The 57,671-nt window shown below is 49.0% G+C and carries 38 protein-coding genes (1 of these 38 running past the window's edge); 11 read left to right on the forward strand and 27 right to left on the reverse strand.

Annotated features, from left to right (window positions below):
* The first annotated feature begins 181 nt into the window (after nucleotides 1-181).
* Nucleotides 182-907: a site-specific integrase gene (locus tag JIG40_RS19650; RefSeq protein WP_348541345.1), complete on the forward strand. Its 726-nt coding sequence runs from the start codon at nucleotides 182-184 to the stop codon at nucleotides 905-907.
* A 138-nt stretch (nucleotides 908-1,045) separates the two neighbouring features.
* Here the strand turns inward: JIG40_RS19650 and JIG40_RS19655 are convergent, their stop codons facing one another.
* Complete coding sequence (locus JIG40_RS19655; protein WP_348541346.1) at nucleotides 1,046-2,686, reverse strand: UvrD-helicase domain-containing protein; 1,641 nt, start codon at nucleotides 2,684-2,686, stop codon at nucleotides 1,046-1,048.
* A 162-nt stretch (nucleotides 2,687-2,848) separates the two neighbouring features.
* Here JIG40_RS19655 and JIG40_RS19660 point away from each other — a divergent pair.
* A protein-coding gene (locus tag JIG40_RS19660) for an IS3 family transposase (protein WP_244662704.1) occupies nucleotides 2,849-3,981 on the forward strand; the annotation gives its coding sequence in 2 pieces (ribosomal slippage) (nucleotides 2,849-3,107 and nucleotides 3,107-3,981; 1,134 coding nt in all).
* Here the strand turns inward: JIG40_RS19660 and JIG40_RS19665 are convergent.
* Complete coding sequence (locus tag JIG40_RS19665) at nucleotides 3,962-4,600, reverse strand: AAA family ATPase (protein ID WP_199465922.1); 639 nt, start codon at nucleotides 4,598-4,600, stop codon at nucleotides 3,962-3,964. The two genes, JIG40_RS19660 and JIG40_RS19665, sit on opposite strands and share 20 nt — an antisense overlap.
* Nucleotides 4,601-5,110: 510 nt before the next feature.
* Complete coding sequence (locus tag JIG40_RS19670) at nucleotides 5,111-6,982, reverse strand: fructose-specific PTS transporter subunit EIIC (protein WP_199465923.1); 1,872 nt, start codon at nucleotides 6,980-6,982, stop codon at nucleotides 5,111-5,113.
* Between the two features lie 268 nt (nucleotides 6,983-7,250).
* Between JIG40_RS19670 and JIG40_RS19675 the strand changes: the two genes are divergently transcribed.
* Nucleotides 7,251-7,553 (forward strand): PTS fructose transporter subunit IIB, encoded by a 303-nt coding sequence (locus JIG40_RS19675; RefSeq protein ID WP_032082532.1) that lies wholly within the window; start codon nucleotides 7,251-7,253, stop codon nucleotides 7,551-7,553.
* A gap of 8 nt (nucleotides 7,554-7,561) precedes the next feature.
* Complete coding sequence (locus tag JIG40_RS19680; protein ID WP_199465924.1) at nucleotides 7,562-8,338, forward strand: PTS sugar transporter subunit IIA; 777 nt, start codon at nucleotides 7,562-7,564, stop codon at nucleotides 8,336-8,338.
* Nucleotides 8,339-8,360: 22 nt separating this feature from the next.
* On the opposite strand, the gene JIG40_RS19685 is transcribed toward JIG40_RS19680, so the two are convergent.
* A complete protein-coding gene (locus JIG40_RS19685; protein ID WP_047460849.1) occupies nucleotides 8,361-9,203 on the reverse strand; it encodes an AraC family transcriptional regulator in 843 nt (280 codons plus the stop codon).
* Between the two features lie 384 nt (nucleotides 9,204-9,587).
* Here JIG40_RS19685 and JIG40_RS19690 point away from each other — a divergent pair, with 384 nt between their 5' ends.
* The 3 genes from JIG40_RS19690 (at nucleotide 9,588) to JIG40_RS19700 (ending at nucleotide 14,807) form a co-directional block, all read left to right on the forward strand.
* A complete protein-coding gene (locus JIG40_RS19690) occupies nucleotides 9,588-11,495 on the forward strand; it encodes a fructose-specific PTS transporter subunit EIIC (protein WP_199465925.1) in 1,908 nt (635 codons plus the stop codon).
* A gap of 69 nt (nucleotides 11,496-11,564) precedes the next feature.
* On the forward strand, nucleotides 11,565-12,797 hold the full coding sequence (manA, locus tag JIG40_RS19695) for a mannose-6-phosphate isomerase, class I (RefSeq protein ID WP_199465926.1): 1,233 nt from the start codon (nucleotides 11,565-11,567) through the stop codon (nucleotides 12,795-12,797).
* Between the two features lie 612 nt (nucleotides 12,798-13,409).
* Complete coding sequence (locus JIG40_RS19700) at nucleotides 13,410-14,807, forward strand: fructose-specific PTS transporter subunit EIIC (RefSeq protein ID WP_024374390.1); 1,398 nt, start codon at nucleotides 13,410-13,412, stop codon at nucleotides 14,805-14,807.
* Nucleotides 14,808-14,854: 47 nt separating this feature from the next.
* Here the strand turns inward: JIG40_RS19700 and JIG40_RS19705 are convergent, their stop codons facing one another.
* The 12 genes from JIG40_RS19705 to JIG40_RS19760 form a co-directional block, all read right to left on the reverse strand.
* The gene (locus JIG40_RS19705; protein ID WP_199465927.1) at nucleotides 14,855-15,865 is read right to left on the reverse strand and encodes a DUF2955 domain-containing protein; all 1,011 of its coding nucleotides are present in this window, start codon (nucleotides 15,863-15,865) and stop codon (nucleotides 14,855-14,857) included.
* Nucleotides 15,855-16,913 (reverse strand): HlyD family secretion protein, encoded by a 1,059-nt coding sequence (locus JIG40_RS19710; protein WP_199465928.1) that lies wholly within the window; start codon nucleotides 16,911-16,913, stop codon nucleotides 15,855-15,857. The genes JIG40_RS19705 and JIG40_RS19710 overlap by 11 nt, the downstream gene beginning before the upstream one ends.
* Nucleotides 16,914-17,381: 468 nt before the next feature.
* A complete protein-coding gene (locus tag JIG40_RS19715) occupies nucleotides 17,382-18,251 on the reverse strand; it encodes a substrate-binding domain-containing protein (RefSeq protein WP_199465929.1) in 870 nt (289 codons plus the stop codon).
* Nucleotides 18,241-18,864, reverse strand: a complete 624-nt coding sequence (locus tag JIG40_RS19720; protein ID WP_158152043.1) for an OmpA family protein — start codon at nucleotides 18,862-18,864, stop codon at nucleotides 18,241-18,243. The genes JIG40_RS19715 and JIG40_RS19720 overlap by 11 nt, the downstream gene beginning before the upstream one ends.
* On the reverse strand, nucleotides 18,857-20,170 hold the full coding sequence (locus tag JIG40_RS19725; RefSeq protein ID WP_143683287.1) for a TolC family outer membrane protein: 1,314 nt from the start codon (nucleotides 20,168-20,170) through the stop codon (nucleotides 18,857-18,859). Before JIG40_RS19725 ends, JIG40_RS19720 begins: the two co-directional genes overlap by 8 nt.
* A 15-nt stretch (nucleotides 20,171-20,185) precedes the next feature.
* Nucleotides 20,186-21,496 carry an HlyD family type I secretion periplasmic adaptor subunit gene (locus JIG40_RS19730; RefSeq protein WP_199465930.1) on the reverse strand — a complete coding sequence of 437 codons (1,311 nt, stop codon included), beginning with the start codon at nucleotides 21,494-21,496 and terminating at the stop codon, nucleotides 20,186-20,188.
* A complete protein-coding gene (locus tag JIG40_RS19735; protein WP_199465931.1) occupies nucleotides 21,489-23,675 on the reverse strand; it encodes a type I secretion system permease/ATPase in 2,187 nt (728 codons plus the stop codon). Before JIG40_RS19735 ends, JIG40_RS19730 begins: the two co-directional genes overlap by 8 nt.
* Entirely contained in the window at nucleotides 23,672-32,977 is a 9,306-nt protein-coding gene (locus JIG40_RS19740) for an RTX toxin (RefSeq protein WP_199465932.1), read from the reverse strand. Before JIG40_RS19740 ends, JIG40_RS19735 begins: the two co-directional genes overlap by 4 nt.
* A 413-nt stretch (nucleotides 32,978-33,390) precedes the next feature.
* Nucleotides 33,391-33,846, reverse strand: coding sequence for a hypothetical protein (locus JIG40_RS19745; RefSeq protein WP_020328342.1), 456 nt, complete (start codon nucleotides 33,844-33,846; stop codon nucleotides 33,391-33,393).
* Between the two features lie 13 nt (nucleotides 33,847-33,859).
* Nucleotides 33,860-35,815 (reverse strand): alkyl sulfatase dimerization domain-containing protein, encoded by a 1,956-nt coding sequence (locus JIG40_RS19750; protein WP_158152041.1) that lies wholly within the window; start codon nucleotides 35,813-35,815, stop codon nucleotides 33,860-33,862.
* 235 nt (nucleotides 35,816-36,050) lie between these two features.
* On the reverse strand, nucleotides 36,051-36,569 hold the full coding sequence (locus tag JIG40_RS19755; protein WP_199465933.1) for a phosphoribosyltransferase family protein: 519 nt from the start codon (nucleotides 36,567-36,569) through the stop codon (nucleotides 36,051-36,053).
* 13 nt (nucleotides 36,570-36,582) lie between these two features.
* Nucleotides 36,583-37,371, reverse strand: coding sequence for a DeoR/GlpR family DNA-binding transcription regulator (locus JIG40_RS19760; protein WP_199465934.1), 789 nt, complete (start codon nucleotides 37,369-37,371; stop codon nucleotides 36,583-36,585).
* A 128-nt stretch (nucleotides 37,372-37,499) separates the two neighbouring features.
* Between JIG40_RS19760 and JIG40_RS19765 the strand changes: the two genes are divergently transcribed.
* Nucleotides 37,500-38,054, forward strand: a complete 555-nt coding sequence (locus JIG40_RS19765) for a sugar O-acetyltransferase (protein WP_158126175.1) — start codon at nucleotides 37,500-37,502, stop codon at nucleotides 38,052-38,054.
* Between the two features lie 271 nt (nucleotides 38,055-38,325).
* Nucleotides 38,326-39,402 carry a sensor domain-containing diguanylate cyclase gene (locus tag JIG40_RS19770; protein ID WP_024375176.1) on the forward strand — a complete coding sequence of 359 codons (1,077 nt, stop codon included), beginning with the start codon at nucleotides 38,326-38,328 and terminating at the stop codon, nucleotides 39,400-39,402.
* Nucleotide 39,403: 1 nt separating this feature from the next.
* Here the strand turns inward: JIG40_RS19770 and JIG40_RS19775 are convergent, their stop codons facing one another.
* Both JIG40_RS19775 and JIG40_RS19780 read right to left on the reverse strand, forming a co-directional pair.
* Entirely contained in the window at nucleotides 39,404-41,029 is a 1,626-nt protein-coding gene (locus JIG40_RS19775; RefSeq protein ID WP_199465935.1) for a methyl-accepting chemotaxis protein, read from the reverse strand.
* A gap of 175 nt (nucleotides 41,030-41,204) precedes the next feature.
* Nucleotides 41,205-42,002: an arylamine N-acetyltransferase gene (locus tag JIG40_RS19780; RefSeq protein ID WP_199465936.1), complete on the reverse strand. Its 798-nt coding sequence runs from the start codon at nucleotides 42,000-42,002 to the stop codon at nucleotides 41,205-41,207.
* Between the two features lie 691 nt (nucleotides 42,003-42,693).
* Between JIG40_RS19780 and alr the strand changes: the two genes are divergently transcribed.
* Nucleotides 42,694-43,779, forward strand: coding sequence for an alanine racemase (gene alr / locus JIG40_RS19785; protein ID WP_199465937.1), 1,086 nt, complete (start codon nucleotides 42,694-42,696; stop codon nucleotides 43,777-43,779).
* Nucleotides 43,780-43,835: 56 nt separating this feature from the next.
* Here the strand turns inward: alr and JIG40_RS19790 are convergent, their stop codons facing one another.
* The 5 genes from JIG40_RS19790 to JIG40_RS19810 are packed head-to-tail and all read right to left on the reverse strand — an operon-like array spanning nucleotide 43,836 to nucleotide 50,823.
* Nucleotides 43,836-45,584 carry a peptidase M14 gene (locus JIG40_RS19790; RefSeq protein ID WP_199465938.1) on the reverse strand — a complete coding sequence of 583 codons (1,749 nt, stop codon included), beginning with the start codon at nucleotides 45,582-45,584 and terminating at the stop codon, nucleotides 43,836-43,838.
* Nucleotides 45,581-46,435: an ABC transporter permease gene (locus tag JIG40_RS19795; RefSeq protein ID WP_199465939.1), complete on the reverse strand. Its 855-nt coding sequence runs from the start codon at nucleotides 46,433-46,435 to the stop codon at nucleotides 45,581-45,583. The genes JIG40_RS19790 and JIG40_RS19795 overlap by 4 nt, the downstream gene beginning before the upstream one ends.
* Nucleotides 46,436-46,439: 4 nt before the next feature.
* Entirely contained in the window at nucleotides 46,440-47,363 is a 924-nt protein-coding gene (locus JIG40_RS19800; RefSeq protein WP_020328330.1) for an ABC transporter permease, read from the reverse strand.
* Nucleotides 47,364-47,417: 54 nt separating this feature from the next.
* On the reverse strand, nucleotides 47,418-48,947 hold the full coding sequence (locus JIG40_RS19805; protein WP_075989609.1) for an ABC transporter substrate-binding protein: 1,530 nt from the start codon (nucleotides 48,945-48,947) through the stop codon (nucleotides 47,418-47,420).
* Nucleotides 48,916-50,823 (reverse strand): ABC transporter ATP-binding protein, encoded by a 1,908-nt coding sequence (locus tag JIG40_RS19810; protein ID WP_199465940.1) that lies wholly within the window; start codon nucleotides 50,821-50,823, stop codon nucleotides 48,916-48,918. Before JIG40_RS19810 ends, JIG40_RS19805 begins: the two co-directional genes overlap by 32 nt.
* A gap of 188 nt (nucleotides 50,824-51,011) precedes the next feature.
* Here JIG40_RS19810 and JIG40_RS19815 point away from each other — a divergent pair, with 188 nt between their 5' ends.
* Nucleotides 51,012-51,938 carry a LysR substrate-binding domain-containing protein gene (locus JIG40_RS19815; protein ID WP_032082084.1) on the forward strand — a complete coding sequence of 309 codons (927 nt, stop codon included), beginning with the start codon at nucleotides 51,012-51,014 and terminating at the stop codon, nucleotides 51,936-51,938.
* Nucleotides 51,939-51,959: 21 nt separating this feature from the next.
* On the opposite strand, the gene JIG40_RS19820 is transcribed toward JIG40_RS19815, so the two are convergent.
* From JIG40_RS19820 to JIG40_RS19835, 4 genes are all read right to left on the reverse strand, one after another.
* Entirely contained in the window at nucleotides 51,960-52,970 is a 1,011-nt protein-coding gene (locus JIG40_RS19820) for an HD domain-containing phosphohydrolase (protein WP_199465941.1), read from the reverse strand.
* Nucleotides 52,971-52,981: 11 nt separating this feature from the next.
* A complete protein-coding gene (locus JIG40_RS19825; protein WP_199465942.1) occupies nucleotides 52,982-56,341 on the reverse strand; it encodes a PAS domain S-box protein in 3,360 nt (1,119 codons plus the stop codon).
* A gap of 268 nt (nucleotides 56,342-56,609) precedes the next feature.
* A complete protein-coding gene (locus tag JIG40_RS19830) occupies nucleotides 56,610-57,239 on the reverse strand; it encodes a hypothetical protein (RefSeq protein ID WP_199465943.1) in 630 nt (209 codons plus the stop codon).
* A gap of 10 nt (nucleotides 57,240-57,249) precedes the next feature.
* A protein-coding gene (locus tag JIG40_RS19835; RefSeq protein ID WP_158152030.1) for a 5'/3'-nucleotidase SurE crosses the window boundary here: on the reverse strand, nucleotides 57,250-57,671 show its 3' portion. 583 nt of this gene lie beyond the right edge of the window; only the last 422 of its 1,005 coding nucleotides appear in the window; its start codon lies off the right edge, out of view — the gene reads right to left on this strand; its stop codon occupies nucleotides 57,250-57,252.

Consider the following 57,671-nt stretch of genomic DNA (forward strand, 5'->3'; position numbering starts at 1 on the left):
GCAACAGAATGGCCGGCAACAGTGACTTGTTTCACTGCTTCGATTTTGAATTGTTCGGGGTAACGTTTATGGCTCATGGACACCTCTTTTTTAGCTAGTTTATCTAACTAAAAGACGTCTAGGAAATCAGTGGCGATTCACAGGCAAAGCGGAAAAGTCTGTCATTGAATATCTAGCTGCTGTGCGCCAGTTTTATAAGTGGTTACGCCTTAGGGGCGATATTGGAAAAAATATTTTTGAAGATGTGACCGTTAAAAGAAAATCTCGTAGAGCCTCAGAAGATCGGCAGAGATGGTCTAAACCTGATTTGTACAAGTTGTTCAAACATCCTAGCCTTACGCTCCCTAATAAAAACATTGTGCGCACACAAAAGGAACTAGAGGACTACTGGTTGCCGCATTTATTACTCTTTACCGGAGCTCGTGTGTCTGAAATTTGCCAACTCTGCACAGCTGATATAAAGCTAATCGATGAGATTTGGTGTATAGATATCAACGACATCGGTCAAGATAAGCGGCTAAAATCCGCGTCAGCAAAACGACTAGTCCCATTACACCCAGAGTTAATCAATCGTGGATTTCTGCACTATGCTCAAACGCGATACGAGAACAAACAACAGAAACTATTTAACTTCAGAGCAACCGGAGTCAACAAAGACTGGTCAGCAAGATTTGTAAACCGCTTCGGCAAGGTACTTGATGATTTAGGTTTTATGCCGTCTCAAAGACCAACACTCCACAGCTTGCGACATACTTTTATTGATGAACTACAACAAATCGGCATAGCTGAGAATCTTGTAGCTGATCTAGTCGGTCACACAAAAACAAACCTGACATTTGACCGATACGGTAAACGCATCAATCTCACATCACTTTACAGTACGGTGAAGAGTTTAGATATTCTATGAAAGACCTGATCTAATATATTTATCTGATATATCAAAAATTTGTCAGAAGAAACTATCGGGTTTAGAGCCCTGTGTACTTAAAAGTAAACAGGGTTCCATGCTTTGGTTCTTATGATTTAGTGTTTAATACCTTTCATACTAATCTAATGGAATGATCGATATTTGTTTTTCGGCAAAAAGATTATTTCTAACCAGTTCCTCTTTAGTTTGCGTCGGCTTACTTGTGTATAACAAGATCCGTAAATTATCTTCTGCTCGTGAAAAGCTAACGTAAGCTAACTTTTCCCCTCTTTGCTGCTGCCCTTGTGTAGGTGCTCCAAAGGTTTCAGGAGCTAATAACTTACAGAAATTGTAGTTGTTCCATGCAGCCTCTATATCATCCATAACCACAAGCACATCTGGGTATTCTTCTCCTTTGACTCCATGCTGAGTACTGTAGTTTGTATTGTCACGAATAAAATCACAGTATTTTTCAAGTTCTTCAGTTGCCATGTCAAAGAACTCATCGCACAACCAGTCACCTTTTTCTTGACCAAACTTTTCTGGGTCATACACCTCTTGTCTCGGCTCTCGATCTAAATGTTGTATTACACGGTCAGAGAACTCAATTAGTTCATATTGGCGACAATACTCCAATACGCTTTTAACATTGCTGTTACGCCACTTCTCATCTAATCCATTTACAGATTCTTTCGCCAGCTCAACCATTTCCTTGAGTGAACGGTTTTGATTCTTACCATTAATTTTAAATGCAGGTCCGGTACTGGTAAGCAAATCAACGATACCTCGAATATTCTTAGAACGACTAAATTCAAGAAGAGGCCAAATAAAGCGAATTATGGGTTTAAGCAAATAGTGGTCACCAGACTCATACCCCTCTTGTGCAACAGAAGAGGCATAATTGCCCGTGAACAGCCTGTGAAGATCAGTAAATCCCAGCCTTTTCGCGATCATTTGTCTTACTAAAAACAATCGAATTATGTCAGTTCGATCTTTCCATCCCCAGAGCTCTAGAGCTTTATCCATTCGTTCAAGAGAACGGTCTACTTGAATCACAGAATATCTATTTCTTGGTTCAGAAGGACGCTCTGCTTCAATTAAGGTAATTTTGACGCTACCTTCTTTGTCTTTATTGTCACCTGCTGGATATTGCTCAAGGTCGCCTCTAAAACTATTGAGAAACGAGATAACACTAGTAGAGCAACGGAAATTTTCGGTTTTATCTATCTTTTCGCCACCTTGAGGTGGGCCAAAGTCTCCTGCTCTTTTATCATAAATTTGCTGCCAAGGGTCTCCAAAAAATCCCACTATAGGTAAACCTTCGTCTTCAGCAACTTTTTGAAATGATTCAATAATGATTGGAAAAGTATCCTGAGCTTCATCAACGAAACAGTAGGGATACCTATAACCAAAAGCCTTTTGAAAAATCGAGTTAGTGAGTAATAGATAACCAGCCACTTCTATAATGTCGTCATGGCTGAGTTTACCTTTTGAGTAATCACTAAATGCAGCATCGTCATAGTTAAATGAGTTAATTTCAGGCAAAACTTCGATAAGGCTGGTAAGAACCTCTATTTTCTTTCTAGCATTGACTGCAGTTTGGCTCTGTCCGCCATTATCTTTAGCCCTTTCTTTCTCGATCAAATCAGGGATTCTCGATTCAATCAAAGCAGTGCGAATATCATCAGTAAAATTTTTGATTTCACCCCATAAGAAGCTATGTAACGTTGATACGATAAAAAGGTCACTATCACCTAAACGAGAAGATATTACTTGCACAGCTCTCTTGGTATAAGTAATACAAGCAACTTTCTGTCCGTTTTTCTTTAAGGTAACTCCAAACCTAGACTTTATGAGTTTTAGAGCCTCTATTGACCTGCTCCCCTTAATCTAGTCCAGTCTACACTTAGTAATGTTCATCCAACCAAGGAGATGATGAACATGAAAAAGCGATTCAATGAACAACAAATCATTGCCATTTTAAAGGAAGCGGAAGCAGGTATCCCCGCCAGAGAGCTTTGCCGCAAGCATGGGATATCGGATGCGACGTTTTACACATGGCGCAAAAAATACGCAGGACTGGATGTCTCTGAAGCTCGTCGCCTTAAGGCACTGGAAGTCGAGAACGCTCGGCTCAAAAAGCTGCTGGCTGAGACACTGCTGGATACAGAAGCACTTAAAATCGCTCTTAGCCAAAAGTACTGACCGTCGAGGACAAGCGCAAGGCTGTTAAAGTCATTCAGAAAAGCACCCAGCTTTCAGAACGCAGAGCCTGTCTACTCGTCGGTATTCAACGCGCGTCACTGCGATATCAACCTCAAGCTAATCGCGAGGATGATAAGCTTCTGGCTCGTATAAAAGAGCTGGCATTGGAACGACGTCGATTCGGTTATCGTCGGATCCATCGCCTTCTGAGGCGAGAAGGTTTTGATGTTAACCATAAGCGAGTTTATCGCTTGTACTGCGAATTAGGCTTAACGGTCAGCAAACGGAGACGTAGAAAATCACAGTGTGTTGAGCGAGAGCCTCTCTTGCTTCCTTCAGTACCAAATCACACTTGGTCTATGGACTTTGTGATGGATGCGCTCAGTAACGGCAGACGAATTAAATGCCTGACGATTGTGGATGATTACACAAAGGAGTGCCTAGATATTCCTGTTGCTACGGGGATCTCGGGATATGAAGTCGTGATCACGCTGGAGTCTATCGCTGCGTTTCGCGGTTATCCAGCATCGATACGAACGGATCAAGGCCCAGAATTTACAGGGAAAGCGCTCGACCAATGGGCTTATCAGCATGGTGTGATTTTAAAATTAATCCAGGCAGGAAAACCGACACAAAATGCTTATATTGAAAGTTTTAATGGTAAGTTCAGAGATGAATGTTTAAACGAGCACTGGTTTAGGGATTTGAGTCATGCTCGTGACCTAATCAGCCTCTGGCGAATGGATTACAATGAAAATCGCCCCCACTCAGCACTGAGTTACTTAACTCCTTCTGAGTTTGCAGCGACAACAAGAACGGCACGAAACAGTGGTAATTTAACAAGCATTACTAATGAAGTTTTGGATTAGTTCTCGGGGGCAGGTCACTTTGAGCATCTAGAAAGTCGACACGAATCAGGTTCTTGAAAAGATTTTTCCCCTCCAAGTTATCTAATTTGGTTTCTTTAAGTTCCGCTTTTCGATTGTCTAAAGAATAATATGTCAGCTCATAGAAACGACTAAAATTAGCATCGATACCTAAGAATTGTGATAATGATACCTGTCGTTTTTCACCTTCAGAGACAGGGTAAGCCTCCATATATGCTGCTCTCATTGCTTTAGGAGCCCGAGGTTGATATTTCAATCGAATACCGACTTTATCTAGTTTATCTGATAGTTCGGGTAACAGTGTAAATGCTCTACCAAAGGATATCTTGTGTGGATCAATAGAGAACCACAAATCCATGTCTATCGTCGGTAACTCTTTCTCGTCACCCTCTTCACCAAATTTATTAATAGGTTGAAGCTTAGATACCGAAAAGTCGTTTATTGAAAAGGCTCTGCCACCGCTAAAACACCTAAATGCAGAAGCCGTGGATGTTTTGCCCGCATTATTAGGACCAACAAATATCGTTTCGTCTTGTTCTAGGTCAATCGTAACATTTTCTAAACGACGAAAATTTCTGATCGAACAGCTTAGTAACTTCATGTAATCCCTTACGAAATTTTTCAATAGTTAGCCATGATGTTATACCGCCATGCGCGACATTACTGTTATACACGTCTATAACTATGCATTTTTACTCATAATAAAGTAGCATGGCCTAGTTTAGTAAAGCCTCTGGGAAATTTCTGTCCAAGGGCTTATCGGCGCGATCATAGCTAACAAATATTTACTCCTTCCAAGCTAGGCAGAAAGCATTGGCGACTTTCTGTAACTCATTATTGACCTACTTTTCCTAATAGCAGATTATGAGTCTAGTTGTGACCTTTCAAAACAAATGTATGTGAAGGCGCACGCTACCTATGCCGTAGAGATAAAAGACTGGATTGGTGCGAATAGAAGTCCGGAGAATAAGGCGTAGGAAGCTTCTCTCTCCGATAGGCTTCAGAGAGATCAAAGCATCGAGAAAGACCGGAACACATCATCTTTTATTGGCCAATCTACCGATTTAACTATTATTAGATTGGCAAAACTAAACTCCGGCTGCACTTCTAATCAAGAAACTCTTCTCGCTTTCAGTAGCGTGGCCGCATTAAACATCGCATCTTTGGTACTGACATCCAGCACTTTGATCTTCCTGAAGCGTTCCGGTTCTTTAATCGCCACATCATGAGCAAAAATAACAAACCGTGCGTTGTCGATGTCTTTACTTGTAATTCGATTGATAACCCCGTTTGCGCCTTGTGTTTCTACCTTGATTTTTATACCAAGAGCACACGCCGCTTTCTCTAGCGATTTAGCGGCCAGAAACGTATGTGCCACACCAGAAGGACAAGAGGTCACGGCCAAAATGTCTGCTTCCCCCTCACCCACAACAGAACCATAACCTTGAGAATGGCGAGCATAGAGGTCGTCTTCAGTGACGGCTTTTTTGAGCGCAATGACAATCAACGCCGTAGTCATCGAACCTACAATTGTCCCGACGATATAGCCGATTTTTCCATCGACCACGGGGAGGACAATCCAGCCCCCCCACGGAGCATGGTTCATGACATGAAACATAAAACCAATCACATTACCAACAATGCCCCCAGCCACAATAGCGGGCAGCACGCGAGCGGGATCACTGGTCGCAAAGGGGATAGCGCCTTCACTAATACCAATCATCCCCATAATGCCAGCAGCTTTACCTGCTTCACGTTCATCCCGTTTAAATTTACCTGGTGCCAAGAACGTCGCCAGCGCCATCCCCAAAGGAGGCGTGCATATCGCGATGCCAACACCGCCCATTAGCCATGGTTGCGTATTCACCTGAGTTTGCGCAAACAAAGTCGCCACTTTATTGATCGGTCCACCCATATCAAAAGCTGTCATTGCACCGAGCACCGTACCGAGCAGCACTTTTCCGGACCCCGCCATCCCCGTCAGTACTTCGTTCATCGTTGTCATCGCACTGGCAATGGGAGTACCAATTAGCCACATCACTGCGCCGCAGGTGATAAACGTGCCAATCAGCGGATAAATAAATATCGAACCCAATGAACTCATACTATCTGGCAAATGAATTTTCTTTAAAAGCCACACCACAAATCCGGCAAAGAAGCCGACTACAATCGCCCCGAGGAAACCGGTATTGTAATGACTGACCGCGATCCATGAGCCGATCATGCCCGGGGCAAGCCCTGGTTTATCCGCAATCGAATATGCGATATATCCGCCAAGGACGGTTGTAAACAACGTGAGGCCCGCTATCCCCATTTGAGCGATGTCGGCAAGAATGCCTTTTTCCGGAACACCGCCATGACCAGAGAGCATCACCGATAACGACAACAGTACTCCACCCGCAACAATAAACGGGATCATATGGGAAGTGCCAAACAGCAGATGCTCTTTAATACGCCCGAGCTTTCTCGCCCAAGGAGTGAGAGGCAACGACGCGAACTCTGCTGATGCCGAAGGAAATGGATTGGGTTGAGTTTGAATATCGGTCAGCATCTCAAGCGCGTCTTCTCGCGATTGTGCCGCTTTGAGCCTTTCAACAAAGCCATCTTCGATGATTTTTGTAGAAATTTGTGCAAGAACTTCAATATGTTGATTGTCATCCCCATCGGGTGACGCCAGCATGAAAAAGACATCAGACAGCTCGCCATCCTCTGCACCATAGTCAATGCCGCGGCGGCTTATCCCAACGGCAACCGCAGGTTTCGACACTGCATCGCTTTTAGCATGTGGAATGGCAATACCGTCATCGAATCCGGTGTTACCTATCTCTTCTCGCTTCCAGATATCCGCTAAGAACTGACTTGGGCTGTTGAGCTTGCCCGCAGAATCTAACATTGTGGTCAGTTCTACGAGCGCTTCGTCTTTGGTTTGAGCTTTCAAATCCAGGCATATCGTATCCAGCTCAATCAGGTTTGTGATGTCCATTGTTTTACCTTCCAATATTCACGCTGGAATATATACCCAAGTGAGAGTGAGATACAGAATCCCAGACTCGAATGCATTCCTTCTTGTTCTCGGTGAGCATAGATTAGCCAGTGACTACCCTGTGAGATATAGGACTAAAAGTGCATTAACTGGATTAATGTAACATGAGATTTAAACTGTGATAGAGCTCTTGCGTTAATTCGAACTGGGTTAGATTCAACTGACGACCACTGTGCTAGTATCCACAAAAAAATAAAGTGGATAGAGAATGAGAATTGTAGCGGTGACCGCGTGCCCTACAGGCATCGCGCACACTTATATGGCGGCAGATGCATTGATGAAAGCTGCGCCAAAATATAACGTACAGATAAAAGTCGAAACGCAAGGTGCAATGGGGATTGAAAATCAACTCACACCTCATGATATTGCTCATGCCGATCGCGTGCTAATTGTGTCTGATATTGAAATAGAACAACCAGCGCGATTTGAAGGTACGGATAAAATTCAAATCTCAATTGAAGATGTATTGCTGAATGTCGACAAAGTGTTTCTCGTCCACTGCCGCAACTGAATTCACAGATGAACGAATACCAAATCACTTTTTTTGTCGAAGACGCTAACGCGAGCGCTCATGTAGCCCAGCCGTTAAATCGTGTCGCAAAGAAGTTCAAAAGCACCTTACACATCATAAACATAACGCAAAATCGCATTGCTGAGCTGACGAAATCCGTTGCGATTTTTCAGGTAGGGTTACGACAAGGCGATCTATGCCAAATCACCGCCATCGGTATTGATGCAGAGCTGGCATGTTTTGTTATTAAAGACATTATCGCCGAGCGCTTTACTGTCGTCGGCTCCCATATCAACTATGAGTTTTCTGGCCAGTTAGCACAACGATTGCCACAAATATGCCCGCCTTGTGAAATCAAATGGCACTACGCCAAAGCACATACTAACCTCACCAAATTTGAATGCTTAAAAGGGCTCGCCCAGCTGATTCATCCTATTTATCCGGACGAGTTGATTCTGGCTTTCATCAAAAGAGAAGAGCGCTCCTCTACATGCGTCGCACCGGGAATCGCACTGCCCCACGTAATGTTTCCCAGCATTGAGCATATATCTATTGCCGTCATTGCCAACGAAAAGTCGATGGATTGGGAATCCAAAATGGGAGAGGTTCACCTCGTTATAGCACTGGTGATGCCTGAAAAACCAACGCGCGAACAGCTCATCGCCGCAACCAACCTAACCCGAAACCTACTGACAGACCAAATGGCAGAACGGCTGTTGTTAACCAAAAGCAGTATCGACTTACAGGCGCTGCTGATGTACGCCATGTCAAGACTGCTTGGCTAGCAGGCAGGAAAAGCTAATTGGGTTAAATTGAACCACGATACTCTGTTGGCGTTCTGCCAGTGCGGCTTTTAAATACGCGGCAGAAGTAGTTCACATCTTTAAAACCACACCGTACTGATACGTCGTTGAGTTTGAATTTGTACTTCTTCAACATGAACTTGGCGCGATCCACTCTTACCCACGTAATGTAATCTGCCAAAGTCATATGCCCTTGCTGGCGGAAAAGACGAGATAAATGGTTAGATGAAATGCTGAACCGAGACGCAATGCTGTCCCGGGTAATTGGCCGATGGAAATTCTCCTGAATGTAGATACAAATTCCCTGATAGAGATCTTGAACCCGATTTTGTGATTGCAGCTCGGCAGGCGCATCCAGCATCGTTTTCGCATACTGTAACAAAGCCTGCAGCAGTAATTCATCCATCGGCTTCTTGGTATTTTCACGCGCCAGCGAACTCAGTGCTTCTAAAATGTTATCAATGGCGAAACCTGAGCGCGTCTGAATACTGTGTTTTTGAATGTCATAGAAGTTTGCCTCGCCTTTACGTTTACTCACAAAGCTAAGTCCAAGCTGGCGACGCCCAAAGAGAATGCTCAAGACTGAACAATCACTATCCCAGTCAGGTTTGTTCCAACAGTTGGGCGGAATAAATATCGCGTCTCCTTTCTGAGCGATAATATTAGTGACTTTTCGGTCATGACTTTCCATTTCGTTAATATACTCTCCGTAAAGAACTAATTCTAAACGGGGAAAATTAACTTGATAACTAAATTCAGGCGGCGTATGAAAATCACCCGCAAACCAAACATTATGAAAAGGTTCGCGTTCATTTAACACGGCTGAAATTAAATCATGAAAAATCATTTTCTTACACTCTACACATGCTTGAATGACGCTGCGATTATAGATATACACTTGAAATGGCTTTTCTCTATTGAGCAAAATCACACTTTCATTTTAAGGTTACAAAAATCCAGCTAACGCATCAATATTCCAGTTCAAACTTTCACAGACAAAGCCAATAAAGCCTTTAATAATCTTGGGCAACACTCAACAAACTCATGATTTATCAGGTTCATCATAATGCATCACATATGCAGTTAGTTTTAGGAGTGAAGACGATCTAAATCACACTGCAACAAGGACGTTACAATTCTCCAGCAAATGCATTTTTTCTTCACTACTGTCTATTGTTCATTAAATTAAGAATACCTGTGAAATGAAATTTATATTTACAGGGGTTCGACAATGATCACCAAACTAATAAATGAAGATTTAATTAAACTCGATCTTCAAGCGACTTCGAAAGAAGAAGTATTTAACGAACTCGTTTCTATTCTTTATACGCAAGGTCGTATTTCTGACCAAACCCAGTTCCTTGCCGATATTAAAGAGCGTGAAACATTAGGTAATACAGGATTTGAAGATGGTGTTGCCATTCCGCATGCTAAGAGTGCTGCCGTTCTAGCGCCTGCGGTTGTCATCGGCGTTAGCCAGTCTGGCATCGACTACGGCGCAGAAGACGGTTTGCCATCCAAGTTGTTCTTTATGATCGCCTCTCCGGACGGTGGCGATAATCACCACATCGAAGTGCTGGCAGAACTATCTTCAAAACTGATTGAAGATGGCTTTATTGATGCCTTTCTCAGCGCCACAACCTCAGAACAAGCACTTGCCCTGCTGCTCGCAAAACAAGAGCCTCAACCCACAGCCAGCGCAGAAGAAAGTAAAGGTTTCATCATCGGCGTCACTGGCTGCCCAGCAGGCGTTGCTCACACTTACCTTGCTGCCGAAGCATTAGAGAAAGGCGCGGCTGCGATGGGTTACGCGATTAAGGTTGAGACCAACGGTTCTATCGGGGTAAAAAACAGTCCGACAGAAGACGAGATCCAACGTGCTGATGCCATCATCGTGGCGTGTGACAAACAGGTCGACATGAACCGCTTTGCAGGCAAACGCGTGGTGAAGACCAACGTTAAAGCGCCCATCCGTGATGCGCAAGGCGTGATTAACGAGGCATTAAGCGCACCGGTTTTCCAAGCTGAGATGAAAGCTAGCACCCCATCTTCGGTCTCAGACAAAGCCTCTCAGGCTCGCTCTGATCTTTACCGTTATTTGATGAACGGCGTCTCACACATGATCCCATTTGTGGTCACCGGCGGTCTGTTGATTGCGCTCTCTCTGGCGATTGGCGGCCAACCAAGCGAAGCAGGAATGGCCATCCCGGAAGGCAGCATGTGGAATCAGATCCTAAACGTGGGTGTGGTTGCCTTTACATTAATGATCCCAATTCTTGCTGGCTACATTGCTTACGCAATTGCCGACCGTCCTGCGTTAACGCCAGGTTTGATCGGTGGCTGGATTGCAAACAACGGTTCGTTCTACGGCGCAGATGCAGGTACTGGCTTCATTGGTGCCATTATCGCCGGTTTGCTGGTTGGTTACTTCGTGAAGTGGATTACTTCCATCAACTACCACAAGTTCATTCAACCTTTAGTGCCAATCATGATTGCGCCGATTACCGGCTCATTGTTCATCGCAGGGCTCTTTATCTTCGTTATCGGCGCGCCAATCGCCAGCCTGATGGATGGACTCACCGCCCTGCTGACTACCATGAGTACCGGTAACGTAGTCCTGCTCGGTATCGTACTTGGCGGTATGGCCGGCTTTGATATGGGTGGCCCGTTCAACAAAGTCGCTTTCCTCTTCTCTGTCGGCATGATTGCCAGCGGTCAAACTCAATTTATGGGCGCGATGGCGTGTGCTATCCCAGTTGCTCCACTGGGTATGGCTCTGGCTACCGTCTTGGGCCGTAAGTTTGACCTGTTCGAAGAGTCAGAGACGGAAGCAGGTAAAGCCGCAGGAGCGATGGGTCTGGTCGGCATTTCTGAAGGTGCAATCCCATTCGCAGCGCAGGATCCAATGTCAGTCATTCCGGCAAACGTCCTTGGCTCAATGGTCGCGGCCGTTATGGCGTTCTCATTTGGCATCACCAACAGCGTCGCACATGGTGGTCCTGTGGTCGCACTGCTTGGCGCAATGAACCACCCACTATTAGCTCTGATCTGCATGGCAGCAGGCGCAGCAGTTACCGCAGTCACCTGTGTAACGCTCAAGAAAGTCCGCAAAGCAAAAATGATTGAAGCTATCGCTTAATCCCTCCCCATACCACTCCAATGGCTCGGGCAACATCCGAGCCATGATGACCTTCTATGGTGACACTCTATGTCTGACTTAACGATCCACGAGACGAAAGCCCTCCAAACCACAACCGCTCATCCCATGTTCTTTGTGATGAACAATGTGATTCAAAACTATGCCTGGGGTAGCAGAACGTCAGTTAACCATTTGTTTGATATTGAAAATCCGACCAACGAGCCGCAGGCAGAAATTTGGATGGGCGCACATCCGAATGGTTGTTCAACCGTCTTGTTTAACGGCGAAGAGACCAAGCTTTCAACCCTGATTACCCAAGATATGAACGCTTTTCTGAGCCACCATGTTGCGGCCCGCTTCGGCGAACTTCCTTATTTGTTTAAAGTGCTGGCGGCAGAAAAAGCACTGTCGATTCAGGTTCACCCAAATAAGCGACAAGCAGAACTCGGATTCGCGGCTGAAAACCAGCAAGGCATCCCGCTGAACGCAGCAAATCGTAATTACAAAGACCCCAATCACAAGCCAGAGCTCGTTTATGCATTGACGGAATATCAGGCAATGAATGGTTTTCGTCCCATCAGCGAAATCATCAGCCTCTTTTCAGAGCTGGCTATCCCCGAGCTAAAGAGCCTGGTTAACGATCTTATCGCCGAGCAAACACCAGCCGGTTTGGCGGCGTTCTTCTGCGGATTGTTATTGTTAGAAGGCGAGCAGAAGGAGATGGCGTTAACGGTGCTGTTAGCGCAGGCGCGCATCATCGATTTACCCTTGTTTCGCTTGATTTTAGAGCTTGAGAAGCAGTATCCGGGGGATATTGGTTTGTTTGCGCCCTTAATACTCAACGTTATCACCCTTCAGCCAGGGCAAGCCATGTACCTGGATGCAGAAACTCCGCACGCCTACTTAAAAGGCACCGGGCTTGAGATCATGGCCAATTCAGACAACGTTCTGCGTGCAGGGCTCACGCCAAAGTACATCGACGTCAATGAACTCGTGGCGTGCACGCGATTTCGTGAGAAACCGTTTGATAGTCTATTGTTGGCCCCGATTGAAGATAAGGGCGTGCTCGAATACCCAATCCCGGTCGACGATTTCAAGTTCGCCATCATACCGGGCGCAACCAATATCGGCCTTTATGTTCAAAGCGCCGAAATATTGTTACCGCTTGACGACACATTGGTTGTTACGCATGCAAACGGTGACGTTTGCATAGTAGAGAAAGGTCAATCCGTTTTCATTCCGGCGTACGTGCATAAATACACACTCAGTTGCCAAGGCAGAGTGGCACGCGCTTATAGTTAAAGACAGTCTCTTGCGATTCTATCGTACTGTTATATTTTATCGTTCAGCCAATAATCATCGTTATTGGCTTTTTTCTATTCGCACTGATTCGCTTCACATGGATATATCCAGTAGAGCCACATCACACTTAAGTATTGGTGATACAAAAATATAGTGATTGTATTAATTTTACTATTTATGAAAACACGCTCACTAATTACATTAAGTTCGTTACTTCATAACGTTTAAATATGAATATGATTATTGAATGAATAAGCACTGCACCCGTTAATAGAAACTTACAGGCAACCAATAAAAAGCAACTCTTTGATGTATTGGCATAAATGCTGTTCGATAGCCATCGAGCCATTAGAAAAAGGCTTTCTTAGCTGACATGAAACACGTAAAAAGTTGAGTTTCACCACTTGGGTCAGCATCGTTTACGGTGATAAAGACGGCGTTCAGCCTGCCCTATTTTTTATGCATTCTTCACTCAACAACGGTGCAGAACATCATATTTGGCGATTCAATAATTATTCGAAAATTAAGAGAATAGTTTATTTAAGATATCCGTAACGCAAAAGACGAACATCAAATCCTTAATATTTAAATTCAATCATAAGGCGAGAAATTATGAGTACCCTAACAGCTCAAGCTACGAATAATAGTAGCGATTTCAAAAAGCTCCTCAGTATCATGAAAGGCCACCTTTTATTTGGTACTTCTCACATGCTGCCATTTATCGTTGCTGGTGGTGTGCTACTGGCATTAGCCGTAATGGCATCAGGCAAAGGTGCAGTTCCGGCAGACGGTATATTGGCTGATATTTCCAATATTGGTATCAAAGGCTTGGTTCTTTTCCCGATCATTTTAGGTGGTTTCATCGGTTATTCTATTGCTGATAAACCAGCACTCGCACCAGCCATGATCTCATCTGGCATCATGGCCGATATGGGCGGTGGCTTCCTCGGTTGTATCGTAGCGGGCTTTATCGCAGGTGGTGTTGTATTTCAACTGAAGAAGATCCCTCTTTCCGCCCATATGACTGCGTTGGGTGCGTATTTTATCTACCCTCTTGTCGGCACCATTGTCTCCGCTGGGATTGTACTGTGGGGCATTGGCGAACCCATCAAGATCTTCATGGCATCAATGAATGAGTTCCTTGCCTCAATGGCTGGCGCTTCTAAAGTCGTGCTCGGTACTATTCTGGGTGGAATGACGGCATTTGATATGGGCGGTCCAATCAATAAAGTGGCAACTCTATTCGCTCAAACTCAGGTTGATACTCAACCGTGGTTAATGGGTGGCGTGGGTATCGCCATCTGTACGCCTCCTCTGGGTATGGCGCTAGCCACTTTCCTGTTTAAGAACAAGTTCACCAAGCAAGAACAAGAAGCTGGTAAAGCTGCTGCCATCATGGGTTCCATCGGTATCTCTGAAGGCGCTATCCCATTTGCCGCAAATGACCCGATGCGTGTGCTTCCTTCAATTGTCGCTGGTGGTATCGTCGGTTGTGTATTTGGTTTTCTGACCAATGTATTGCTTCACGCACCATGGGGCGGCCTCATCACAGCGCCAGTTTCCAGCAACATTCCCATGTATGTGGTCGGCATCGCATTGGGCTCGCTAACAACAGCATTGATAGTCGGCTTATGGAAACCGGTTGTAACAGAAGATCCGGAAGCAGAATTGGAACAAGCAGCGCCTGCACAAGCAGCTCCAGTTGCTGGTGAAGGCGAATATGACATCGTCGCTGTCACTTGTTGCCCTTCAGGTGTCGCGCACACCTTTATGGCAGCAAAAGCGCTAGAGAAAGCAGGGGCGGCGGCCGGCATCAAAATCAAAGTAGAAACTCAAGGCCAAAACGGTATTCAGAACCGTATCACCGAACTGGACGTCGCAAACGCCAAGCTGGTCATCCTCGCTCACGATATCCAAGTGAAAGATGCTCACCGCTTTGCCAACGCCAATATCGTTGAATGTTCAACCAAAGAAGCGATGCGCAGCGCTGCGACTCTGATTAAAGCTTAAACGTTATGCTCCACCCCAAAGAGCCCTTCCCCCAAGGGCTCTTTTTATTAGCTCGATTCGCTCTGTGATTCCATCCCCTGCTTGCTTGGACTAATGAGCCTTAAAATGAGCGCACCGATAAAAATGGCGATGCTGATGGACACCAAGCGCATGATTCCGGACGAGAACGAATCGATACCCGCATTTTTGATAACTTGATAAGTCAGGACGACAAAGTTGGTCAGAAGCAACTGATAAATCGCAGAATGGGCATCGCGGCGGATGGCATAGCAGGCAAGCTGAATGCCCAAGAACAACGACACGCCCATCGCCACCCACTCAGGCGCGCCAAAGCCGCACAGCAACATGGTCGGGATGGTAAACAAAATCCCGGTCGCAGTGGTGATCAGTCTTTGGTAGACATAATCCTTATGGTGATCGATAAGCGGCAATTTCAGCATGCTGCTGACCGTAATCGCTATCAGCATCGTCTGCGAACTGCCAATACCAATCAGCGCAGCCAAAACCAAACACATTGCGGTCGCCTTAAACATCGCCACACTGAGATGACTTTCGATCCCTTTAGCGGGCTCATCCCGCTTGATGTCCTGCTGATCCCCCGGCAGCAATATGTGAACGACCAAGGTGACAACAAGTGCCAACGCAAAGGCTTGAAAGATGATCAGTGGCAAGCCAGCAATCGGGAAATTCATCTGCTTGCTCACCATCGTGGCGATAATGAGCACGATTAATGCCAAGTTCGAGATGATATCTTGTGGATTGTTGTGGCTGCGGTGATAACTCCAAGTGAAGATGCCCCAACACACCAACGCAAACCCCGTAGGCGACCCCGCGAACATTTGCACGAAAAACACCATCACAAAGCTAATGAGCAGCAGCACCAACACCAATTGCAACACCAAATTCATTGGGGGTTTTGAGGATATCGTCGTCATAAGTATCACGACGAATATTGGTGCCAGAACGGGCAAAGGATGCCCGGTGACCTTCAAATAAAAAAGTAACAGGATCGGCGTAAAGACAATCTTAACGACGGGATTGACGCAGCTACGAAACATAAGTCCACACACTGACAATTCTCATCCAAAGGCCAGCCAGAAACTCACCCAGCCCACTCTGTTCCGTGTAGAAAGCCACCGTCGCTTGCGATCCATAACGGATGTTATGTGGGATTTCATCAAACACGATGTTGACCGGATAACGTTGCGCGTTGATCGACGTAGTATCCGCTCGAATGAACCCCGTGGTCGAATCAACATTGTTGCTGTCGCCCGTCCCCCAGCCAAGGCTGTAAACTTTACCATTCAACACACGTCCGGGCATGGAATCGAGCACGATCTTCACCCGCTGACCTGGCTTAATGTGTTCCAACGAATTTTCTCTGACTAGCGCCGAGATCCAAATTTCCCGAGGGTCGATAAACGTTAGCATGGGCGTTCCCACATTCGCGGGCTGACCAACCGTGAGTTGAACATTGGTGACAATCCCATCCGACGGAGCGGTGACCGAGGTCTTTTGCAGATCAAGCTGCGCTTTTTCCAAACTCACCATCGCCGCCAAAATCTGTGGGTTGTTGTTACCTTTGGGGCCAAGGTTTTGTTTAGCTTGTTGCAGTGACGCTTCGGCCGCATTGAGTGCCGCCTGAGCACGAGAACGTGCTTCAATCGCGTTATCCAATTCAGATTTACTCAGTACACCTTTGGTCGCGAGTTCAGACACCCTAGCCGCCTGCTCTCTGGCGTTATTTCGCGCCGCCAGTGCATCGGTGACTTTAGCCTGAGCAACTTCCACTGCAGCTGTGCTTGCTCCAATATTTTGACCCGCAAGTTCTAAATTTGCCTGTGCGGAACGCACCGCCAAATCGTAGTTTCTGGCATCAACCCTGAACATTACGTCGCCAGCTCTGACCACCTGATTGTTTTTAATTTTTACTTCAACAATGTTTCCTGACACCTCAGGTGCGACACGCACCAGATACGAGTGCACTCGAGCGATGCTGGTAATCGGAGTCACCCTGTCTGACCACATGCTATACATCCATACAATCAACACGATCGCAATGATGTATATACTTAATTTTCTGGAGGACTGCTCTGTTTTCGACATTCTATGTTTTCTCTTAATTCCGGAATTCTTTGCTGTAAAGAAGAAACGGACAACAGGTTAAGGTTTTGAATACCATCAGTATAGAGTCATATTCGCTTGGTAATTGTTTACTACCTCATATTATTCAGTCAGATAGTCGAACAAAACCGTAAGAGTCTGCGGATTGTTCATCTCGGCGTTTTGTGCCTTAACCATAAAGCCTGATAGTGCTCACAAAACCCCGGTATGTACCAGATATTACGTTTCATTATGATCTCTATCGTATGTAGATGATCTCGACATCAATGAAGGCCCATAGCCGAATTGAGGAGTATTTACATGAGCGATCCGTCTGACCGTTACTGAACATGCGATTATTGTGGCCGTCCTGTTACGCCATTTTGCGCGCCAATGGGTATGTAAGCTGATCGCGTAGGCTTGCGAACTTGAGCGTTGAGATTTTTGGCTGCCTAAAGCAAAGCGACAATATCATTTATAACCCTGGCTGATTTCTGGCTGTTCCAAACCCAGTTTTATCTGGTTTCTCAATATCAGAGACGGTGGCAAACCAATGAATCCACGTTCTTCAAACAAGTTTCTGTATTGATCGGTCACAACCCAATCCAGAATCCGTTTCGCATCCTCATTCCGAGTGAGGGTCTTTTTTGAAACGACATACATGTAGTAAAGCGTGGCTAATGGGTATCGTCCGGAATATATCGTTTCAACGGTTGCAGCCTGACGATGCCCATGGTCATCAACGACAGAAAATTCTTTATAATCAGCCCACTGCGAAGAGTGGTGCTTTTCAGAATAGTCCACGACCGCCTTAACGAGTTCATTGTCAGCAATGAGGTTGGCAACGGCATCCTTTTCTACTTCATGACTCGCCAAAAATTCAGGCTTATCTGTACAATTTCCTAATACTGCGTCTTGATTGATTCCCTCCGAGCCCTTAACGAAATAGAGTGAGTAATTGCATCGCTCCCCGTCATTCTTGTTAGGGAGAATGACGGCATCCAAAGGCGTGTCTTTTTCCCCCAGCAAAACCGTCGCCTTAGCCGAGAAGAAGAGTTGGATAGGATGCTCGCCTGTGATGGCATAAAACTCCGACATTTCTTCATCAGTCCATTTGCGTGACATGACAGCTACCTTCAGGCTACCGTCTGCCATCGCTCGAGGAATGCTGTCACTGGCGGTAAGCTTCAATGAATCCTGAGATTCAACGAGCGCCGTCATAAGCGGTAGAAGTGTTGGCTCCGTTCCAATCCATGTTTCTGCGTTTTTGCCTCCCATTGCAGCCATCACTGATTGAGACAGCGCGACGAGTGTCAGCAACATAGCTCGGTTAATTCTCATTGCTAATCTCCACTTTTGAGTTGGGAGTCAAGGACGTATCTGAGCTGAAAATGGTCCACCGCTGATCAACGCGTTTGGCCTGCGTGCGCACCACGGCAATCGTTCTTCTCTTGCGTTCTTTGAGATGCTGTGTCAACGAGGTTTGTTGGCTGAATTCCTGCTCTTCAATACGATGCTCACTGATTCCATGCTTGATCAGCAACGAGCGAATAACCGCTGTTCTTTTCTCCGCGAGCACCCTGTTGTACTCCATCGACGCTTCCGGGCTGGTATCGCCAATTAAGATGACCTTAGCACTTGGGTTATCGTTAAGAATCGCCATTAATTCATTTAATGGTTCTCTGTGATCTTGCTTTAGCTCATATTTATCCATATCGAAAAAAAAGCTCACCACATGAATCTCAGGTTTATTGTGCCAGTTCGCACATCCCTGATTATCAACCGTCGAATTTGTCGGCGAATGGGCACAGTTATCTCTCTGGTTAATCACACCGTCGCCATCAGAATCGCGTAAATCATCCATCTGGTAGCGCGTCAATTGCGTATCAACAGGATCAGCACATCCCGCCAGAAGTAATAAAGGCAAGAAAACCAACATGACATTCTTATTCATTCTTACCTTCCTTCCACTGTTCAGGATAATCGACACGAAGAGCGTACGTTAATATGCCCATCGAGTTGAACAATCGATACGCAGCGAACATGCGGTCGAACTTTGTTTTAGTGTAATTTCGTCTGGCAACAAACGTTTCGACCTTGGCATCCAGCACATCCAACAAACTTCGGCGACCAACATTAAATTGTTGGATATAACCCAGCTCAGTGATTTTGGCGGCATCTACGTTGGTTTTTAATACATCCATTTGTTGCTGTAGTAACTCATGCGCATTCCAGGCTAGCTGCACGCCTTCATTCGCATCCAATTCGGCATTAGCTCGGACTGCCCTCGCTTCTTCTACTCGCCAGGCAGACGATTCAACACGGGAGTTCGTTGTAAAGCCGCTGAAAATATCGTAATTGAGTGTCAACATGATCTTGGCGTCTTCATTGATGCCTTCGATATTATCGACGTTATCCGTTTTGCTGGCAGAGAGTTCCAGCTTGACTTCAGGGTAGTAACCGCCTTTTTCACGTTTGACCTCTTCTCTCGCCGCTTCCAAATCTTTGATTGCCGACTGGATTGAAGGATGATTTTTGACCGCTAAACTCATGGCTTCTTCAACTGTGCCGGGGATCAATTCTGCGGAAAACGCTGGTTCAATCATCTCTTTGGGAGTTTGTCCGACTAAGCGAAGAAATTTGGTCTTCGCGTCATAGAGATTGTTTTTTGCGGCAATTAATGACGACTGAGTTGTCGCGACTCGGGCCGAGATCTGAGCGAGATCGGAATTGCTCGTTAGCCCTTTATCTTTTTTATCTAAGATGAATTGGTAGATTTCTTTATGCTCTCGCAGATTACGTTCCGTGAGTTGAAGCAACTCTGTCGCGTGCAACACATCGATATACGCTTTCACTGTATCTAATGCCACGTTCTCTGCCGCAGAGAGCAAACTCAAACGTTCAGCATCCGCCTCAAAAGAAAGCCGGTCCACATCGGAGCTGGTTGAAAAACCATCGAAAAGTAGTTGGGAAATTTTTACGCCCAACTCGGTTCTGTCTAGAATCCGGTCGTCACTATTGATGTAATTGCCGTTGTTATAGCGTGTCCCTTCATAACCTGCCGCTGCATAGAGGTTAACTTGGGGTAAATAGGATCCACTCACCGCATTTTTATCTCTGATCATCGATTGATAATGAGAGTAGCGAGCCAGCAGAGTGGGTGAATTATCTAAGGAGAGTGCTACTGACTCCTCTAAGGTCATCGCTTGAGAAGAAGACGACGCCAATAATACCATCATGATCGTTGTGCTAAACCGCATTCAAATTCCTTTTGTTTATCGTTCTCTCAGAGCATTTTCTTTGGCGCGTAATATTGGCTTTAACCAATAATTAAGAACTGTTTTTTCGCCAGTCATAATATCAACCACCACCTGCATACCCGGAATGATGGTAAATTTGTCATCGCCATCAAACACGATATTGGCGCGGTAATAGGCCTTTCCATCCTCAGTCTGGAGCGCGTCAGCGCTGACATAGCTCACCTGACCTTTTAAGCCACCATATATCACAAAGTCATACGCGGAGAATTTCACCGTCGCGGCCAATCCTGTACGTATGAAAGCGATATTTTGCGGCGAGATGCGCGCCTCAACTATCAATGCGCTGTTGCGTGGCACGATCTCCATGATTGGTTCGCCCGGTTTGACGACGCCTCCGATGGAGCGCAAGAAAACCTCTTTGATGGTTCCATCGACAGGAGACAACAATTGCGTCCGGTTGAGCTGATCCGCGATGGCATGTCGACTCTCGTTGAGCTGAGCCAGTTTGGATTCCACTTCGTTAAGCTGACCTTGCGAATCAGCGCGAAAAGAGAGCGCGATTCCACGGTAGTCCGCGATCGATTCGGAATAGACCGCTCTTTGCTTCTGCGCGGCGGCCTGAGAACTGGCAATGTCCCCTTCAAGTTTGATCACGTCTCGGTTCAGCTTGAGCAGTTCAACTTCTGCTACAGCGCCGCTTGAAACGACATCCTTGAGCATATCTCGTTCTTTGACGACAATGGCCAAACTGCTTTTAAGCGTTTTAATCGAGTTCAGAGTGTCAGCGTAGGCTTGTGCCTGTTGCTCAATTCGTAGTTTGGCCTCTTCTAATTGAGATTCGAGTTGCCCTAACCGCTCCAAATAATTAGCTTTTGCGTTTTGAAACGCCGCATGACTATTCGTTGTCACATCAAAGGACTGGGGATTAATCACAACCTGTTCGTTCCAGTTTTGCTGCACGCTTTTGACAATAACGGTACGCAGTTCAGCCTGTAATCTTTGCTTTTGCGCCAGTAGTGACTCCACCTGTTCGGTGGTTTCCGAATAGTTCGACTTGAATCGCGTATCATCAAGCACAGCGATCACCTGCCCCCGCTTCACGGTTTCTCCGGGCGCCACCAGCAGCTCTTTCAGTATTCCGCCTTCGAGGCTTTGAATTGTTTGAACCGAAAGCGTGGGAACCACTTTGCCTTCCCCGACGACAACTTCATCCAATTTGGCCAGTGATGCCCAAACAATGACCGCGAGTACCAATAATACCGACAACCAGATGAGTGAGCGCGAGCGGTAAGCGAGATGTGTATTGCTCCAACGAACATTACTCATACTTACCTCCTTCACGGACGATCGATACCGCCCGGACACGATTCGGACGAGGTTTCGCTTCCTGTGCCCCAAACACCTCTTTCGGTGTGCCTTGAAGGATAATCTTCCCGACGTCTATCACGACGATACGGTCGCAAAGTGAGAGGAAGGAGTGTTTGTGCGAACTGATGATGATCGTCATGTTGCGTGGAAGCGCTTGTAACGAATTAAAGAGCGTGGTTTCGGCATGCTTGTCTAAAGAACTGGTTGGCTCATCCATGATGAGTACGCTGGGGTTGCGGTAAAATGCACGAGCAATGGCGACGGTCTGCCGCTGCCCGCCAGAAAGAAAACGCCCCCCTTCTCCGACCTGGGTTTCCAGGCCATGAGGTAAACGGCTCATCGCTTGGTTGAGCCCAGAGAGCTCGAGCGAACGTTGCAGGCGTTCCTGATCAACAACGTGAAAACCTAAGACGATATTTTCCAGTATCGAGCCATACACCAAATGTGCCTGTTGTCCCACCCACCCGGTTTTATCGCGAAGCAACGCCATCGGCCACATCTGACTGTCCACATTATCGAAATAGACATGTCCTTGTGAGGCGCTCACTTGTCCCATCATCAGTGATAACAGCGTCGATTTGCCTGCCCCCGCAGCTCCGACAATCCCAATGCGCTCTCCGCGATGAATCGTGAGGTCGATGTCTTTCAGGCAAGGCGTATCGACACCCGGGTATTGGTAGCTCACCTTGTCTAAACGGATATTTCCGGCAAAATCAGCGGCCGTGATCATCTGACTGCGTTGCTCCTCTTGAGGCAGAGCCATAATCGAGTTCAAACCTTCAAGTGCCGTTTTAGTCTGCTGATATCGCAGTAATAACATAGCCAGTTGATTCACCGCTCCCGCCGCGCGGCCACTTAACATGACGATGGCAATCAGCCCCCCCATGCTTAACAAACCTTCGGCAATGCGATATACCCCAATGACGATCAGAGCGATGGTGATGATTTGTTGGCTGGACTGTATCGAGTAGGCGACGATATTGGAGTAATGGCGTGACTGATTCTGCCAATCCGACAGCGCAGAAATGGTTTGCTCCCAGCGCTTTTGGCTTTCTCCCGTCGCATTGTTCTGCTTAATTTCGGTCAGTGACGTCAGGCTATCAAACAGATGGGCCTGGCGCTTCATCGACCATGCCGAACTCTCGGTGTGAGACTTTTCGATTTTTGCCTTAATGATGAAACCCAGAATAAAGAGCCCCAACATCACAACGACAGGCACCAGCATCATCGGCCCGCCCAACCAACCGATTAGCACCAGAAACATCAGAGTAAACGGCAAATCGACCAGAGTGATCAGGGATACCGATGTAAGGAAATCTCTTACACTATCGAAGTCCTGCAATTGACGGGCGAATGCGCCGACTGAGGCGGGTCTGTGCTCCAGCTTCATTCCCATGACTTTCGAGAAGAGTATTGCTGAGAGCTTGTTGTCGATATATTTGCCTGCCGTATCGGTCACCACACCTCTTGCTTTGCGCAGCAACCAGTCGAAAACAACGGCTATCGATACCCCAGCCACCAATACCCAAAGGGTATTGAATGCCTGATTGGGTACAACGCGATCGTAAATATTCATGGTAAACAGCGGGATGATCAGCGCCAGAAGATTAATCAGGAAAGACGCCGCGATGAGATCGCGATACCAGGGCGCCATTTCTTTCACCACAGAAAGCAACCAGTGTTCGCGGTAGGAAGCTTGTAAAGAGTCTACTCGATCGTCTAACACGGGTTTAACGCTGATTTGCCAGGCTTGTGCCTGAAAGCGACGCGTTAACTCTTTGTGGGTGAAGCTCAACTTCTCCCAGCCGTTTTCTGTCAGCACTTGCGCATGGCAGTGGGTGCTCTCTTTGCTTAATAAAATGACAGGCTGCTGTTTTTGAACGTCTACGGCGACAACTGGAAAACAGCCTGTTTGCAGCGCGTTGATATTGATCAGCGTGAGTTCCATATCGGCTTTCTCAGCCGCTCGGACAAATAACTCACTATCCAATGAGCCTTCTCGCAAAGGGAGGCCAGACAGGATTTTCATCGGATGCTGGCGCAACTCAAAATGGCGGACAAGCCATGTTAATGTACTGAGCCACGGGTCATGCAAGCTGTTATTGATTGAGGCCTCCTGCGTCTGTTTCATCATCATAGGCCACTCACTAACAGGTTGTTGTCATCAATCATCTTCTGCAACACATCCGATTCCGAGGCTGCACTCGCATCGCCTTGATACAGATCATCGAGGGTGACGCCTTCAAGCATGATTTCTTGTTTAGTGCCTGACGAATCCGGTTTTAAGCTGAGAGTGACGCCCTGACTGTCTTCGCGGAGATCAATTTGATTATCAACATCCGTGATCGTCGCCGCGGTTATAATGGCCGAGACATCCACCGTATCGTTATCCCCGCCGCTGAGTGAGATTTGAAAATCGCTGATGACATCTTGTGTCGGTGAAAGCGTGCTCCCTACACCTGAACTGGCAAACGAAAAAATATCGTTGCCACTGCCACCAATCAGCAAGTCGTTGCTGTCTGTTGCGAGAATGGTTGTATCGCCGGGTTCGACGAGTGAAATGGAGATAACCTGAGCTAACCCCAGCGCGGAACTGTCACCAATTGATGCTGACGGAGTGAGAATAAGTTCGAACTCATCGCTGCCACTGTATCCACCGATAATAGACAAATCCGATACCTCTTCATAAGCAACGGAATAAACACCGTCGGTGTAACTGCCGTGATTCAGTGTCAACCCCGTCGGAAGCCCACTGATCGTGACTTGTCCGGATTCGTCGCCCGCAGGGTTAACCAACGTCATATCTAAACCAAGTGGAATCTCGCCAGACGCTTCAGAGACAATAGAGTGGTAAGCCACCGTTAATGTTGGTTCATCCGGTTCCGGCGCTACGACAATGTTGAGGTCCACACTGATTGGCTCACCATAATCTGAGACTAGAGAGCCCGACACCGTGGCCTGATCATAAGTGCGCACACTGAGTGTTGCATCCATCGACCCAAAAGCATCTTTCGGAATGAAGTCTAATCCGTCGACCTCGTCAGCTTTCACCAGAATCGTTGCAACGGCATTCCCATCTTCATCAAGAGTAAACAGCGCAAACTGGTTACCAATGCGGATACGGCCTAAGCCATCGAGCGCAGTGGCGTCGGAACTGGCATTAATAGTCAACGAGACTTCCAGATACTCATTACTGTTGGTTTCAAAACTACTGGCCTCAAAAGCGATATGAATACTGTCATTTTCATCGCCAGAGAGCGTTTGCGAAGAAACTGTGAGTTCTGTGTCATCACCAACTGGAAGGACGCCAACGTTAAACTCTGACAAGGTGAAGTTGTAGCTGTCGGTGCCGATTTCCTGCGTAATCGCTTGAAGCGTTAAAGAAATGTCACCACTGAAATCCTGAGGTGGCAGGATGTAGATAGCATTGAGTTGTTCTGATGTGACTTGCCACTCCGTATCCGTTCCACTGGTGGACCCGTTATTGGGCAGCAGTTCATAAAGACCATTGTTGTTCCACACCAGAACCGCACCTTCCGGTACGCCCGTGATCACCAAAGAGAGCGACTCAGACCCATCCTGGTCAATCAGCGACGCAGACAAGTTACCGAGGTAGATATAATTGTCTTCGTTGCCGACCACATCTTCGGTAACTAAAACCGCTTTATCTACCACCGGCTCAACACTGATCGTGACTGATGTTGTTTTGGTTTGCGTATCGCTTGCATTTTCACCCGTCAGGCAGCTTCCCGTCACTTCATCAGTTATATTCGCATTAAGGGTCAGCACGATGTCCCCGCTAAAGTTTGCAGGCGGGATCAGTTGAATTTCATCGAGGCGTGACGCATCGGTCACGGTCCAGGTACCATCTCCATTATCGATAACAAGGGAAGCATCCTGTGCACTCAGCACGGCGCCAGTTTGAGAGAGTGAAATCGTTACCCAGTTTACCGTCTCCAGACCTGTCGCAGCGGCACCTTCCCCTGTAATGGTTTGACCGCTTTCTACGCTGTCACCTAACACCAACTCAAGATTGAGTGCCGTTGTGGTATCTTCCTGTACCGTGACACTGGCTGGCACCAGCGTAATTTCATCCACTACCGGGGCGATTTGAACAGTAATGGTTTGTGATGTGGTCAGTGAGTCCCCGTCACAAGGTGCCGTTTCCGTGACCTCAAGGCTAAAGCTGATACAGCCAGCAAAATCTTCGTCAATGCCCGATAACACCATATTTTGTAAACCGGTTCCGGAAATGGAGTAACCGAGCAGGTTCCCTGAGGTGTCATAGGCGAGCGTTACCCCTTCCCCTTCAATGATCACCCCTTCTGGTAATGAATCTGCAGGAATAAAAAACGAAACGAGATTATCAGCGTCGCTGCCGACATCGCTGTTGAGGTATTGTCCAACCGCGATAGATTCTCCTTCCGATGCAATGATATCGCCGCCTTGTACGCTGCCTGGTGTGCTCGGATCTTCACAGCCACTTCCGTCTCCCGAAGAATGCCCGGTCACTTGAAGTTGAAATTGTCCGGTAATGTATTGCGAGTCAGCCCCATCTTTCACAAAAGCTTTCACGGTCACATCCACAACTTCCGTATTGACCGAGCTGTAAATCGTGGCTCCAGCCAGCAAATCTTGCGCCGTTTCAATCACACTGTCGCTGGTAATGCCGTCCATAGGGATAAGCCAGTTTCCGTTGGCATCCTGGGAGACGCCATTCGGGTGAGACACGACCAGGTTATAGTCACCCGAGAACTGCAGTACGATGTAGTCAAGGTATTCAGACCCATCGAGATCCGCCTCTGTAAATGTGATCGCGCCACTGACATCAATAGCCGAGCCATCTGTACTGGTTAATAGATCGCTTGTCCCTTCCAGCCGAGTCTTTTCACTATCCTCAGCACCGATATCCACTTTTCCTTCCACCACGACATCCAAAGAACCAGCAATCGCCTTAACATCCGTGTCTGCGGTTGGCGAGGTATCCGTGACCTCATAAGTGATGGGAATACTGAACTCGCCACTCAAATCTTCATCCGCTTTGACCGTCAAACGCCCACTAGCCAGTAACGCGTTTAATGTGGGTGATTCGCCGTCCAACAGTGTGCTCAGATCCAGTGGAAGCGACGAGGTCACAACCTCAACCGCATCAAAATAGAGTGTTAAGCCATCAGGAACAGCATCTATCGAGTATCCGGTTAAAGATTCACTTGAGTCCGAGTCTTGATTGATCTGCGGCTCAAGGTTCAAGGTCACAGCTCGGTCTTCAACGCCACTGCTATGAATGCTTTGACCATCATTTTGATCGACAACCGGCAGCACATTCATTTCAACAGTCAGAGGAAATTCGCCGGAAGCACCGTCCGGCTCTGTGGAAACAACAATCACATCCAGCGAGAGTTCGCCGCTGAAATCCTGTGCAGGTTTAAGGTAGGTGTCTGCCAAAACAGAATTAGAAACTTGATAGACCGGCCCAGTCACCGGATCGATATAAGCAATAGGCAACGTCACCGGATCGCCATTCGCATCCACCAATGACGTTCCGTCAGGAATATTGCTGAGCAACACATTGATCTCTTCCGACTGGTCATCATCCGATGTCTGGAGAATGAAATCCAATTGAATGAGGTTGTCTTCATTAAGAGGCGCTGCGTTGCTGATGACACGATTAACATCGTCGTACTGCCAATGCCCTTGTCCACCATCCAGGACATCAGGTTCATCCACGACGCCTTTCAAGTGAATATCGATGGTTTGGGTAGTGCTTTCTGCCGTTTCGTTTATCGGGGCTAGTCCGTCAATGGTAGATTCCGTCGCGATGGCCGTGACTTGGATAGAGAGGGACTCGCTGTAAGAACTGATGTCCGCCTTGGGTTGTAGCAGTGCGCTCGAACTCGCCAATGCATCGGCCGTCACCAAGTAAGTGTTCGCGGCAATTAACGTTATCCCGCTGCCGATAGGCAACGTCCAGCCATCTTGCACTTCAATTCGATACGCCAATGACTCTGAACCATCGGTATCCGTCAGATTTCCCGAGATGTAATCTTTGAGATCAATCGCCTGATCTTCAAGGCCTTTAATATCATTCACCGTCAGCGTCGGTGTATCTGCGTCCGGACTGACATTCACAACGATCTGATGGGTGATTTCCGCCGTATTGTCCTGTTCATCGGCAAATACGCTACCGGATTCCGTGCTGACGGCGGTGATATCAAAGGTAAACTGACCCGCTAAATTGGCCTCAGTTGAGACGCTCATTTGATTGAGCTGCGATTGACTGTATGCCTGACCTTCAACGATAGCATTCCCATTCAGAGTGATAATCAGCCCATCGGGTACATTCGAAATTTGGTAGTGAAGAGTCTCCGAACCATCCACATCGTACAAATCAGCCACAATATTCAACAACGTAGGAGAGTCAGCGTCTTCCACGGTTTGGTACTCAAAAGCAGAGGATGCATTCCATTCCGGAGCGTCAGCAACGGGGATAACGTTAACGTCTAACGTATTTTTTCCCTCCAGCACCACGCCATCAGGATTCAGATCGGAAGTGATGACGGCTGAAATGTCCAACGACACGGTCACCGTGTTGTCTGATGTATTGAGGGCTGGTTGGAACGTTAATATTCCGTTCGGAATATAGAAGCTAAATGATTGCGTTATTTGCCCGTCCGACAAGCGTAAGTTGATGAAACCATCGCTGTCATCATCACTCAGCGCCACCCCATCCAGAAACAAGGTGCCACTTTGCAACGAATCAACGGATATTCTTATTTCCTGTACTTGCTCGTTGTTGTCTGTATCCCCCGCCGACACCTTTATCGGCAGCTCTACAGCATCGATAGCGCCACCATTATTCGCACCGCTGTCCTCAAGCGTGTTGACCGTCACGACCCGAATAAATCCTTCAAAATCATTCAAGGTAAATTGAACATTGTTGTCGACCTGATCGCCATCGGCATCCACAATGGTTAGCGTCAGATCATCAGCCAGACCGTTAACTGGCGTTGAAACCAGCAATTCCGTTGTCAGTGTAAAATCACCATTTTCTGAAATAACCAGCGTGCCATATTTGCTGTTGCCATCACTGGTATTGAGCAGGTCTATGGTCCAGGTTCCACCAGAATACTCTGCGCTACTGGCATCGTAAGTCACACCTTGATAAATAAGACTGGCGATCGTTGCCCCATCGGCACCGGCAACATCACTGTGATTGGTAAACCAGTTACTCGCATACTCATCACCCTCGGTCAGCTCTACCGTAGCAGTGGTCGCCTGAGGCACATCGTCAACCACTGAAACGGTGTAAATGGCACTGGATGAGCTGTCGCCATCCTGATCGGTTGCGGCGATAGCAAAGTTGAGCTGAAGTTCGTTTTGATCGGATAACACACCACTGGGGGGTGCATGTTCGAGGGCTTGGTAGAGGTCAAAATCCACCGTGCCATCTAAGTTAAAGCGCACCCGAAAAACATTCTGATCACTCCCGTCGGTTGCATAGAGCCACCCGTCAGAATCGGCTGCATTTAACGTAATCGCGCTACCTGCACTTGTTTGGTAACCCAGCGCGTTAAATGCATCAGTATCCACGGTGACACGAATAACCTCATCGGATCCCTGAGTGATGGTCAGCGACGGAGTGCTGATTTCCGTCCCGGAATCCTGAGCGTCATCCGTTAGTCCACTCTCATTCACCGTTATCCCGCTATTCACAGTGATCTGTGGTTTTTGACCATCGTAGACATTGATGTTCGATACAACCGACACTTCGGTACCATCCGAATCACGCGTCATCACTGGTACCGGAATCAGTATCTCGGTGCCAGCACCAACGGTGTGATCGATAGGACGATATAACTCGATTGATACCCCGACCTCTGTGGACGTCTCGGAAGCCAGAGAGAAATCGCTGGGTAAAATAACGCTGAATACGGTATCCCCATTGACGACGATAGCATCATAACTGCCGTCTCCGTTGTCTCGCCAAACAAGGTGGCCTCCGTTGTAGGTGACCGGGTCACCGTCGGAGTTCACCACTGTCTCCCCCGAAGTCACGTTCAAGCCAAGGAAAACGATCGGGTCAAATGAAGAAGTAACGGTTATGTTTACGTCAGCGGTCGCTGAAACGCCACTGGGAGCGACACTTGAATCGATCGGGGTTTCTGTCAGATTGACCGTGCCGTTGGTAATAGCAGCGTCGCCATTGTCATTATCATTCACCGTAATATCGAGAGATAAGGAGGCTTCATCGTCGTCTGAATCAACAACGTTCACTACCAAGGGAATGGTTTGTGAATCACCGACCAATTGATCTAACGCTCTAAACAGCTCAAAGGAATAATTGATATCACTGTCGGCATTCAGCGGTAATGTTGCGGTCAGTGTGGCTTGAAAGACCGGAACGTGCGTCGTTCCATCGGTAGACAGAATATAACCAGTGATGGATAAACCATCGGCAGAGACTTGATAAAGAATGTCGCTACCGCCGCTGGTCAAAGTTGGCTGACCATCATCACTGAAGGACAGCGCCTCAACGTAGTCGCTGCCAATATCAAGATGCAAACCACCGGTTGCAGTGACGGTGCCGCCAGCGAGAGCGGCCTCATTGACAGACACGGCAGCCGTATTCGTTAATACGGGATCAGCACCGTCCTGAATTACGAAAGTAACATTGTTACTGCCTAACGGCGTCGCATCCAGATCCTGTCCTTCAACGACCAAAGGAAGCTCGACCGAGTCACCGCTTTGCAATTGATCCAACGGGTATGCCAGATCGAGCGTAATCGAAGCAATCACGTCCTCACCAGATGCAACGCCGCTCATCAGCAGGGTAAACACCGTGATACCATTTACCGTGGCGGTAATCTGTTTACCGTCAGCACTCAAAGCATAACTGAGCGTGTCGTCTGACACTGAACTGGTCAGCCCTAACGCTTGCAGTTTGGTCAGTGAGGAAGCATTAAAATAGAGTGAATCGGGATCAGGGTTATCTGAACCACCAGCAACATTCACATTGCCGACCATGGAAAGTGAGGCTTCAGACAGAGAGACTTCTGTGGTGAAAACTATGCCAGCATTTACCACACCTGGCACACCATCCACGATCTCAATCGTCGCTGTCGCCAACCCATAATCTCGTGACGAGTCTGCGGCGGCATAATCAAATGTCACCAACTGCTCAACACTGTTATCCAGATTTCGTGCAGCCTCAAATTCCCAACGCCCATCGGAATAAACCGTCAAGGTGCCCTTATCTAAGGAAAAGTTGACCGAGCCTCCATCGGGTACCACTTTTTGCACACCATCGACCTCAACGATTTTGACGTATAACGCGCCATCTAAGTCGACATCATTATCCAGCACGTTCCCGGTCGCGGAGTTATCTTCCACCACGGAATAAGACTCGTCATGAATCACGGGGTCGGAATCATAAATTGTGATCGGCAGGCTCGCCACGACTGTTTCTGTCGTTCCATCCGCATCAGTTTGCGTGCTGTCAATGAGCAACGCAGTAATCAGGTAATCCTCGCCACTTGCCTGATCAACCGCTTCGAAAAAGGTGATTTTTACTGTACCGTCGTCGTTAATCAGAGCCGTAAAGACGGTTCGATTATCGGCGGACGTTCCTACCAACGATTTCCCATCGCTGGCAACTACGGTAGTAATCACCTCACCGACCGAGGTCAATGAAGCAATGATCGACTGATCATCATGAAAAACCGCTTCACCATTTTCAATATTGATATTGGCGGAACTCGTCTGCTGGCCATAGAAACCAATGATGTTCTCAGAAAAAGATTTAGCGTCCGGCAGTACAATGGTCGGCATATCATCAACCGCGGGGTTACCCGCCGCATCTTGCACTTCCGCTTCAATAGTCCAGGTCGAACTTTGATTGAGCGTATCGACGGCAATGCCGCTCACAGTCCAATTTCCTGAAGCATCCACATTGCCGGTAAATTCTTGCGTTAACGTCCCATCACTGACACGAATGGACACCGTTAACCCTGTCTGAACACCCGTTGTTGAACCGCGCATTTCGGTGACCAGCCCTTGGCGGAAGTCATTGATGTCCAAACCGCCTAAAGCATAAAAGCCAGTATCAATATCAATGGTCGGTGACGTTGCATCGATGGAGGTTGCGGTGTCTGATGCTTGAGCAGGGTTGCCAGCAACATCCGATGTGGAAACAGAGACGCTCAGAGTACCGTCAGCCAACGACGACAGATCCTGATCTTCTAATCGCCATTCACCATTGGACACGAAAGCAGAAAATGTTTGTTGAGCATTCAAAGAGTCAGTAACAACAACGGTGACTGACTGCCCATCTTCGACTCCGGTGACTTGCCCGAATAAAGTCACTGCCTGACGTTCGGTGATATTCAAATAGTCATCACCACCGTCATCAACATCGACCGTGATGCTTGCCTGCGTATCCTTCACGATGGTGTTTTGCCCGATTGCCGGGTTGCCCGCGATGTCGACCGATTTCGCAACGACCGTTAAAACGCCCTCCGACAGTCCGGACAGATCAAGGCCATTTAACGTCCAACCGCCGCCGGATACTATCGACTCAAAAGTTAAACTTGCCCCTGTGGAATCCGTTACGCTGACAGAGATCGGTTGACCATCCTCAACGTATTTGATGGAGCCTGTCAGTTGCACTCCGCCAACTTCAAACTGGTTCAGGTAGGCGTCGCCGTTGCCTTCGAATGCCACCGTGATTTCGGCAAGCGTATCTTTGATGGTGGCATCATTAGCGCTAAGGCTGTTGCCAAATGCATCGCGGATGACAGAAGCGACGGTTAATGGCCCTTCTGCCAACGAAGATAAATCCACTCCAGAAATTTGGTAGAACTGATTGTCGACTTTGGTGCTGACAGTGACAGACTGACCAAGGTTGTCCCGGATCGTGATGTCGACAACCCAATTGTCACTCACATTCACAGCACGTCCCTGAATCGTAACACCAGGAACTTCAAACTGGTTCTCGTAACCATCTCCGCCGTCTAGAATCTCGACGGTTAAAGCGGCGTCCTGACTCAGCCCTTCGACCGAATGTTGAGGAGTTTGACCACTGTCACTGCTCCTTTCTGCCATTCTGGTGACATAGCCTGAAGAAACCAGTTTTTCAGGTAACACAGCCCGAATGTAAGAGACAAAACTCAGTCCTTGCGATGATTCATTTAGTGCAAATGCATCTTGTGAAAACGCTGACTCAATTTCACTGTTTACCCGGTTTTCTATCACTTGTGTATCAACAGAGTTATCTTGGCCGGATGACTCTACACCAGTATTCAGCGTTAGAGCTTCCTGATTGACGACCACGGTTGTCACACCCGGAACTTTGGGATCCGTCGGCAATACCTCTACCCAAGAGCCATCACTCAACACGGCCCATTGAACATCGCCTACTTGGATATAGATGACGGGTTCCATAGTTTAATCCATAGTAAAACACTAGGATTAAGTATGGTTGACGATTTCAATATTTCAAATTCACGCCGAGACAAATAACCTTTTTAATCAAGAGGTTATATTATCACTACACATAGATTACTTTAGTGAGACCTAATTAAAAAACTTAATAAAAAACAGAAGATTAAATTCAACCATACTCATATATAACGCGTTTTTTGTAGAAACAAACTGAACTTAACTATTAACGGAAAACACTCATCCTGCGACAAAGATCATCATTTATAACTAGCCTCAAAGACGAGAAAACACTCAACGTTTTGAGACCCCAGATGATAACAACCAGAAAAATTCGCTTTCGTCATTTCGGTTTCTAAAAAAATTAAGGAGGTACAACGTACGCTCCTTAATGCATTTTGAGACCTAAAGACCCACTAACTTGTCAGCACCAGCCCCAGCTTTTCTGCATGTTTCAAACTCAGTTTCTTTGACACAATATTATGCAAAGCGATCTCAGTCAGTTGCATCACTTTTTGATTCGCCTCAGGCGGCAAGGAGTGAACAGTCAACTTACTGTTTGCATCATAGTGCGCCCACAACTGGCTATCCACCAGATAGATATAGGAATCCATAAGGGCATCAGAGTTCTGGCTGACCAATAAGTGCAACCACCACGTTGCCCGACGTAATCCTTTTTCACCTTCAAGCTTTGTCGGAACCGAAATAGTTTGAGTATTTAGGGCATCTTGCGTCGCCATTGCGACATCCAGCGCGCCAGGATAGCTCTCCGCAAACGGGTTACTAAACTGCCCGTCGTAAGAGCAAGCCCAACTTAATGGGCTTGCACTCAATGTACATACGGCAGTCAGAAAAGCAGACATCAGCTTCATCTTAACCGTCCTACTATGGTGTCACGATATTGAACCAGAAATTGAAACGATCCAGCATTCCGACGAAATCCTTGAAGACTTCTTTGTCACCCTTCAGCTGAATGTCGCCATTGGCAATCGCTTTTTCGAGCGTGACGTTACCTAACTGAACATCATCCAGTACCGATTTCGTCAAGGTTAGAGTCACGTTGGGTTTATCCGATTGCTTTTTGGTATGAATCAGCACTGAGTCTTCCAGATACAAGGTGTATTTCTCATCCAGGTCCGTGAAATTCAGATTGATGGCAAATTTCTTACCTTCTGCTTTTTCAGGCAAAATACGTACCGCGAGATAATCAAACAACATCTCAGGTGGCATATTCTTGATGATGTCTGGTGATGCAGTCTGAACACCACCCGCCGAAGGGGTGCCATTTCTTAGCTCATAAGCACCTTGCAGATATACAGAGCGCCATGGGCCAGATTCTGACTGATAACCTAACTGCTCGTACGCATCCGCTAGCAGTTCTTTACCTTTCTTACTCTGTGGGTTCGCAAACACAACATGCTTAAGCACTTCAGCAACCCAACGATAGTTACCTTTATCGAAGTCTGCCTGAGCTTTCTGAATCGCCGCGCTCTCGCCGCCCATATACTCCACGTATTTCACTGCAGCATTGGTCGGTGGAAGATTGTTCAGATCAGACGGGTTGCCATCATACCAACCCATGTAGCGTTGATAGACAGCACGGCTGTTATGACGCAGGGTTCCGTAATAGCCACGGGTGCTCCAGTTATTTTCCAACGTTTTGGGTAGCTTAATGATTTCTGAGATTTCCTCACCTGTGTAGCCTTGGTTCATCAAGCGTACGGTTTGGTCATGGGTATATTTGTAGATATCGCGTTGCTTCTTAAAGTACTCAACGATGTCAGCATTTCCCCACATCGGCCAATGGTGGCTTTGGAATTTAACCTTAACGTCTCCGCCCCACATTTCGATGGTTTCTTGCAAATATCCCGACCATTTCAACGCGTCACGAACCTGCGCGCCACGCAGCGTCAGTATGTTGTGCATAGTATTGGTTGAGTTCTCGGCCATCCACAGTGCTTTCTTATCCGGGAACCAGGTGTTCATTTCCGTCGGAGCTTCTGTGCCAGGGGTATATTGGAAGACCATCTTCACCCCATCAACGGTCATTTCATCGCCGGTTTTCTCGATGATGTCCGTAGGTTCAATGAGTGTGGCGATCCCTGTTGATGTGGTTTGTCCTAAACCACCGTTTACACCACCAAATTCATTTCGAGGTAATAATGCGCCGTACATGAAGATCGCGCGACGCCCCATCGCATTACCCGCAATCACGTTTTCCGACACGGCATGTTCAGTGAATCCGTGCGAAGCAATGATTTTAACCTTGCCCGCTTTCACATCTTTTTCGTCAACAATCCCGCGAACACCACCAAAGTGGTCGATATGACTGTGGCTATAAACGACGGCGACAACCGGACGTTTACCCAGTTTTTCGTTAACAAAATCTAAAGCGGCTTTAGCCGTTTCTTGTGAGATAAGTGGGTCAAAGACAATCCAACCGGTATTACCTTTGATAAAAGTGATGTTACTCAAGTCATAACCGCGCACCTGATATATACCATCGGTCACTTCAAATAAGCCATTAATCATGTTGAGCTGAGCGTTACGCCACAAACTTGGGTTAACGCTATCCGGAGCCGGGTTATTAAGCGTGATGTACTGTTTGTATTGCTCCAAATCCCAAACGACGTCACCTTTGTCATTTTTGATCGTTACCACATCCTGCTTTGCGATAAGGCCTTTCTGAGCGTTTTCAAAGTCTTTTTTGTCGCTAAAAGGTAAGGATTGTTTGACTGCATTGTTTGCGTCTATCGTTGCTTGCGTGGCGGGTTTCGGGTCCGCCGCACTTGCTCCCGATGAGACCATCGCTGCAATCAATAGTGCCAAGACTGACTTCATTGCAATACTCCTTATTGCTTGTTATCGAAAGAAAACTTTTTAAGCGTAGTACAGCAGCAACTCACATACGAAAATATATTCATTATCACTTAAGCTGATGCAACGGGTGTCTCAAGCGAACATCACATCAGATTTATTGGCAGGTATAGCGTGGGAAGGTGACAGACGTGTTAATACAACTGAATAAAATCGCTGACATTTAAATCGCTATTGCGATTCAACGCACAGCTCGTGACTACTTCACCAACTTAGAGACAAACGGCACGTTTCTCAGTTTGTCTTGCCAGGGCAATCCGTACCCAACCAACAGGTCATCGTTGTCCATTTCATAGGCGTAGTATTGCGTGACCGGAATATCAACGCGGTTAGGTTTGACGAACAGGGTTGCGATGGCGAGCGACTTCATTGCGTAGTTGGCCAACAGAAACTCCACGATTCTTTTCATGGTACCGCCCGACTCAATGGCATCATCAACCAGAATGACATCCTGCCCGACCAGCGCGATGTTTTCATGAAAGACGATCTGTGATTGGTTGTTTCTGTCCCCCGGAGTATGAGGGCAAGAGATGTAATCCATCCGAACGTCTGGCTGTAACTGGCGAACTAAATCAGCGGTAAACAATATGCCGCCCGGAACCACACTGACGATCACCACGTCGCGATAATTCTGGTTAATTTTCTCAGCCACGAGTGCGACACCGCTTTGGATTTGCGCTTCAGTTAATACCAAATCGCCAATATGTTTATTCGTCATGCATTTTCTACCTTTATTGCTGCTCATCGCCAGCGTGACTGTCAAGAATATGGGCACCACGCTCTGCAAGCGCGCGCGTCAGGTTGTCTGGCGTTGATGCACCGTCACACACCAAATAATCAACATCCGTCGTCGCCATCAGAGAAAACGGCGCGTAAGTTTCCACTTTATCGGGCGTAAACAGCACAACCTTGGCACCACTCTGCTTGAGCAACTGGCGTTTAAACTGGGCATCAGGATAGTGCAGCGCCGTAAAACCATGCTCTTGCGACCAGGCACATACACCGATAAACATCAGGTCAAAGTGAAACATCTGAACATCGGCCAGTGCTTTGGCATCCACCGCGCCGCCAATGGCGGCATCAATCTGGCCACCGATCAAAATGGTGTTAATCGCTCCCCGATTGTAAAGAGACATCGCAATGTGGATGGAATTGGTCACTACCGTCAGATTCAGATCCTGCGGCATGCGATCTGCCAGCGCCATATTGGTGCTGCTGGCATCAATGAAAATCAGTTGATTAGGTTTGAGCAACGAGAGCGCGGTTGCGGCAAGGCTCTGCTTTTCAAGTGCATGCTGAGACTGACGCTCATCCACACTGCCATTCGCGGGGGTCAGCACTATCGCGCCACCGTGCGTTCTCTTGCAAAGCCCCATTTCAGCCAGTTTGTTCAAATCTCGTCTGACTGTGGCACCGGTTGTGTTCAACCGCTCGGCGACCTCAGTGGCATTAAGGCTTCCTTCGGCAGCGAGCATATCCAGTAAAATACGTTGCCGCTGCTCTGCGATGCATTTATTCATTCGTCGTCTCCTGAAAATCGTTGACATTGTATCAATTCGATCAAGAATGAACACATTATATGTTTATATTTTTTCATTTAACCAATTTTTTCGTGTTGGGATACTGAAGCAGTTAAAGGTGAACAAAAGTGAACGAGTTTAAAAAAATGGTCACGGGAGAGATCTACGACCCAGCCGATACAGAACTGAAAGCAATGAGAGCGTCGGCACGCGAGAAACTGGATAGGTTTAATCGCAGCCAGTCTGATGAGCAAGCACTGCAGGAGCGCATAATTACTGAGCTGTTTGGCGCTGCAGGCAGCAACATTTCGGTCAATCGTCATTTTCGCTGTGACTACGGCGTAAACATCAAAGTCGGCAACAACTTCTACACCAACTACGACTGCGTCATCCTCGATTGTGCAGAAGTGATCATTGGTGATGACTGCCTGATTGGTCCACAAGTGGGGTTGTACACCGCCTGTCACCCGCTCGATCCTGTTGAACGGGCCAGCGGCAAAGAGTTCGCCAAGCCGATCACGATCGGCAACAACTGCTGGATTGGCGGACATGCAACCATCAACCCAGGTGTGACACTCGGTAACAACGTCGTTGTCGCGTCCGGTGCTGTTGTCACTAAAAGTTTTGGTGACAACGTCGTGATTGCCGGCAATCCAGCGAGAGTCATTAAATCGCTGGAATAATCGCTCAGCTTTCTCACCTGACTTTCTCACCTGACTTCCTCACGTGATATAGCTTGGTAAACTGGTTAGCGGATTCTCTGTTAGTCAGTTTACCGCTATGTCCATTGCGCTGATCAATACGCTGATTATTTCCGCTATGTCAGAACGATGAATCCATGCCATCTTTGGCCAAATTGGTTCATAATCTCTGCTTTTACAGCCACGAATAATCGCAATTCGTCAAATTTATGCTACCTAATGTATATAGGTAAGACAGACGCAAGGACAAAATATGGTTTCAGAGCGAGTGATTGAACTGGGCGAACACACGCGACGCAGTAGCAGTAATGCCATTTGCTTTCCGGTTGATTTCGTTCACCATTTGGCAAAATCGCGTACCTTGCAGAATGTGCTCGACACCGTTGCCACATGGATACACCACATCTTTGATGCCGAGCGAGTCAGCATTACGCTGGCGGACGGAAAAGAGTATCTTAAGCTCTACACCATTTCAGGGAATCAGGCGATTCCGATTGACTTTCGAATGCCAATTGAAGGCTCTTTTGTAGGCCGCGTGTTTAAGAATAAAACCCTGATCATCTGTGACGATGTCACGCTGTCTGATGAGATTGACTGCAAAATGCTGGGTGAATACGGCTTGAACACCTGCATGGACGCGCCGCTTATCAGTGGTGACAGCTGCATTGGCACGCTCAATGTGGCGCACAAACACAAAAACTACTATCGCTTAGAAGACGCCGAAAAACTGCAGTGTATCGCTAACTGGATTTCCATCAATATCGCCTTGCATTTGCAACTGGTTGAACTCGAACTCCTGGCCACCACAGATGAGCTGACCGGTTCGTTCAATCGCCGATGCTTTATTAAAGAGCTCAAAGAGCGACTCAACGATTATCACCAGAAGGAAGAGGCGTTTTTCGTCGCGATTCTGGATCTGGATGAGTTCAAGAAATTAAACGACAGCTACGGCCATGATATGGGCGACAAAGCGTTGCAGTATTCGGTGGACATCATCGACGCGCAATTGGGTGACGATGATCTGCTGGCGAGGATTGGCGGTGAAGAGTTTGGCATCATCATGTCCAACAGTTCGATGGACGAAGCTCTCGCTTGTCTGGAAAAAATCCGCGCAGCAATCGCCTCGTTCTCTATCGATTGTGAAGGACAGCAAATCCATTTCACCGCCAGTATCGGCCTGGCTAAAGTCGATAAAGACGACAGCAACATCGACTTGCTGGTTAAACGAGCCGACATGGCACTGTACGATGCCAAAGGTTCCGGCAGAAACCGCATCGCCATTGATCAGAGAGTGGCCGTCACCTCACCTTCTGAATCCGATGCGGTGTAAATCAGGAGATTTTAAATCGTTTCACCAGCTCATTGAGATGTTCTGCCAGTTTCGCCAGCTCCACACTGGATGCATTGGTTTGATCCGCCCCGGCGGAGGTCTGCACCGACAAATCTTTTATGTGCACCAGATTCTCGTCCACTTCTTTCGCCACCACGGCCTGCTGCTCTGCGGCACTGGCAATCGTGGCGTTCTGAGCATTCATTTCGCTGACCAGCACAGAAATCTCTTCAAAAGCTGCACTGGCGTCATTCGCCACGGCTAACGTGGAATGCGCCAGATCGTTGCTGCGCCCCATTTTGCTGACTGTCTGTTTGGTTTCAGAGCTGACCGCGGTGATCATCGCTTCAATATCAGAAGTGGATTGCTGTGTACGATGAGCCAACGCCCGCACTTCATCGGCCACCACCGCAAAGCCACGGCCGTTGTCTCCGGCACGTGCCGCTTCAATGGCCGCGTTGAGGGCCAGTAAGTTGGTCTGCTCGGCAATGGCACGAATCACATCCAACACCGTACTGATATTCGCCACGTTTTCGGAAAGCACCAACACGCTGTTTTCTGCATCCTGCATGTCCGATTTCAGTAACTCAAGAGCCTTAATCGTTTCACCAATTTTGCCTTTACCGCTCTGAGTTTTCTCGTCCATCACTTCCGCGTTGGCGCTGGTCGCACTGGCCGTGCGCGCAACTTCTTCAATGGCTGACGTCAGTTCACTTACCGCGGTTGCGGCCAGACCCAATTGGTCACTCTGCTGCGTCACGATAACCGATGATTGATTGGTCACCACACTCAGCTCTTCCGACGTTGCCGCCAGTTGGGTGGATGAATCGCCAATCAGAGAAATGGCTCTCGCCAGTTGCTGCTGCATATCCGCCAGTGATTGCAGTAAATCGGCCGCTTCATCGCGGTGCGGGTCAGAGAACTCTTGTGTCAAATCACCTGCGGCGATTTGCTTGGCAACATTGACGGCATTGTGCAAAGGCACAATCAGGCTGCGGCTGTAAAAGTAAGCCAACAACAAGATCGCCAGCAGAGTCAGGCCAATACCGACATAAACCAGGTTACGCGCGTTCAGATAGGTTTGCGTAGCGGCATCGTTGTCACGTCCGGCCATGGTTTTCTGAAATGCGTCATACCGATCGAGCACGGCTTCCAGTTTGGTGATGAGCGGCACAACGGTGTCTTCGCGATACCGCACCGACGCTTCCAGCTCGCCTTTGTCCGTTAGCTGGAAAAGCTGAGGCAAGGCGTCCGTCAGTTGGTTGTGCAGTTGACTGACTTCGTTGAGTAGCTGACGAGAATCCGGATTATCAGCCAGATCAGACATCGCCGATTCAGCCGCATCATAATCGCGGATGATGGCATCGATACGAGTCTGGATTGCACGCTGTTGCTGCGGGGTTTTCGCGTCGGAAAGTTCGCTGACCGCAATTTGGGTGCGTAAAATGCCACGGCGTAACTCCGCCACCGTTGATATAGCGGGCATGCGATGCAAAGTGAGAATATCGGTTGTGTCGTTAAGGTGAGAAAGTTGGGAGACGGAGAACAGGCCCAATATCAGTGTACAAATACCCACAACACCAAACGCCAAGGCGCTTCTCAGCCCGATTCGAATGTTTCTGATCATATGCTTTCCTTATGAAAGTCAGCTAACGGCGACGCGCGATACGCCCCACAGCTAAACTCTATGAAGGATTTCTTAAGAGATTCTTAAGCTAAGCCACAGATCGCTAAAGATTCATGGGTTACACATCAGAGTTTAATCCACTTCACACATTGTGAGGTCTATCAGTAGTGGCATGTTACTCACCGAAATAGCCTTTCAGCACGTCGAACGGGACACGAGGCGCAATGCCAAAGTGTTGTTTCAGCGCCGAAAAGTAGGAGTACTCATCATTAAGAAGGATCTGCTCGGTATTGTTGCCATCGCGAATAGTGAGCTTGTTATTGAGCAAAGTGGTGATGCCGTTTGGCGTCGGCATCACCGCTACACAGGCGTTGGTAAAAACGGAACTCGGATGGGTCGAGGTGAAATGGTTACCGTACTGAATGTCCGCTGGGCAGACAAAACCCAGATCCAGACTGTAAAGATCGCTCCACTCATCGCCGTTTTTGCTTTGCAGCATCACACCATAATCAGCACGCTCAACAAAACGCAGCGTCTGATAATCGAAGGTCATTTCCCGATTCAGCACAAGCGGCATCACCTGACGCGGTGTATTTGCTCCAAAGCCAGCATCCACCAGCCAAGACTGCTCTCCCAACATGACTAAACTTAATTGATGACTGCGTCCCGTCGGCTGCCCTGAGAGGTGAACGCGTCCCAACAGTGGCCGAGCATCAAACCCGAGAGTTTGCATCACTCGCATTAGTAAGACATTGACTTCAAAACAGTAACCGCCCCGCTTTTCCGCAACCAGCTTATGAAAAACAGCCGCAGGATCGAGATCGATTCCTTTGCCGGATACCACATCAAAATTTTCAAACGGTATGCTTCGGTGTTGGTTTTGATGCAGCAATCTCAAACCGCGTTCATCCAATGTTGGTGTGTCTGATAAACCGATACGTTCGAAATACTGAGTCAGCAAACTGGCATCCATCGTCGTCGTCCTTATTGATTATGAAGTCATGGCCATAATGTCGTCTCTCGCGCTGAGCTTCAACCTGAAACACGAAATATACCCTCGCCCGTTTCCAACATGCCACCGAGAACGCAGCGTGCGTTTTACCGTAAATCCTGCCTGACTACATTTTGACAACATATTTGCCTGTCACAAAAACCGGGCACAGGACCATACGTTAAAATCCCTTCGCTATCAGATTTATATAAATTCGTCGTTAGATTCGATTAAAGCACATTTCACTGCATGAAAATCGAGTGAGATCTGACCAGATAAGGCTTTGATTGCGATTAAAACGCGAATCACATGGTCATATTTTGCACTGTGATAAGCAATAGGTGACTGAATACGGTTATTTTGTACAGAAATCAGCCTAAAGAGAACGAAATCATCGTTAAATCCCATCTAAACCACATGGATAAAGGCGTTGAGAATTCGAATTTAGGAAACTCTTTTTTTATACCGCTCACCAGAATTTTATATAAGTACAAACCTCGCACAAAGCACTCCATATTATTCAACATTATTTTAACAGAATATTAGACAAGAATAATGCAAACATCACAGTTACATACTCTACAAATCACTAACACAAGCAATGATTTTGCTACATAATTACCACCATTCAGGAGTTATCCTCTAAAACCAATGTATGTCAGCAGGAAGCCACATGATTACCGCCCAAGCACGAATCGACCTAAACGCTTTACAACATAACTATCGCCAGCTCAAATCGTTGAGCGGTTCGCAAAAAGTGGTTGCGGTGATCAAAGGGGATGCGTACGGGCACGGTGCGGTGCAATTGGCGCAAGCTCTGCCAGAAGCTGACTTGTTTGCGGTGTCACGTCTGGAAGAAGCGGAAGAACTGCGTCAGGCGGGCATCAACCAACCGATTTTGTTGTTGGAAGGCTGTTTCTGTGGCGAGGATTTACAACGCGCCGCTGAGATGAACCTTGCTACGACGATTCACTGCGAAGAGCAGCTTTGCGATCTTGAAAACCGCGAACTGGCGAACCCTGTAAACGTATGGCTAAAAGTAGACACGGGCATGCATCGTTTGGGCGTACAGCCTTACGAAGTGTCGGATTACGTTGCGCGTATCGAGCGAACGCAAAAACTGAAAGATAAAGTTGGCTTTATCAGTCACTTTAGCTGCGCAGATGACATTAACCACCCAACCACGCAGCGTCAGTTGGCCTGTTTTAATGAAGCCACGGCGCAGTATGACGGGCCAAAGACCATCGCCAATTCGGCAGGCATTCTGTTCTGGCCACAGTCACAATACGATGTCGCCCGTGCCGGCATTGCGCTGTTTGGCATTTCGCCAAGTGCGGCTCATACCGGGTCAGATCACGCCTTGATTCCAGTCATGACGCTCACCACTCGCCTGATTGCCGTGCGCAAACATCAGGCCAGCCGCCCGGTTGGCTATGGTGAAACCTGGCTGGCAGAGCGTGATACCAATATCGGGGTCATTGCGATGGGTTATGGCGACGGCTATCCGCGCTGCGCGCCAAGTGGTACGCCTGTGTACGTGAATGGCCGCCAAGTGCCCATTGTCGGTCGGGTTTCGATGGATATGATCACCGTCGATCTCGGTCCGGATGCCCAAGATAAAGTGGGTGATGAGGTCGAAATGTGGGGGCAAAACCTGCCGATCGAAACCATTGCCAACCACGTGGGGACTATCCCTTATGAGCTGACCATCAAACTGACGCCACGCGTCAATCGCTGCTACAACGACAATCAGCAGTAAGTAAACCAAAAGGAAAGCTGTTGTGCTTTTTTACGAAGCACAGCAGCTTTCTTGTTTTAGCTCAGTGACTGGTGTACCCGATACGCCGCCAGCACCGTTTCCATCTGCACCGTATGACCGGCAATAAAGTCGTCGCCATAAATCGACTCGTCCGGATATTCGGTGATGAGTTGCAGTGGGAAATCCGCCTGCTCCACCGATGACACAAAACACGGATAGCCGTTAATCATACGAAACCCGGTTTCGCCCGCATGCTGTTCATATAGGGCAATCTGTTTGCGGTTCATGGCAATAACCTCAGAGCAGTGTTGTAACTCAAGAGTCAGGGCATCAACAAAACGCTCGGCGTACTCCTGCCACTGCGGCGTATCCAGATGACGCACCACCAAAAAGAAACCTTTAGGAATGGTCCACATCTCAAATCCCTGCGGCACATAGCCAGAAAACGGCCGGGTCCACTCATGAGACGGATAACCATGCAGATTGACGTGCAACTGCGCCTGACTAAGCGCTTGCGCCTGCCTGCGAATTGCTTTTTCGTACAAAGGTTCCGCCGTGCGATACTCCAAATCATCACCCAGTGCGGTGTAGCGCGCCGCATGATGCATGTGATGCGGATTGGACTGAATCAGCTCCTGATGCAGTGCATAACCATCCGGGTTTTCCAGTGGTGAGATGACTAAATGCGCGTTCGCCTGCTGGCTCAGGAGGCGTGCAGCTCTAAGAACGCCAACCACCCCCGTCGTTTCATTGGCATGCTGGCCGCCACTGACGACAACGGCTTTGTCGCTGCCCGCAATGTAAGTGGCATTAACCCGTTTCCCGCTTACCGTATGAGCAGCAAAGGGCTCACCCCCTAAGGTTTCCAGTTCAAACATCACCTGCTGCTCGCTCAGCGGATGGCCTGCGCTTGCCAACACCTCAGCCGTATGCGTTAAGTGGGTGTGCTGATACGCTGTCAGTGCAACATCAATGTGCACCTGACTACCAGCACAACGAGTGATGTTAGGTACGATCTGTCCAGGCTGACAGTCGCGCGCGGTCGCGTTTTTGCCTTCCCGGGTTTTAAACCACTCCTGAACGGAGAAATAGAGGTCTTCGTGAAGCGCTTCGCGCAAGCTGATCACTTCATGATCGTAGCCAAGCGCGTCATCCTCAGTTGGCAACTGAATGTTGATCTCCAGCCGCTGAAAGTACGGTGCATGATTCGGCCAGTCGTGCTGGGCAATCACCTGCATCACCGCCCGATAGGCTTGCTCGTAATCGCTGCTCAGAGCTTCGTCTTTTATCACTTCGCCTTCAGGGTTCGTTATCCGCAACCAGGCCGTTGGTGACAACTGCTCAGCACCGGTTGCGTCCGGACGAACAAGGTTCGGCGCCAGCACAAACAGCGACTGTGTCTGCCCCGCTTTGCTGGTTACGTTAAGTTGATACCGGTCTGTCAGGTTGCTGTCGGCCACAAAGCGCACGTTTTTATCCTGCAGCAATGCGCCCAGCGGATACGCCTCAAGCAGAAAACGCTTTTCTGATGCATGTGGATTGAGCGGATAGCGCACTTCAATCTGCTCTGGAACGGATTCGCTAATCGCGGTGCTTTCCAGACAAAAGTGCACCAGTGGTTTATAGGCGCTATAGATAAACGCCTCGATCCCCAATTCCCGTAGTGCACGCTGCGCCTCGGCGCGCGAAGCTTGATCGTTAAAAGTCCACAGTTCAACCTGATGACCGCGATAGCCAGATTGACTGAGTTCGGCCACCCATTGGCTCAAACTGGAATGGATTACCTGAGATAACAAGGTCGTCATTTGGCGGTTCTCCCGGTTGGATCAAGTGTGTCACGAAGCCAGTCGCCCAATAGGTTGAGCCCGAGCACCGTCAGCAGAATCGCCATACCGGGGAAGAAGCTTACCCACCAGGCAGTCTGAATGTAGGTACGACCGTCCGCCAACATTCCACCCCAGCTTGGAGTGAGCGGATCCACGCCAAGGCCTAAGAACGTCAGACTGCTTTCCAGCAGAATGTTGTTGGCAACGTTTAACGTCATCAACACGATAACCGGGCCAATCAGGTTCGGCAGCAAGTGCTGAAACAGAATATTGAAGTGGCTGACGCCGATCGCCTTAGCCGACTGAATAAACTCGCGGTCGCGTAGCGACAGCACCGAGCCGCGCACCAAACGGGCGTACTGCACCCATTGCGAAAGAATGAGCAGAATAATCATGTTGGTCAGACCGCCACCGACAATCGCGATGAACGTGATCGCCAGCAGAATGAACGGCATCGCCAGTTGAATGTCGGCAAAACGCATCACGACGACATCCCAGAAGCCGCGAAAGTATCCTGCAACCAACCCCATCACCACGCCAAAGCCGACTGCGCCGAGCACAGAGATAAAGCCAACCTGCAGCGATACGGCACCACCGGAGACAACGCGAGCCAACACGTCGCGCCCGAGCGGGTCGGTGCCAAACCAGTGTGCCGACTGAGTAAACGGCGCCACTAGTCGGGCGGTTAAGTTAATTTTGTCGGAGGCGCCCTGAAAGATAACGTCTGACAGCAGCACCAGCACGATCATGCCGATGGTCAGCACCGAACCTAAAATGAATTCGAGATTGTTGAAACGCGTAAAGCGTTTGCTTTGAATGGCAGTTGTCATGCTACTACTCCGTTCTGATACGTGGATCAATCAGGCCATAAGCCACGTCCACTAACAGGTTCACGCCGACAATCAACATCGACAACACGGTGATCACCGCCTGCAACACCGGATAATCGCGCGCGCTGACCGCATCAAACGCCAGCGTGCCCAGTCCCGGCCAGTTAAACACCTTCTCAATCACGACTATGCCACCCAACAAGCCACCAAATTGCAGACCGAAATAGGTGATCAGGGGAATCGCGCAGTTACGTAGTGCGTGTTTGTACAACACTTTGGTTTCGCTCAGGCCTTTAGCGCGAGCCACCATAATGTATTGCGATTGCAGCGTTTCCAGCATTGCGGTGCGCACCAGTCGCACATTGGTTGCGGTGAGGATGACGGCCATGGTGAATGCCGGCATCAGAAAACTGGCGATGCCGTCCATGCCACTGGGCGGCAGCCATTGCAACGTGACAGAGAAAATCAGCACCAACATCAAGGCCAGCCAGAAGTTGGGGAATGACAAACCAATCAGCGACGTCACGCGAATCAGTTGATCGACCCATTTTCCTTTCGAGACTGCGGCTTTGATGCCAAGCGGAATGGAAAGCAGAATCGAGATAATCATGACCGCAAACGCGAGCAGCACGGTGGCAGGTAAAGAGATTTCAATCAACGATGAGACCGGCGTGCCGCCAAGGAAACTGTTGCCAAAATCACCGGACAGCAGCCCGAGCAGAAACTCGCCATACTGAACCAGAAACGGCTTGTTCAGCCCCATCGATTCACGAATCAGCGCCAAGTCAGCTTCCGTGACACTCCCCGCGCCCTGAGTCAGCATCAACGCCGGATCGCCCGTCATACGAATTGCCCAAGCCACCAAGAGGGTGATCGACAGCAATACGAACACCGCCTGAATCAGGCGTTTAAGCAAAAAATTGGTCATCAACTTGTCCTTAAGTCTGAGCGAAGGCCACCCCAAACGGGGTGGCGTCAGAGGTTATTCAACCGTTACGTCGGTCAGGCGCAGACGACTGTCCGGCACTGGCGTGAAGTTTTTCACGCGTTTCGATACGCCAAAAATGGCATTCAGGCTGTACAGCGGCATTTCCAGTGCGCGATCGGCGGTGTAATTGGCGATCGATTTCAGAATCGTTTCGCGTTTTGGCTGATCGATGATGGAGCGTTGTGATTCCAGCAGCTTATCCAGTTCCGGATCGCTGTCGTATGGGTTCCACTTCTCACCGGTGTGGTACATAAAGTAAGCCGTATTGTCGTAATCCAGCGTCCAGCCACCCCAAGATTGCTGGAACATCGCACCGGTTTTACCCGATGGAATAATGTCGTTCAGCAGCACGTTGGTTTCGTAAGGCTTGATGATCGCATTCAGGCCGATGATTTGCAGGTAGCTTGCGACCGCCTGCGTCACTTCATTGAACGTTGCATCGTTACCACGAATATCCAACTGAATCTTAGTCCCCGGCTTCACACCGGCTTCTTTAAGCAGTTGCATCGCTTTATTCGGATCATAAGGCAGCGGCTTCATCGCCGTGTCGTTACCAAACGAAATCGCACTCTGGAAGCTGGCAATCGGTTCAGCCTGGCCGCCAAGGATTGAATCGATGATCGCCTGACGGTCCACGCCATAAATCAGCGCCTTACGAACGCGCTCATCTTTAGTGATACCGCTTTTCGAGTTAAAGCGCAGCGCATACACCGTCGGGCTTTGCGTGGTCACCACATCCAGTTTCGGATTGGCGTTAATGGTCGGAATCATGCCAATCGGAATGGTCGGAGGAATAACCAGATCAACCCGCCCTGATTGCAGTTCTGCCACCGCAGTCGAAGGCTCGGAGATAAAACGATAAGTCAGTTGCGACAGTTTTGGCGCGTTGCCCCAGAAGCCGGCATACGGTTCAAGCTCGATCGACACTTTCGGGCTGTAGGCTTTGAACTTAAACGGCCCCGTACCGACAGGATGAGTGTTGAAGTACGCGTCGCCATGCTCCTGAATGTATTTTGGCGGCACAATCATCGCCCCATAACCTGCCAGTTTGGTCAGCAGCACCGGATCAGGGGCGTTAAGATAGAAGTCCACCGTGTAATCATCGATGATTTCCACGTGATCGATCGCGGTGTAATTTGAACGCTGCGGCCCTTTCTTACCTTCATCCCCCAGCAAACGGTCAAAGGTAAATTTTACTGCCTGAGCGTTAAAGGGTTCGCCATTATGAAAAGTGACATTCTCACGCAGATGAAAACGGATACGTTTACCGTCGTCGAGCTGCTCCCACGAAGTCGCCAGCCCGGGTTTCAATTGCAAATCCGGACCGCGATACGTCAGGCCGTCATACAGGTTGGTGGCCACAGAAGCCCAGTTAACCAGAAAGGTATCAATCGGATCCCAACTGCCCGGATCCTGCGGGGAAGACACCGTCAGCGATCCCGCCGCCAGACTCCACGACGAGAAGGTCAATCCGGCAACCAGGCCGGCTGATTTAAGCCAGTGTTTCGGTGTGTGTTTCTTCATAAACGTATTCTCCATCTACGATAGGTTGGAACATCCCTTCCTTTGGGATTTCCGCCACAAAATGTCCGGGGCTGATTTCCACATGCTGCACGGCAGCAGGCTCATCACCCACCGCTCGTACCGGACTGGGGATATCACCGGTTAGTCGCACGTGTTTGCGTTGCAGCGTCGGGTCCGCAACCGGAACCGCACTGAGTAATTTCTGGGTATATGGGTGAGTCGGCGTTTCCAGCACCTGCTGACGGCTGCCAAGCTCCGCGATCTGGCCGAGGTACAACACCGCGACACGGTGGCTGATTTTTTCCACCACAGCCATGTCGTGACTGATGAACAGATATGCGATACCGAATTCTTCCTGCAATTCCATAAACAGATTGATGATCTGCGCCTGAATCGACACGTCGAGCGCCGACAGTGCTTCATCGGCAATGATCAATTTCGGTTTTGACGCCAGTGCGCGGGCAATACAGATGCGCTGACGCTGACCACCCGAGAACTCATGCGGGTAACGCTTGGCATGTTCAGCGCTAAGGCCAACGCGCTCCAGCAGTTCACCGACACGCTGCTCAATCGCTTTGTCTGAACTGAGCAAACGGTGGGTGCGAATCGGTTCTGCAATCGAGTAACCGACGGTTTTGCGCGGGTCGAGCGAGGCAAACGGATCCTGAAATATGTATTGAATTTCCTGGCGCAGGCGACTTTGTTCTGCTTTAGAACGTGCACTCAGCGCCCGGCCTTCAAACTCAATGTCGCCACTGGTGGCGCGCTGAAGTTGTTGAATGGTTCGGCCGATGGTGGATTTACCAGAGCCCGACTCACCGACCAATGCCAGTGTTTCGCCCGGATAAATATCAAAACTGACCTGTTCAACCGCATGCACGCGATGCGTTGTGCGCCCCCAGAAGTTCTTTTTGGTATCAAAACGGGTCACTAGGTTACGTACCCGCAGCAGCGGAGCATCATTGTATTTGGCGGTGTCCTGCTCTTTCTCTTCGCCCACCACTTTGAGTTTGCCGTCATCAATCACCATGACCGGGAAGCGGCACGGATGCTCGCGGCCCGTCATGCTGCCAAGCCGTGGCACAGCGTTGAGCAGAGCCTGAGTGTAAACATGTCGCGGCCGGGCAAACACATCCCGAACTTCGCCCTGCTCGACTTTTTTGCCTTTCCACATAACCACAACATCATCAGCAATTTCCGCCACCACCCCCATATCGTGGGTAATGAAGATCACCGCCATATTGAGCTCTTTCTGAAGGTCCGAAATGATGGCGAGGATCTGCGCCTGAATGGTCACATCAAGCGCCGTGGTTGGCTCATCGGCAATTAATATTTTCGGCTTGCAAGCCAGCGCCATAGCGATCATTACCCGTTGGCGCATACCGCCAGACAGCTGATGCGGATAGCGTTTAAGCATTTCTGCCGCATCCGGCAAGCGCACCATTTCCAGCAGTTTCTGGCTTTCTTTAACAGCGTCAGATTTGCTCATTTGTTCGTGCAGTAGCAACGCTTCGCACAGCTGATCGCCAATAGTGAATACCGGGTTGAGCGAGGTCATCGGCTCTTGGAAAATCATCGCGATCTCTTTGCCGCGAATAGCGCGCATTTCAGCCTGAGAGAGGCTCAGCAGCTCCTGCCCGCCATCAACCGACGGAGAATAGAGAATCTGACCAGAGGGATAAGATGCGCCGCTCATGTCAGCGAGGCGCATGATGGTTTGCGAAGTGACCGACTTGCCTGAACCGGATTCGCCGACGATGGCCAGCGTACGCCCCGGAAAAACCTGAAAGCTCAGGTTTTCAATCACAGTTGACGCACCGAACTGAACGGAAAGATCATTGACGGTAAGAATTGGGGAGTCTTGCCACTCTGCCATCTGTACTTCCTTGTCTGACAGTTTAAAACGAAGACGCCAGCAACCTGTCCGTGATTGCCTTTTGCGTCCCGATAACGAATCAATACCAAGCGGATTTGTTATTGACTCGTTTCCATCATGTAAACTAAAGTCGATGACATCAACTTATATTAAGTCATATTCGATAAACAAATGTTATGGGTTTTTGAATGAAGTTTCGCCAGATTGAAGCGTTCCGCAATATCATGCTCCGCGGTACCACCGCTGCAGCGGCGGCAGAAATGCACGTCACGCAGCCTGCGGTCAGCCGCTTAATCAGCGATTTGGAACACTCGCTCGGATTCCCGCTGTTTGAACGCCGCAAAGGCCGCTTGTATCCCACCCATGAGGCCGGTGAGTTTTTCCGTTCGGTGGAAGAGAGTTTTCTCGGTTTAGAAAAACTGGAATCCGTCGCGGCGCAGATCCGCAGCCAAGCGCCGAAAGAACTCAAAATCGCCGCCACTTCCGCGATCGCCAGTACGTTGTTGCCGATGGTGCTGACCGAGCACCAACGTTATTTTCCACAAGAAAAAGTGGTGATTCACACCGACGGCATGGCAGAAATTGTGATGAAGTTGCAAACCAACTCGGTGGATCTGGCGGTGGGCCTGCAATTGCCGCAATTGAGTGGTATTGAGCAGGAGTTTATCGGCAATGCGCGCTATGTGTTCGCGGCCAGAAAAGGCCATCCGCTGCTGAAAAAGAAGGTGATTACCGCCAAAGACCTTGCCGGAGAATCGGTGATCACGGTGCTCGACAACAACCCCAATTACTGGCAGAAACTGACGCAGGTGCTGAGCGAAGTGGAATCGCAGCTCAGTCGCCGCATCTACATCGACACCTCCCACACCGCATATTCAATGATTGCTCAGGGATTAACCGTGGGCATCCTCGAACCCTTTGCGGCGCGAGTGTGGGCCAACAATGGTGTGGTGACTCGCCCCTTTGAGCCCGCTGTCTATTACCCTTACGGCCTCGCTTATCCAACCAACACCCGCCACCATAAATCGCTCTACCGCTTTACCGAATCGGTCAAACAGGCGGCGAAAAGTATGCCCGAGTTTTTTATGGATGAAGAGAACAGCGTTGGCCAATAGCCAACACGTATCTAGGGTGTGTTATTCCGTCTCCGCCAAGCACTCTTTAAACTGCTCTTTGATGTCAAGAATCTGAGGCAGGTTGGCGATAAACAGGGGAATCAGCTGCGGGTCAAAATGCTTGCCCGCCTGTGTTTGCAGAAACTCGACCGCTTCGTCTACCAGCCAGGCTTTTTTGTACGGCCGCTCGCTGGTGAGCGCATCAAAGACATCGGCAATGGCGGCAATGCGTCCTTCAACCGGAATATCTTCACCCACCAGGCCATGCGGGTAGCCACTGCCATCCCACTTTTCGTGATGGGTAATCGCGATGGTTTGCGCCAAAGCCACCAGTGCCGAGCGAGGTTTCGCTAGAATGCTGGCACCAATCTGCGCATGCTTTTTCATGTGATCAAATTCGTCATGATCAAGCTTACCCGGCTTAAGCAGAATCTGATCCGGAATGGCGATTTTGCCGATGTCATGCATGGTGGAGGCCATACGCAGTTCATCGGCCTGTTCTTCATCCATCCCTGCCGCCATCGCAAGCGTTTTGGCGTAATGGCTCATGCGCTGTACGTGCATGCCAGTTTCGTTGTCTTTGTATTCCGCCGCGCGGCCAAGGCGCTGAATCAGGTCGATTTGCGTTTCGCGCAGCGTTTCGATTTTCACCAGCGAGAGATGCGTTTTAACCCGCGCTCTGACGATGGCAGGCACGATCGGTTTGACGATGTAATCCACACCGCCAATTTCAAACCCTTTTTCTTCATCAATGGTATCGCGCAAAGCGGTAACAAAAATGACCGGAATCGCTGCGGTCGCTGCGTTGGCCTTTAACTGTTCACACACTTCAAAACCGGTCATTTCCGGCATCATGATATCCAGCAGCACCAGATCGACACTCTCCTGCTCCAGCAATGCCAGCGCATCCTGGCCAGAACGGGCAAACGACAGGCGATAATGCTCCTGCAACACCTGGCGCATGACTTTGAGGTTGGCGGGTTCGTCATCAACAATCAGAATTCGCGGTGGCTGTTTCGCAAGCAAAGACATACAGTTTCCTCTTATTGAAGCGCATTCAACGCCTGCTGCATTGCCTGCGCAGCCGCTTTGAAATCGAACTCGTCAATGGCGTTGTGAGCCTCGACAATCTGTTTTTTTATGGTGGCCGGTGACGACTGAAGCAGCAGCGCCGCCAAATCATCGCGCAGCTCCCCTGACTGAGTGGCGTGCAACCAGTCGTTGAGGTGTACGATCAGAGCCGGTGTATCGATCTCTGCATCGGCTGTGATTGGTGTATTCTCCTGCGAATAGGCATTGAGTCTGGCGCTGTCGCGTTTCAGCTCTGCCCAATAGCGTTCAATGTCGGCAAGCGCTTGATTCACGTGAGCAGGCAGATGAGCATCGGCGGATTTTTCCAATTGCGTAAAAGCGTGGAAGAGCGGCATCAATGCCAGATTGCCAGCCAGCCCTTTCAGTGCATGCGCGCGCTCGGCGAGTTGACTCCAGGCACCGTCATCAGCCAGTGCCGACAACGTGCTTGCCACTTCACCCTGTTTGTCGAGCCAGGCTTGTAACTCCAGCGCGTATAAGCGTTCGTCACCCCACAATTTCATCGCCTTTGCGAGATGAACGACTTGATAATCTGAATCTGTGGTTTGTTCACGTTCAACTGCTGGATTAGAGCTGCTGGTTTGCGGCTTGATGTTCAACACGCGCGCCATTTCCTGGGTCAGCTGAGCAAAGTCAACCGGCTTGTTGGCAAAGCCTGCCATGCCTGCATCTCTGGCCTGCAAACGATCTTCAATCAACACACTGGCCGTCAGCGCCACAATCGGGACCTGAGGCAGATTCTGCTCGGCCTCCCAATGGCGAATCTCACGGCTGGCGCCAAGACCATCAAGGTTTGGCATCTGAATATCCATCAGCACCACATCCGGGTGCACCGTCTGATATTGCCGCACCGCTTCGAGACCATCCTGAGCGGTGAATACTGTGTGCCCCTGTCTTTCAAGCAAGATACGCAGCAGGTTAATGTTCTGTTCAATGTCATCACACACCAATACGCGCAGATGCGGCAACGCCACCACCTGAGATGACGGCGTAGCGACGGTCAGTTCACTGGTCGGGAGCGGCAATTCAATCACGAAGCAGCTGCCTCGGCCCGGCTGACTGGTTGCCGAAATCTGGCCACCCATCAGCTCGACCAGCTGTTTAGAAATCGACGTACCCAGCCCCGTACCACCAAAGCGGCGGCTCATTGACGCATCGGCCTGAGTAAAGGGTTCGAAAATCGCGTTCAGGCGCTCCGGCTCAATCCCAATGCCCGTATCGGTCACACTAAAACGTATCCAGTCGGGCTTATCCGTCATCGGGTCGACGGCCAACGTGACGCTGCCGTGCTCGGTAAACTTAATGCCGTTACCGACCAGATTCATCAACACCTGACGAATACGGTCTTCTGCGCCTTCGACCACTTCGGGCAAGTCGGCCGACATAACTAAATCCAGCTCGACCCGTTTGCTTTTTGCCCCCAGCCACAAGGTTGAGATCACGGTGTCGACACACGCCGCCAGCTTAAACGGAATCGGCTCTATTTCGAGTTTGTTCTTCTCCAGCTTGGCGCTGTCGAGAATGTCATTGAGTAGATGCAGCAGCGAACGCGACGACTGACAAATGGTTTGCAGGTGACGACGATTGTCGCCGCTGATGTCGGAATCGAGCAGAATGTCGGTAAAGCCAATGATGGCGTTCATCGGTGTGCGGATTTCGTGGCTCATGTTGGCAAGAAACGAAGCTTTACTTTCCGCCGCATCTTCGGCGCGCAGCTTCGCTTCCAAGAGCTCGCTTTCCATCTGTTTGCGACTTGAGATATCGACCATGACACCGTCTGACCACACAACGTTGCCGTTTTCATCGCGCACAATCATGCCATTTTCCAGTACCCATACCGTATGACCCTCTTTGTGAGTGACCCGGTATTCAATTTCGTACGTTTCCCGTTCATCCAGTGAGTTACGAATGTTGTCGCACAACTGAGGGCGATCTTCTTCGAACAGGCAGTCAAAAAACGATACTTCACCGGAAAGCAGCACATCGGCAGAGTAACCACACAGCTCTGCGACACCGTCACTGAGGTAAATCGGAGTCCAGCCATGATCGAGCAGGCGGCGAAACGACGCACCGGGAATGTTTTGCATCAGCGAGCTAAGGCGCTCCTCGCTTTCACGCAGCTTTTCTTCCATCGCTTTGCGTTGCGAAATGTCCGCGATAAAGCCGACAAACAGCGTTTCACCGTCATCGAGATTGACGCGGCCGACGCCGAGACGTACCGGAATCAAATCACCATTGCGATGACGCGCGTAAACTTCGCGCGGTGAACCGATTACGCTCGCTTTACCCGTTTCCAGATAGCGTTTGAGATAGCCATCGTGCTGCTGTTGATGGTGCGATGGCATCAGCATCGACACATTGCGCCCGAGCACTTCGTTCTCCTGCCAGCCAAATATCTGGCTGACCGCCGCGTTGATGCCCTGAATTTCGCCTTTGGCATTGATGGTGATTACACCGTCGGTTGCGGTATCCAGAATGGCTTGTAGTCGCGCTTCGCCAGAGGTCTTTTCTGACAACAGCTGGCGGTATCGTAGCTGTGAGCTGACGTTGAGTGCCAGCGTGGAAATCAACAATGTGAAGATCGCCACCGCCAACGCGAGCTGCTGATTATCCTGAGCACCAGCATGCATGCCCGCCACAGGGGTAATGCACTCTAACTGTTCAATAAAGCGCGCCGCTTCCATACCGGTGTAATGCATCCCCGAAATGGCCGCGCCCATGATGACCGCGCTGATCAACTTCACGTGCAGAGACCGCAAAGCAGGAAAGCGTTTTCGCAGCAAACGGCGCGCCGAGAGCGCAATAAAAGCCAGAACCACCGCCACCACAATAGAGAGCGCGAACCAGTACGGATCATAGCGCAGCGCCATGTCCATCCGCATCGCTTCCATACCGAGGTAATGCATCGCACCGATGCCTGCGCCGACAATCAGTCCATTGCGCAGCGTGAGGCGAAAGGAGTCCGTTTCATCGATCAGAGATTTGAGCACGATGTAGCTGGCGACAATCGCGGGCAGCAGCGAGAGCGCCGTGATCATTGGGTCGTAATCCATCGAATGCGGCATCGCGAACGCCAGCATGCCGACAAAATGCATACTCCAGATGCCACCTGCCATGATGAAAGCGCCAGAGAACAGAGCGATGCGGCGATATTTGCTGATCACAATATGGCGCGCAGCCGCCGCGAGACGCAGAGCGAAGAACGATGCCATTGAGGCGAGAAACACCGAAAGCAGCACCAGCCACGGGTCATAAGTTCCGGTAACCAGTTTAGATGGGTCGACATCCGTAACAAAAAACTGCTCAAGCATAAGGTGATCGTTCTTCTTGTGATGAATAGATGGTCAGAAACGGCACAAGGTACTATTGATCACCTTCAATGTGTAGTGATTCATGAGAAGAATATCAATTATCTTAGTTATTGATTAACAACCTTATTTTTGTTGTGGATACACTAAATCAGCAAAAGCTGATGCAACTGTTTGAGCCTGCTGAGGAAATTGCTCAACGTCACCATGACGGGGCAAAAAGCAGACAAAGCCGCTGGTGAGCAGCGGCTTTGGAAGAAGAAACAAGGAATCAGATTTTCACCCACACCTGAGGAAACGTCTCGCTGTTGGTCTGAATATTCAGGCTGACCAGAGATTCGTTCTCCGTCTCCAGAGTAACCAGATTCACACTCCCTGCTGCGGCACATGGATCATCTATCAGTTGCATTTCCGCCAAACCATCGACGTCAGCAGTCACGGTCAGACTGCCAGAGCTTTCACAACTTGCGCCACTGACGGTAAGTGCGCCGCTGTCATCGATGCTCATTTGCAGCAGTGCGTCGTGATAACGCGCCTGATAGGAGCCGGCAAAGCTGGCAATATCCACGCTCTCTGCAGAGACCGGTGACAAAATGGTTTCACCATTGCTGTTGGTGCACGCCAGAGCAGCGGCGCTCATTTCGCAACTTAACCCCGCCGCCGAAAATACCAGCTTACCTTCACTACTGCTGCCCACATACGAGGTCTGATGCTCACGTTCATCCCACAGCGTCAGTAACGTCGCCGAATTCTGCACCACAACCTGCGCTGATAAAGGCAGCGTGTCGTCACTCCACACCACACCTTCATACGCGCCTACTTGTATGGTGTTGTCGGTGGGTTTACACCCCCACAATGCGAACGCGCAGCAAAGTGCCATCATCCATTGTTGCTGTTTCATCACCGCTTCCCTACTCCAAACCAATCAAACGCTGGCCAACCAACGCGACTTTGCCGCGCGCTGCCTGCACGTTGCCATCAATCGTGCTGATGGTGATGTAGCCTTCGTTAACCGCGACACCTTCAGAATCTTCACTGCTGTCGCCAGCATCACCAGTGGTGAAAGTCAGCCCTTGCTTGCCAGATAGCGCACTCGTTGCCGCCGCTTGCGCTTCTTCTGAAGTCATGCCACCCGCAATCAGGCTCTGCATGGTGTAGTACAGCGCGGTGGAATCGGTAGACAGATCATCGCTGAATTTAAGCAGCGCACCGCCGCCGTTCCAGCCCACATCGGTAAACTTGTAACCCAGCGTGTTATTCATCTCTTCCGGGGTATTGACGTTCAACCCAGTGTAAGCAGGCAATAGCGGCTGGCCCGAAGGTTGATTGGCCA

The sequence above is a fragment of the Vibrio sp. bablab_jr001 genome, assembly GCF_016464285.1.
Taxonomy (GTDB): domain Bacteria; phylum Pseudomonadota; class Gammaproteobacteria; order Enterobacterales; family Vibrionaceae; genus Vibrio; species Vibrio fluvialis.

Coding starts and splice junctions, on each gene's coding strand:
- JIG40_RS19740 (WP_199465932.1), bottom strand. CDS start 32,977: ATGGAACCCGTCATCTATATCCAAGTAGGCGATGTTCAATGGGCCGTG.
- alr (WP_199465937.1), top strand. CDS start 42,694: ATGATTACCGCCCAAGCACGAATCGACCTAAACGCTTTACAACATAAC.
- JIG40_RS19690 (WP_199465925.1), top strand. CDS start 9,588: ATGATCACCAAACTAATAAATGAAGATTTAATTAAACTCGATCTTCAA.
- JIG40_RS19790 (WP_199465938.1), bottom strand. CDS start 45,584: ATGACGACCTTGTTATCTCAGGTAATCCATTCCAGTTTGAGCCAATGG.
- JIG40_RS19810 (WP_199465940.1), bottom strand. CDS start 50,823: ATGGCAGAGTGGCAAGACTCCCCAATTCTTACCGTCAATGATCTTTCC.
- JIG40_RS19775 (WP_199465935.1), bottom strand. CDS start 41,029: ATGATCAGAAACATTCGAATCGGGCTGAGAAGCGCCTTGGCGTTTGGT.
- JIG40_RS19795 (WP_199465939.1), bottom strand. CDS start 46,435: ATGACAACTGCCATTCAAAGCAAACGCTTTACGCGTTTCAACAATCTC.
- JIG40_RS19685 (WP_047460849.1), bottom strand. CDS start 9,203: ATGATTTTTCATGATTTAATTTCAGCCGTGTTAAATGAACGCGAACCT.
- JIG40_RS19750 (WP_158152041.1), bottom strand. CDS start 35,815: ATGAAGTCAGTCTTGGCACTATTGATTGCAGCGATGGTCTCATCGGGA.
- JIG40_RS19670 (WP_199465923.1), bottom strand. CDS start 6,982: ATGGACATCACAAACCTGATTGAGCTGGATACGATATGCCTGGATTTG.
- JIG40_RS19770 (WP_024375176.1), top strand. CDS start 38,326: ATGGTTTCAGAGCGAGTGATTGAACTGGGCGAACACACGCGACGCAGT.
- JIG40_RS19700 (WP_024374390.1), top strand. CDS start 13,410: ATGAGTACCCTAACAGCTCAAGCTACGAATAATAGTAGCGATTTCAAA.
- JIG40_RS19710 (WP_199465928.1), bottom strand. CDS start 16,913: ATGTCGAAAACAGAGCAGTCCTCCAGAAAATTAAGTATATACATCATT.
- JIG40_RS19705 (WP_199465927.1), bottom strand. CDS start 15,865: ATGTTTCGTAGCTGCGTCAATCCCGTCGTTAAGATTGTCTTTACGCCG.
- JIG40_RS19755 (WP_199465933.1), bottom strand. CDS start 36,569: ATGACGAATAAACATATTGGCGATTTGGTATTAACTGAAGCGCAAATC.
- JIG40_RS19720 (WP_158152043.1), bottom strand. CDS start 18,864: ATGAATAAGAATGTCATGTTGGTTTTCTTGCCTTTATTACTTCTGGCG.
- JIG40_RS19665 (WP_199465922.1), bottom strand. CDS start 4,600: ATGAAGTTACTAAGCTGTTCGATCAGAAATTTTCGTCGTTTAGAAAAT.
- JIG40_RS19745 (WP_020328342.1), bottom strand. CDS start 33,846: ATGAAGCTGATGTCTGCTTTTCTGACTGCCGTATGTACATTGAGTGCA.
- manA (WP_199465926.1), top strand. CDS start 11,565: ATGTCTGACTTAACGATCCACGAGACGAAAGCCCTCCAAACCACAACC.
- JIG40_RS19820 (WP_199465941.1), bottom strand. CDS start 52,970: ATGTCTTTGCTTGCGAAACAGCCACCGCGAATTCTGATTGTTGATGAC.
- JIG40_RS19825 (WP_199465942.1), bottom strand. CDS start 56,341: ATGCTTGAGCAGTTTTTTGTTACGGATGTCGACCCATCTAAACTGGTT.
- JIG40_RS19675 (WP_032082532.1), top strand. CDS start 7,251: ATGAGAATTGTAGCGGTGACCGCGTGCCCTACAGGCATCGCGCACACT.
- JIG40_RS19725 (WP_143683287.1), bottom strand. CDS start 20,170: ATGCGGTTTAGCACAACGATCATGATGGTATTATTGGCGTCGTCTTCT.
- JIG40_RS19780 (WP_199465936.1), bottom strand. CDS start 42,002: ATGGATGCCAGTTTGCTGACTCAGTATTTCGAACGTATCGGTTTATCA.
- JIG40_RS19730 (WP_199465930.1), bottom strand. CDS start 21,496: ATGAGTAATGTTCGTTGGAGCAATACACATCTCGCTTACCGCTCGCGC.
- JIG40_RS19715 (WP_199465929.1), bottom strand. CDS start 18,251: ATGAGAATTAACCGAGCTATGTTGCTGACACTCGTCGCGCTGTCTCAA.
- JIG40_RS19830 (WP_199465943.1), bottom strand. CDS start 57,239: ATGAAACAGCAACAATGGATGATGGCACTTTGCTGCGCGTTCGCATTG.
- JIG40_RS19815 (WP_032082084.1), top strand. CDS start 51,012: ATGAAGTTTCGCCAGATTGAAGCGTTCCGCAATATCATGCTCCGCGGT.
- JIG40_RS19680 (WP_199465924.1), top strand. CDS start 7,562: ATGAACGAATACCAAATCACTTTTTTTGTCGAAGACGCTAACGCGAGC.
- JIG40_RS19760 (WP_199465934.1), bottom strand. CDS start 37,371: ATGAATAAATGCATCGCAGAGCAGCGGCAACGTATTTTACTGGATATG.
- JIG40_RS19735 (WP_199465931.1), bottom strand. CDS start 23,675: ATGATGATGAAACAGACGCAGGAGGCCTCAATCAATAACAGCTTGCAT.
- JIG40_RS19805 (WP_075989609.1), bottom strand. CDS start 48,947: ATGAAGAAACACACACCGAAACACTGGCTTAAATCAGCCGGCCTGGTT.
- JIG40_RS19800 (WP_020328330.1), bottom strand. CDS start 47,363: ATGACCAATTTTTTGCTTAAACGCCTGATTCAGGCGGTGTTCGTATTG.